Annotated in this window: 48 protein-coding genes (1 of these 48 running past the window's edge); 17 read left to right on the forward strand and 31 right to left on the reverse strand. The window is 55.3% G+C overall.

All coding sequences use genetic code 11. The annotated features are described in order from the left end of the window. Positions 1 to 357 precede the first annotated feature (357 nt). On the reverse strand, positions 358 to 1,764 hold the full coding sequence (locus ACT3XD_RS10800; protein WP_192538175.1) for a sugar porter family MFS transporter: 1,407 nt from the start codon (positions 1,762 to 1,764) through the stop codon (positions 358 to 360). A gap of 102 nt (positions 1,765 to 1,866) precedes the next feature. Then, positions 1,867 to 2,637, reverse strand: a complete 771-nt coding sequence (locus ACT3XD_RS10805) for an SDR family NAD(P)-dependent oxidoreductase (RefSeq protein WP_192538174.1) — start codon at positions 2,635 to 2,637, stop codon at positions 1,867 to 1,869. Positions 2,638 to 3,008: 371 nt separating this feature from the next. Here ACT3XD_RS10805 and ACT3XD_RS10810 point away from each other — a divergent pair, with 371 nt between their 5' ends. Next, a complete protein-coding gene (locus tag ACT3XD_RS10810; protein WP_192538173.1) occupies positions 3,009 to 4,211 on the forward strand; it encodes an ROK family protein in 1,203 nt (400 codons plus the stop codon). 108 nt (positions 4,212 to 4,319) lie between these two features. Here the strand turns inward: ACT3XD_RS10810 and ACT3XD_RS10815 are convergent, their stop codons facing one another. The 5 genes from ACT3XD_RS10815 to ACT3XD_RS10835 form a co-directional block, all read right to left on the reverse strand. Further along, the gene (locus ACT3XD_RS10815) at positions 4,320 to 6,065 is read right to left on the reverse strand and encodes an IlvD/Edd family dehydratase (RefSeq protein ID WP_192538172.1); all 1,746 of its coding nucleotides are present in this window, start codon (positions 6,063 to 6,065) and stop codon (positions 4,320 to 4,322) included. A 76-nt stretch (positions 6,066 to 6,141) separates the two neighbouring features. Then, a complete protein-coding gene (araH, locus tag ACT3XD_RS10820; RefSeq protein ID WP_192538171.1) occupies positions 6,142 to 7,152 on the reverse strand; it encodes an L-arabinose ABC transporter permease AraH in 1,011 nt (336 codons plus the stop codon). Positions 7,153 to 7,189: 37 nt separating this feature from the next. Further along, entirely contained in the window at positions 7,190 to 8,683 is a 1,494-nt protein-coding gene (gene araG / locus ACT3XD_RS10825; protein ID WP_192538170.1) for an L-arabinose ABC transporter ATP-binding protein AraG, read from the reverse strand. Positions 8,684 to 8,721: 38 nt separating this feature from the next. Continuing rightward, positions 8,722 to 9,714 carry an arabinose ABC transporter substrate-binding protein gene (locus ACT3XD_RS10830; RefSeq protein WP_225736160.1) on the reverse strand — a complete coding sequence of 331 codons (993 nt, stop codon included), beginning with the start codon at positions 9,712 to 9,714 and terminating at the stop codon, positions 8,722 to 8,724. A gap of 73 nt (positions 9,715 to 9,787) precedes the next feature. Continuing rightward, a complete protein-coding gene (locus tag ACT3XD_RS10835; RefSeq protein ID WP_444280560.1) occupies positions 9,788 to 11,017 on the reverse strand; it encodes an aldose epimerase family protein in 1,230 nt (409 codons plus the stop codon). A gap of 156 nt (positions 11,018 to 11,173) precedes the next feature. Between ACT3XD_RS10835 and ACT3XD_RS10840 the strand changes: the two genes are divergently transcribed. Beyond that, positions 11,174 to 12,136 (forward strand): LysR substrate-binding domain-containing protein, encoded by a 963-nt coding sequence (locus ACT3XD_RS10840; protein ID WP_444280561.1) that lies wholly within the window; start codon positions 11,174 to 11,176, stop codon positions 12,134 to 12,136. A 13-nt stretch (positions 12,137 to 12,149) separates the two neighbouring features. Here ACT3XD_RS10840 and ACT3XD_RS10845 read toward each other — a convergent pair whose 3' ends face one another. The 13 genes from ACT3XD_RS10845 to ACT3XD_RS10905 form a co-directional block, all read right to left on the reverse strand. Beyond that, positions 12,150 to 13,907, reverse strand: coding sequence for an IlvD/Edd family dehydratase (locus ACT3XD_RS10845; RefSeq protein ID WP_444280562.1), 1,758 nt, complete (start codon positions 13,905 to 13,907; stop codon positions 12,150 to 12,152). 82 nt (positions 13,908 to 13,989) lie between these two features. Beyond that, entirely contained in the window at positions 13,990 to 15,387 is a 1,398-nt protein-coding gene (locus ACT3XD_RS10850; RefSeq protein ID WP_444280563.1) for a GntP family permease, read from the reverse strand. A gap of 441 nt (positions 15,388 to 15,828) precedes the next feature. Beyond that, positions 15,829 to 17,334 (reverse strand): tripartite tricarboxylate transporter permease, encoded by a 1,506-nt coding sequence (locus ACT3XD_RS10855; protein ID WP_444280564.1) that lies wholly within the window; start codon positions 17,332 to 17,334, stop codon positions 15,829 to 15,831. Continuing rightward, complete coding sequence (locus ACT3XD_RS10860; protein ID WP_444280565.1) at positions 17,322 to 17,819, reverse strand: tripartite tricarboxylate transporter TctB family protein; 498 nt, start codon at positions 17,817 to 17,819, stop codon at positions 17,322 to 17,324. The genes ACT3XD_RS10855 and ACT3XD_RS10860 overlap by 13 nt, the downstream gene beginning before the upstream one ends. A 9-nt stretch (positions 17,820 to 17,828) precedes the next feature. Continuing rightward, a complete protein-coding gene (locus tag ACT3XD_RS10865; protein WP_444280566.1) occupies positions 17,829 to 18,809 on the reverse strand; it encodes a tripartite tricarboxylate transporter substrate binding protein in 981 nt (326 codons plus the stop codon). A 73-nt stretch (positions 18,810 to 18,882) separates the two neighbouring features. Then, entirely contained in the window at positions 18,883 to 19,680 is a 798-nt protein-coding gene (locus tag ACT3XD_RS10870; RefSeq protein ID WP_444280567.1) for an HpcH/HpaI aldolase family protein, read from the reverse strand. Between the two features lie 42 nt (positions 19,681 to 19,722). After that, entirely contained in the window at positions 19,723 to 20,709 is a 987-nt protein-coding gene (locus ACT3XD_RS10875; protein WP_444280568.1) for a tripartite tricarboxylate transporter substrate binding protein, read from the reverse strand. Positions 20,710 to 20,837: 128 nt separating this feature from the next. After that, complete coding sequence (locus tag ACT3XD_RS10880) at positions 20,838 to 21,971, reverse strand: iron-containing alcohol dehydrogenase (protein ID WP_444280569.1); 1,134 nt, start codon at positions 21,969 to 21,971, stop codon at positions 20,838 to 20,840. A gap of 144 nt (positions 21,972 to 22,115) precedes the next feature. Beyond that, on the reverse strand, positions 22,116 to 23,699 hold the full coding sequence (locus ACT3XD_RS10885; protein ID WP_444280570.1) for an aldehyde dehydrogenase (NADP(+)): 1,584 nt from the start codon (positions 23,697 to 23,699) through the stop codon (positions 22,116 to 22,118). Positions 23,700 to 23,765: 66 nt separating this feature from the next. Further along, positions 23,766 to 24,770, reverse strand: coding sequence for an AraD1 family protein (araD1, locus tag ACT3XD_RS10890; RefSeq protein WP_444280571.1), 1,005 nt, complete (start codon positions 24,768 to 24,770; stop codon positions 23,766 to 23,768). Between the two features lie 7 nt (positions 24,771 to 24,777). Next, a complete protein-coding gene (locus ACT3XD_RS10895; RefSeq protein WP_444280572.1) occupies positions 24,778 to 26,040 on the reverse strand; it encodes a TRAP transporter large permease in 1,263 nt (420 codons plus the stop codon). A gap of 9 nt (positions 26,041 to 26,049) precedes the next feature. After that, on the reverse strand, positions 26,050 to 26,553 hold the full coding sequence (locus ACT3XD_RS10900) for a TRAP transporter small permease (RefSeq protein WP_444280573.1): 504 nt from the start codon (positions 26,551 to 26,553) through the stop codon (positions 26,050 to 26,052). Positions 26,554 to 26,607: 54 nt separating this feature from the next. Next, a complete protein-coding gene (locus tag ACT3XD_RS10905; RefSeq protein ID WP_444280574.1) occupies positions 26,608 to 27,630 on the reverse strand; it encodes a TRAP transporter substrate-binding protein in 1,023 nt (340 codons plus the stop codon). Between the two features lie 248 nt (positions 27,631 to 27,878). Here ACT3XD_RS10905 and ACT3XD_RS10910 point away from each other — a divergent pair, with 248 nt between their 5' ends. The 5 genes from ACT3XD_RS10910 (at position 27,879) to ACT3XD_RS10930 (ending at position 33,457) form a co-directional block, all read left to right on the forward strand. Next, positions 27,879 to 29,408 (forward strand): UxaA family hydrolase, encoded by a 1,530-nt coding sequence (locus tag ACT3XD_RS10910; protein WP_444280575.1) that lies wholly within the window; start codon positions 27,879 to 27,881, stop codon positions 29,406 to 29,408. 16 nt (positions 29,409 to 29,424) lie between these two features. Continuing rightward, positions 29,425 to 30,417: a GntR family transcriptional regulator gene (locus ACT3XD_RS10915; protein WP_444280576.1), complete on the forward strand. Its 993-nt coding sequence runs from the start codon at positions 29,425 to 29,427 to the stop codon at positions 30,415 to 30,417. A gap of 70 nt (positions 30,418 to 30,487) precedes the next feature. Further along, the gene (locus tag ACT3XD_RS10920) at positions 30,488 to 31,366 is read left to right on the forward strand and encodes an NAD(P)-dependent oxidoreductase (RefSeq protein ID WP_444280577.1); all 879 of its coding nucleotides are present in this window, start codon (positions 30,488 to 30,490) and stop codon (positions 31,364 to 31,366) included. 37 nt (positions 31,367 to 31,403) lie between these two features. Further along, on the forward strand, positions 31,404 to 32,459 hold the full coding sequence (locus ACT3XD_RS10925) for an Ldh family oxidoreductase (protein ID WP_444280578.1): 1,056 nt from the start codon (positions 31,404 to 31,406) through the stop codon (positions 32,457 to 32,459). An 89-nt stretch (positions 32,460 to 32,548) separates the two neighbouring features. Next, positions 32,549 to 33,457, forward strand: a complete 909-nt coding sequence (locus tag ACT3XD_RS10930) for an NAD(P)-dependent oxidoreductase (protein ID WP_444280579.1) — start codon at positions 32,549 to 32,551, stop codon at positions 33,455 to 33,457. Between the two features lie 52 nt (positions 33,458 to 33,509). Here ACT3XD_RS10930 and ACT3XD_RS10935 read toward each other — a convergent pair whose 3' ends face one another. From ACT3XD_RS10935 to ACT3XD_RS10950, 4 genes are read right to left on the reverse strand one after another with little or no spacing between them, the layout of a single operon-like run. After that, a complete protein-coding gene (locus ACT3XD_RS10935) occupies positions 33,510 to 34,436 on the reverse strand; it encodes a Gfo/Idh/MocA family protein (protein WP_444280580.1) in 927 nt (308 codons plus the stop codon). A gap of 44 nt (positions 34,437 to 34,480) precedes the next feature. Beyond that, positions 34,481 to 35,251 carry a FadR/GntR family transcriptional regulator gene (locus ACT3XD_RS10940; protein ID WP_444280581.1) on the reverse strand — a complete coding sequence of 257 codons (771 nt, stop codon included), beginning with the start codon at positions 35,249 to 35,251 and terminating at the stop codon, positions 34,481 to 34,483. A gap of 31 nt (positions 35,252 to 35,282) precedes the next feature. After that, positions 35,283 to 36,245, reverse strand: coding sequence for a DMT family transporter (locus tag ACT3XD_RS10945; protein ID WP_444280582.1), 963 nt, complete (start codon positions 36,243 to 36,245; stop codon positions 35,283 to 35,285). Between the two features lies 1 nt (position 36,246). Beyond that, positions 36,247 to 38,049 carry an IlvD/Edd family dehydratase gene (locus tag ACT3XD_RS10950; protein WP_444280583.1) on the reverse strand — a complete coding sequence of 601 codons (1,803 nt, stop codon included), beginning with the start codon at positions 38,047 to 38,049 and terminating at the stop codon, positions 36,247 to 36,249. A 323-nt stretch (positions 38,050 to 38,372) separates the two neighbouring features. On the opposite strand from ACT3XD_RS10950, the gene ACT3XD_RS10955 reads away from it, so the two are divergent. The 5 genes from ACT3XD_RS10955 (at position 38,373) to ACT3XD_RS10975 (ending at position 44,050) form a co-directional block, all read left to right on the forward strand. After that, a complete protein-coding gene (locus tag ACT3XD_RS10955) occupies positions 38,373 to 39,449 on the forward strand; it encodes a TRAP transporter substrate-binding protein (RefSeq protein WP_444280584.1) in 1,077 nt (358 codons plus the stop codon). A 106-nt stretch (positions 39,450 to 39,555) separates the two neighbouring features. Beyond that, complete coding sequence (locus ACT3XD_RS10960) at positions 39,556 to 40,149, forward strand: TRAP transporter small permease (RefSeq protein WP_444280585.1); 594 nt, start codon at positions 39,556 to 39,558, stop codon at positions 40,147 to 40,149. A 3-nt stretch (positions 40,150 to 40,152) separates the two neighbouring features. Beyond that, a complete protein-coding gene (locus tag ACT3XD_RS10965) occupies positions 40,153 to 41,436 on the forward strand; it encodes a TRAP transporter large permease (protein ID WP_444280586.1) in 1,284 nt (427 codons plus the stop codon). A gap of 26 nt (positions 41,437 to 41,462) precedes the next feature. Then, positions 41,463 to 42,461 carry an AraD1 family protein gene (gene araD1, locus ACT3XD_RS10970; protein ID WP_444280587.1) on the forward strand — a complete coding sequence of 333 codons (999 nt, stop codon included), beginning with the start codon at positions 41,463 to 41,465 and terminating at the stop codon, positions 42,459 to 42,461. 11 nt (positions 42,462 to 42,472) lie between these two features. After that, on the forward strand, positions 42,473 to 44,050 hold the full coding sequence (locus ACT3XD_RS10975) for an aldehyde dehydrogenase (NADP(+)) (RefSeq protein ID WP_192538147.1): 1,578 nt from the start codon (positions 42,473 to 42,475) through the stop codon (positions 44,048 to 44,050). Between the two features lie 11 nt (positions 44,051 to 44,061). Here ACT3XD_RS10975 and nanR read toward each other — a convergent pair whose 3' ends face one another. The 5 genes from nanR to ACT3XD_RS11000 all read right to left on the reverse strand — a co-directional run bounded on the left by nanR (position 44,062) and on the right by ACT3XD_RS11000 (position 49,016). Next, positions 44,062 to 44,784, reverse strand: a complete 723-nt coding sequence (gene nanR / locus ACT3XD_RS10980; protein WP_192538146.1) for a transcriptional regulator NanR — start codon at positions 44,782 to 44,784, stop codon at positions 44,062 to 44,064. A gap of 76 nt (positions 44,785 to 44,860) precedes the next feature. Further along, a complete protein-coding gene (locus ACT3XD_RS10985; RefSeq protein WP_192538145.1) occupies positions 44,861 to 45,937 on the reverse strand; it encodes an Ldh family oxidoreductase in 1,077 nt (358 codons plus the stop codon). A 55-nt stretch (positions 45,938 to 45,992) separates the two neighbouring features. Further along, positions 45,993 to 47,372, reverse strand: a complete 1,380-nt coding sequence (locus ACT3XD_RS10990; protein WP_225736159.1) for a TRAP transporter large permease — start codon at positions 47,370 to 47,372, stop codon at positions 45,993 to 45,995. A 42-nt stretch (positions 47,373 to 47,414) separates the two neighbouring features. Beyond that, the gene (locus ACT3XD_RS10995) at positions 47,415 to 47,957 is read right to left on the reverse strand and encodes a TRAP transporter small permease (RefSeq protein ID WP_192538144.1); all 543 of its coding nucleotides are present in this window, start codon (positions 47,955 to 47,957) and stop codon (positions 47,415 to 47,417) included. Positions 47,958 to 48,014: 57 nt separating this feature from the next. Further along, entirely contained in the window at positions 48,015 to 49,016 is a 1,002-nt protein-coding gene (locus ACT3XD_RS11000; RefSeq protein ID WP_192538143.1) for a sialic acid TRAP transporter substrate-binding protein SiaP, read from the reverse strand. Between the two features lie 327 nt (positions 49,017 to 49,343). Between ACT3XD_RS11000 and ACT3XD_RS11005 the strand changes: the two genes are divergently transcribed. Beyond that, positions 49,344 to 50,507 (forward strand): fumarylacetoacetate hydrolase family protein, encoded by a 1,164-nt coding sequence (locus ACT3XD_RS11005; RefSeq protein ID WP_192538142.1) that lies wholly within the window; start codon positions 49,344 to 49,346, stop codon positions 50,505 to 50,507. 35 nt (positions 50,508 to 50,542) lie between these two features. Beyond that, complete coding sequence (locus ACT3XD_RS11010; protein WP_225736158.1) at positions 50,543 to 51,661, forward strand: enolase C-terminal domain-like protein; 1,119 nt, start codon at positions 50,543 to 50,545, stop codon at positions 51,659 to 51,661. Here the strand turns inward: ACT3XD_RS11010 and ACT3XD_RS11015 are convergent. Then, positions 51,641 to 52,885 (reverse strand): GGDEF domain-containing protein, encoded by a 1,245-nt coding sequence (locus tag ACT3XD_RS11015; protein WP_192538141.1) that lies wholly within the window; start codon positions 52,883 to 52,885, stop codon positions 51,641 to 51,643. The genes ACT3XD_RS11010 and ACT3XD_RS11015 overlap by 21 nt on opposite strands. 188 nt (positions 52,886 to 53,073) lie before the next feature. Further along, positions 53,074 to 53,829, reverse strand: coding sequence for a DeoR/GlpR family DNA-binding transcription regulator (locus tag ACT3XD_RS11020; RefSeq protein WP_192538140.1), 756 nt, complete (start codon positions 53,827 to 53,829; stop codon positions 53,074 to 53,076). Between the two features lie 145 nt (positions 53,830 to 53,974). On the opposite strand from ACT3XD_RS11020, the gene ACT3XD_RS11025 reads away from it, so the two are divergent. The 3 genes in view from ACT3XD_RS11025 to ACT3XD_RS11035 are tightly spaced (at most 2 nt apart) and all read left to right on the forward strand, a layout consistent with a single transcriptional unit that may run on beyond the window. Further along, the gene (locus tag ACT3XD_RS11025) at positions 53,975 to 54,967 is read left to right on the forward strand and encodes an ABC transporter substrate-binding protein (protein ID WP_192538139.1); all 993 of its coding nucleotides are present in this window, start codon (positions 53,975 to 53,977) and stop codon (positions 54,965 to 54,967) included. A gap of 2 nt (positions 54,968 to 54,969) precedes the next feature. Continuing rightward, positions 54,970 to 56,670 (forward strand): ABC transporter permease, encoded by a 1,701-nt coding sequence (locus ACT3XD_RS11030; protein WP_192538138.1) that lies wholly within the window; start codon positions 54,970 to 54,972, stop codon positions 56,668 to 56,670. Beyond that, a protein-coding gene (locus ACT3XD_RS11035; RefSeq protein WP_192538137.1) for an ABC transporter ATP-binding protein crosses the window boundary here: on the forward strand, positions 56,658 to 57,671 show its 5' portion. It continues 33 nt past the right edge of the window; 1,014 of the gene's 1,047 nt are visible here — the first part of the coding sequence; the start codon lies at positions 56,658 to 56,660; the stop codon falls past the right edge of the window. Before ACT3XD_RS11030 ends, ACT3XD_RS11035 begins: the two co-directional genes overlap by 13 nt.

Here is a 57,671-nt window from a genome sequence, read left to right on the forward strand (position 1 = left end):
TTAGGTATTGCACTCGCCATACCAAGTATATTGATGAAAGAATAAACGCATTTAAAGTCAAAAACTTAAAGATAAACAGAGCGTGCCAACTTCTTATATTTTTAATTATACTTAATAATTAACTGTTTATCTCTGGCACATGGGCCCCGTTTGGTCGAGCAAAGTGGGCAGCCTAGGGCTCCTAGCAGGCCCTCTCTACACTGCGCGATACCACCTGCTTTTTTCATACAACTAAAATAGGCTGGACGCCATCTTTTAAGATGGCGTCCAGACGTAGGTTATCCAGCGTTAATATTCACCTGCTAAAGCGTTTGTCGTTGCTCTGCGCTTCTATTTATTCCTTCAACGATCTACCGCCTACTCGTAGGCCATCTCTTCGAGCTCTTTACCGCGTGTCTCTTTGACCAGATAGATGACGAAGAATACGGAGGCAACTGCACTGATCGCGTAAAAGCCGTAAGCGCCGAACAGCCCAATGGAGGCAAGCATAATAGGGAATGTCATGGTAATGCCGAAGTTAGCCAGCCATTGGAACAGCCCTGCAATCGCCAGCCCTGAACCGCGCATTTGATTGGGGAACATCTCACCCAGCATGACCCACATAACGGGCCCCCAGGAAGCATTGAAAAACAGCACGTAGAGGTTGGCAGAAAGTAGCGCAAATACGCCCATGTCATCCGATAAACGCAGGCTGCCATCCACCATGGAGGCGGTAGAGAACGCATAGGATAGACATGCAAGTGTGCCCGCCATCCCTATAGAGCCACCCAAGAGCAGTGGCTTGCGGCCAATTTTATCGATTAAAGCAATGGCTAACAGACAAGCCCCAATACTCACAGCGCCTGAAATGACGTTGATCAGCAGTGCGTCACCCTCGGAGAAACCCACTGACTGCCATAGCACTGCGCCGTAATAGAACACCACGTTAATACCGACCAGTTGTTGGAAAACCGCTAAGCCAATCCCTACCCAGACGACACCATGGACTTTTCCAGTAGTGCGGTTGATGACATCACTCAAGCGTGGCTTATGATCTTGATTTAGGGTGGCGTTAATTTCATCGATTTTAGTACTTACATCGCGTTCAGGCATGACTAAGCCCAGCACACGGCGAGCTTCGCTCTGGCTACCAGTGCTGATTAAATAACGCGGACTCTCTGGAATGAATAACAGCGCCACCAGAAACACGGTAGCCGGAATCAGCTCAATCCAAAACATCCAGCGCCATGTCGCGAAGCCAAACCACAGCTCAGAGGTTGCCGAGCCTGCTACATAGGCCAGAACATAGTTACTCAGAAATGCCATGAAGAGGCCTGAAATGATCGCTACCTGTTGGATAGTCGCCAAGCGCCCCCGATAGGCCGATGGCGCCACTTCACTAATATAGGCTGGCGTCATTACGCTAGCGGCGCCTACGGCAAGCCCGCCAAGAATGCGATATAACACAAATTCCATGGAGCTATCTGCAACACCCGACCCCCAGGCACTGATCAGGAAAAACACAGCCGCTACAATCAGCAGCGTGCGGCGCCCAAAGCGATCCGCCAAGCGACCAGCGAAAAAAGCGCCAATCGCACAGCCGAGCAACATGGAAGCCACATTAAATCCCGTGCCTGCGCTATCAGAATTAAAAGAGGTACGTAGACCATCGACAGTGCCGTTGATAACGCCGCTATCGAAACCGAAAAGAAAACCGCCGATGGCGGCAATACAGCATATCAACAGAATATAGGATGAACGGCTTAGTGTTTTTTGTTGTGTCATGACGTCAGCTCCTTGGATTTTTTATTGAGCGTTTATTTTTCAGCAACTGCTGCTAGCAGTGTTTGTTGTGTAATGACGTAGTTTCCGTTTTATGTATTGCTATCAAGCCCACCCGGCATCCACCGCTAATTCTTGGCCGGTGATAGCCTGGCTTTCTGCGCTGGCTAAAAACAGTACGGCGGGCGCAATATGCTGGGGCTCAAGCCTTAACTTCAGACACTGACGCTCCTGAATAGCAGCTTCGTCCTCTGGGCCAATCCACTTTTCAAGCTGCCGTTCGGTCATTACCGAACCGGGCACTAGGGTATTAACACGAATATTGTGTTTGCCGAGGTCCCGCGCCAAACTTCGCGTCAGGCCGTGCGCCGCCGCTTTAGCAGTGACGTAAGCAGGTAACCCACCCAGCGCCATCTGCACGCTCACCGAACCAAAATTAATGATCGACCCTCCGCCAGCCGCAATCATTTGTTTAGCGGCGGCTTGGGCGGCAAAGAACATCGGGCGCAGGTTGAGCGACATGCGCTCATCCCAGTAGGCAACATCCACGTCGTCCCACGTGTGACGGTCGTCGTTGGCGGCATTGTTGACCAGCGTATGGATAGGTCCGACGTTTTTGCCGGTCTCCGCGATAACCTGTTGCAGGCTTGCTATGTCACGTATATCGCAGTGGTGGTAAAGCGGAGCCTGTCCGGTCTCGGCTTGCAATTTGTCAACCAATGCTCGGCTATCACCATCGTTAATATCGACGAAAACCACCCTGGCTCCTTGGTGATGAAAAGCACGGGTAAGTGCGGCACCAATGCCGCTTCCTCCCCCGGTAATAAAAACCACACGTTGTTCAAGGCTTGTATAGCGTGCTGAGGACTGGTTCATATCGACTCCCACTTAGTAAAACTTATTTACTAAGTGAAGAGTGGATGGCAAATACACATACTTCAACGAGACCTTGGTCTTGGTCCAGGTATCGGTGCGGTAAAAATAGAGGAAAAAAGGTAAGCTAATACTTCAAGAGGAACCGCTAAAGTGAAGCGATGGATACTGAGTACGGCTCGGATTCATGGATTCCATCAGCAACGATCTTGTAGCTACAAGTGGGCGCTAAGTTTTCGCGGGAATATCGCCTCTGGATTGGCGCCATTAACAACAAACGCCCACCTAGGGGTTCAGTCACTCGCAAAAGCTGTGTTAACACTGAGCCGCTATAACTGTGCTGCACAGTCCTAAGCAGCAAAGGCTTTTTTATTATGTTAACTAGTGTTCAGCAACATAGAGCGGGCGATCTTCCTTTTCTCAAACGGCTCAATCGCAGCGCCATTCTTGAGCTAGTACGCCGTTTCCCAGGCTTAACCCGGGCTGATATTGCCACCCAAGCGCAGCTAACCAAGGCGACTGTAGGGGCGGGCGTGCAATCACTCCTGGAGCTGAACTGGCTACGTGAAGGCGAGTTACAAAAAAGTAGCGGAGGCCGTCCAGGGCGGGCTCTACACCTCAATGACCAGCACTACGCCATGCTAGGCGTTGAGGTGGGAGTACATGGGCTTCGCCTGGTAGCCTGCTCTCTTTCAGGCGAGCTACTCGCCTCACATCATGAAGCGTTGGCTCCCACAACCCCCGAAATCACTGCCAAGTTACTTGCCAGTTTACTGCATACCTTGTTGGCATTACCTGAAGTCGCTGGGCGTCATTGTCTGGGTATCGGGATAGCATTACCGGGCCCTATCGCTCCTGACGAGCCTGTACTTCGACTCGCACCGAATCTGGGCTGGCAAGATGTACGCTTTCTTGACTTACTAAGGCCCCACCTGCACCAACTAGAGGGTACATGGTTAGTCGACAACGAAGCCAAGTCCGCGGCTTTCGGCGAACTCTACTTCCGCACTGGCCACATCCCTGACTCATTGGTTTACGTTAGTGCAGGGACCGGCATTGGTAGTGGCCTAGTCGAAGACCACCGTCAATTCAGCGTTACCCGCGGGGCTCAGGGCCTAGCGGGAGAAATCGGCCATACGGTGCTGCAGCCTGACGGGCTCGATTGCCACTGTGGCAACCGTGGATGCGCCGAGACGCTAGTTAGCGGCTGGGCAATACGGGCGGCACTGTCTATCGGTGACGACGAAAATCTCATTGAGGCGTTGCTGCCACGTCTCAATGAGGCGGAAGTTCAGCGTATCTTGCATCGTGCGGGTGAGGCACTTGGCATTCTGTTACTCAACATCCATCATGCCCACAACCCCTCTGAAATTGTTCTTGGAGGATCGCTGATTCAGTTGGGAACACCTTTTCTTAATCCTGCTCTGGCCTATTTCAAAAGCAACCAGAACCGCCTGCTGGGTACATCACATCAGATCCCTTTACGCGTGATTGATGACGCTACTTTCATCGCTGCCCGCGGGGCAGCCGCCCAGGTATTGGCGAATGTCATCCATGGGCCAGGTGGCCTGCTCTAATACTTTTGCCCACAAGTTCCTATTTGCAGACTCAGCGAAGACAAGACCACCTAACGTCGAAAGGTCACCGTCCGGGTGGCCTTTTGGAATTCGCGCAGCCGGCCTGCCTCAGTGCGAGTGCCGCGGTACTTCCGAACCTCGACAGCCCACCAGAAAATCAAAGTCGCAGCCCTCGTCCGCTTGCAGCACATGCTCGATATACAGCTGGCGATAGCCGCCCTGGCGGGCGATTAACGTCGAGGCCTCTGTCGGGTCGCTTTCGGCCAGGCGCGCAGTTAGCTCAGCATCGCTAATATCCAGATGCAGTCGCCCGCTGGCGCAGTCGAGCTCGATCCAGTCGCCGTTGCGTACCGCGGCCAGTGGGCCACCCGCCGCGGCTTCCGGGGCCACGTGTAATACCACGGTGCCGTAGGCGGTGCCGCTCATCCGCGCATCGGAAATACGCACCATATCGGTAATTCCCTGGGCGAGTATCTTGGGCGGCAGGCCCATATTGCCGACTTCGGCCATACCGTGATACCCGCGAGGGCCACAGTGCTTCATGACCAGAATATCATTGGCTTCAACCTCTAGATCGGGATCGTTAATGCGTGCTTTGTAATCGTCGAAGTCTTCAAACACCACCGCACGACCACGATGCTGCATCAGCTCGGCCGTCGCCGCCGAGGGCTTGAGCACCGCGCCGTTCGGCGCCAGATTGCCGCGCAGTACGCAGATGCCGCCATCCGCGGTGAGTGGGTTATCCAGCGGGCGGATTACCTCATCGTTATACAGCGGGGCATCTTTGACGTTTTCCCACAGGGTTTTGCCGTTGACGGTTAACGCATCCTTAAAGGGCAAGCGATCCGCCTCGCCCAAGCGTTTGAGCACGGCGGGCAGGCCACCCGCGTAGTAGAACTCTTCCATCAAGAAGCGCCCTGAAGGCTGCAGGTCGACCACCGTAGGGGTACCGCGTCCTACTCGACTCCAATCGTCCAGCTGAAGATCGACCCCGATCCGCCCGGCGATGGCCTTGAGGTGAATCACGGCGTTGGTCGAGCCGCCAATCGCGGCGTTGGTGCGGATGGCGTTATCAAAGGCTTCTTTGGTCAGAATTTTGGAAAGCCGTAGGTCTTCATTGACCATCTCGACAATCCGATTACCCGACAGGTGGGCAAGCACGTAGCGGCGCGAATCCACCGCTGGAATGGCGGCATTGTGGGGTAGCGAAGTGCCTAATGACTCGGCCATGCAGGCCATGGTGGAGGCAGTGCCCATGGTGTTACAGGTACCCGCGGAGCGCGACATGCCTGCTTCAGCGGCCATAAAGTCGTGCAGCGAAATTTCACCGGCTTTGACCTGCTCGGAGAGCTTCCAGACCACGGTGCCCGAGCCAATATCTTTACCCTTGTGCTTGCCGTTGAGCATCGGCCCGCCGGTGACCACAATCGTGGGGATATCACAGCTCGCCGCGCCCATTAATAGTGCCGGAGTCGTTTTGTCACAGCCGACCAGCAGTACCACTGCATCAATCGGGTTACCGCGAATCGCCTCTTCCACATCCATGCTCGCCAGGTTGCGAGTAAACATGGCGGTGGGGCGCAGGTTCGATTCGCCGTTGGAGAACACCGGAAATTCGACCGGGTAGCCGCCGGCCTCTAACACCCCTTGCTTCACATGCTCCGCCAGCTTGCGAAAGTGGGCGTTGCAGGGGGTGAGCTCCGACCAGGTATTACAGATGCCGATGATCGGCTTGCCCTGAAACTCGTGGTCGGGGATGCCTTGGTTTTTCATCCAACTGCGGTACATAAAACCGTTTTTATCGGCGGTGCCAAACCACTCGGCACTGCGTAATGGACGCTGGCGATCAGACATAGCAAAGTCTCCGTGCAAACCAGGAAGATAGGGGAGCAAAAAGTAGAATCTGGTTGGTAGAATCTGTTTTTTAGTATCAGGCTCGCTGACGGCGGGTCTGTTTCCAGCAGTCAAACATCACCGCCAGCAGCAGAATCGCCCCGCGTACCAGGTATTGATAGAAGGTCGGCACGTTAAGTAGGCCCATGGCGTTCTGCACACAGCCCATGATTAGCACGCCGACCACCACGCCGGTGATGGTGGCAACGCCACCCGACAGCGCCACCCCACCCAGCACACACGCCGAAATTACCGCAAGCTCAAGCCCCATGGAGGTGTTGGGGTCTCCCAACCCCATGCGCGAGGCCAGCAGCACCCCAACCACGCCAGCCACCACGCCTTGAAGACCGAAGACAATAATCTTGAGACGACGGACATTAACCCCGGCAAGCGACGCGGCTTCTGAATTACCGCCGGTGGCTAATACGTTACGCCCGAAGGCGGTCATATTGAGCACCACACCAAAGATCACAAAGCAGGCCAGCATGGTCCACACCGGCAGCGTCAAACCGAGAAATGAAGCGCTGCCCAGGTCAAAGAAACCCGGCACGGTGATCATCACCGCATCGCCACCTGAAGTGATATAGGCAAGCCCACGCACAAATTCCATTGCGGCCAATGTCGCAATCAGTGAGTTAATGCCGAACTTGGCAATCACAAAACCATTGAAGGCACCCACTGCGCCCCCGGCAACCACGCCGCCCATTACGCCGATAAAAACGCTACCGGTGCTGGAGGTCACTACCGCCGCGACTACCCCTGCAAAGGCCACGATCGAGGCCACCGATAGATCCACCTCGCCCAGCGCCAATACCAGCATCATGGTGGTCGCTAGGCTGCCTATCAGGGTGATCGAAAGCAGCAGCCCCACCATGTTGCGCCCGGTGAGGAAGTCGGGAATAAATACGGCTAGCGCGATAAACAGCAGAAAAAAAACGGCGATCAGGCCTGAGGTATCCAACAGTGTGCGCAGTGGCTTTATAAGCCCCTTGCGCCCGGCTGGGCGGGTCGGTTCAGCACCCTCTTGGGTTAATTTATTCGTTGTCATCACGGTTGTCCTGAACTTGTTCGATAAAGAATCGCGCTTAGGCTGGCAGCGCCAGCCCTAGCAGGCGTTCGGGAGTGGCTGACTCTTTGGGCACCACATCCACCAGCTCACCGTCGCGCATTACCGCGATCCGGTCACAGATGGAGCTCACTTCGGCCAGATCGCTGGAGATCACCACCACGCTTTTGCCCTGCTCGGCCAGATCGTAGAGCAGCGCGTAAATATCCCGCCGCGCGCCCACATCAATTCCCCGCGTTGGTTCGTCCATCACGAACAGATCGATCTCCTCAGCAAGCCAGCGGGCTAAAATAACCTTCTGCTGGTTGCCCCCCGAGAGTTTGCCTATCGGAGTACGGTGGCTGGGAGTTTTAACGCTAAGCTGCTGGATATACGACTCAGCATTGCGCCGCTCGCGGCCGGGATGGCGGAAAATTCCCCAGCGCTTAAAAAACCGCCGGCAGCTGATATTGAGGTTGTCGGCCACACTGGCTACCGGAAAGATGCCTTGTGATTTACGATCCTCCGGGCACATGGCAATGCCCGCACGGATGGCCTCCGCCGGACTTTTAAAACGTCGCGATTCACCCTGAAATGTCACGCTACCTGCCTTGGGAGCCTCCACGCCGCATACCAGCCGCAATAGCTCACTGCGGCCTGCGCCCACCAAACCAAACAACCCGAACACTTCACCGCGTTTGACGGAAAAACTCACCGGTGCGTTAAGGCCGCGCCCCTGAATATCCTCAACTGCCAACACCACATCGCCATGCTCACGGGGGCGATAGCCGTACACATCGTCAATATCACGACCGACCATCTCACTAACCAACAGGTCATGGGTAAGCTTCGACATATCCTCATGGGTACGAATATGCTGGCCGTCGCGGAAGATGGTGACCGCATCGCACATCTCGAACACCTCTTCCATGCGATGGGTCACATACAGCACCACCCGCCCCTCGTCGCGTAGCCGTTTGACGATACGTTTAAGCTGACGGATTTCCTGTATGGAAAGGCTGCTGGTGGGTTCATCAAAAGCAATCACGCGCGCATCGCGCAGCAGCGCACGGCCAATCTCGATCATCTGCTGTTGGCCAATGGAGAGCTCGCGCACTTTGGTCGAGGGATGAATGCCGCCCTCGCCAAGGTCGGCGAGAATCGCCAGCGCTCTTTCGCGCAGCTGACGCCGGTTCACGAACCCCTGCCGCGTAGGCAGCTGGCCCAGCAGCAGGTTTTCAGCCACCGACATATTGGGCGAGAGGGTGAGCTCCTGATAGATGATCGCGATCCCCTCACGCAACGCCTCACGGGCGTTACCGAACACATGGCGCTGACCATCAATCCAGAGCGCGCCTTCCGCAACGCGATTCACTCCGCTAAGCACTTTAAGCAGTGTCGACTTCCCCGCGCCGTTCTCCCCCATCAGCGCATGCACCTGGCCGGTCCGGGCAGAAAAGCTCACGCCATCCAACGCGCGTACGCCAGGAAACACTACACTGATGCCATCAAAGCGAAGATATGGATCAGACATACTCAAGCACTCCACCAGTAGCCCGTGACAGGAAGCCGTTACAGGCCAAGATCGGCGCGCACTTCTTCCCAGTTATCACGCGTCATTAACGTACCGGTCGTTTCGGTATTGGCCTGCGGCTCCTCGCCTTCGCTAATCCAGCGGTAGAGGTCTTCAGCGGTTTGGCGGCCGTGCATAGTGGAGCTGACCGCGACGGTACCGTGAAAGCCGGTAGGGTTATTACGGGAAAACTCGGCAAACGCCGCGCCTGAGCCGTTGATTCCTACCCCAATCACATCTTCCGCCGCCAGACCGTACTGTTCGGTCGCCCTGACACCACCGAGTACGCTCTCTTCATTAAGCGCGTAAATGACCCAGTGCTCGTATCCGCCGCGCTGGGAAAGCACCGGTGATGCTGCCGAAAAAGCGCCGCTGGTATCGGTGCTTTGTTGAGGTGCGTCGAATATATTTTCTTCCGGGAAGCCCGACGCAAGCAGTGCCTGGGTCGCACCGTCCGTCCGCTCTACGGCCGTCGGCAGCTCGTTATTGGTAATACGCAGCGCGCCAACGTCTTGCGGGTCCCAGCCACGCGCTTCCATTTCAGCGGCAATCGCCTCGCCTACCTGTTGGCCAATTTTGGTACCTGACATCCCCAGATGCGGCACGCCTTCCATCGGCTCACCGCTGGAGGTTACAAACTGATCATCCACGGTGACCACTTTCATGCCGTACTGCTCGGCACGGTTCATAATCGCAGGCCCCAAGCGCACATCGGGCGGACAAATGACAAACCCCTGCGCGCCCTGGGCGTAGAGGTTATCAATCGCGCTGAGTACTTCCTGGCCATCCTCACCGCCTAAGCGCACGACCTGAAAACCAAGTTCTTCACCAGCGTCGGTGGCTGCTTGCTGTTCGTTAATGAACCAGGCCTGCTCTGGTTTCTTGACGATAAAGCCAATTTTCACGTCGTCCTGTGCCTGCACAGAACCCAGCGAGGCCAACATGATCGCGCTACCCAGCGCCAAACGCGTAAACGTGGTTACCATGCCCATTGTTGTGCTCCTGACGTTCTAATGATTGTTAATGTAATTAAAATTAGTGTCGGCTGCTGACAAGGCGAATGGGTTAGGTGTCCATATCGTCCTGGGCAGAAAAGCGAAAGACCGTGCGTGACTGGTAAGTCTCGCCCGGTTCTAAAATCGTGCTGGGGAAAGCATCCTGATTGGGTGAATCGGGGAAATGCTGGGTTTCCAGCGCGAAGCCTGAGCGCTGCGGATAGGCTTGGCCGCTTTTACCGGTCAGGTCGCCGGTCAAAAAGTTACCTGAATAGAACTGAATACCGGGCTCGGTGGTTTCGATTTCCAGCATCCGCCCGCTTTGTGGCTCCCACACTTTGGCCGCCATTACCAGATCACCGCGCTCAGCGTCATCGCGGTTAAGCACAAAATTATGGTCGTAACCGCCGCCGAAGGAGAGCTGTTCGTTGTCCTGCTCAATGCGCTCGCCGATGGGTGTAGCCTGAGTAAAATCAAACGGTGTGCCTTCAACCGGTTGCAGCTCGCCCGTCGGAATCAGGGTCTCACTGACCGGGGTAAAGGCATCAGCGTTGAGCATAAGCTGATGATCAAGAATGGAGTCGTTGCCCTCACCCTTGAGGTTGAAATAGCTATGCTGGGTGAGGTTGATGGGCGTTGCCTTGTCAGTTTCTGCCTTGTAATCGACAATCAAGCTATCGTCATCGGTCAGCGTATAGGTCACTTGTGTTTCCAACCGGCCGGGGTAACCCTCTTCGCCATCTTCGCTGATATAGCGCAGCACAAGCCCTGTACCTTCGTCATTCTTAAATGGCTCGGCTTCCCAAAGCACCCTATCAAAACCCTGTTGACCGCCGTGCAGATGGTTATCGCCATCATTGGTGGCAAGCGTGTAGGTTTCACCCTCAAGCGTGAACTGCCCTTCGGCAATGCGGTTACCGTAGCGCCCGATAATGGCGCCGAAGTAAGGGTTAGCCTTGCGATACTCATCGGATAAATACTCGTCCAACGAATCGAATCCCAGCACGATATCGGCGACATTGCCTTCCAGGTCAGGGGTCTTTAGCGAAAGGATCGTACCGCCATAGCTGGCCACCCGCAGTTCAATGCCGTTGGCGTTAGTGAGTTGATAAACGTCTACTTGACGGCCATCAGGCAGTTGACCAAACACGGATTTGCCAACGCCGTGCTCTGCTTCACTATTTGCCATGGATTCCTTATCAGTTTGCGCCTGGGCCACGTTTATCAATAGTGCAGCGGTGCCTGCACTCAGCAGCAGCATTGAGCCAGCGCGACGTATTTGGGGATGCATGATAGGCATAACATTTCTCCTATTATGTTTATTGTTGTTATTAACGCGACATGATTGCCGCTATTACACGCCCTACAGTAGACAGCTTTACCATAACCAACCAATATGCAAATGCATCAAATTCGATATCTTTATGGCTATCAGAAACATTAGAAGGCTTATTTCATGGGTGTCCTTGACGAGAACTGGTTTCTTCACGCACGACTAAAGTTGCGTCATTTTCAGCTATTTTTAGCGCTTGATGAGCAGCGCAACCTGCACCGTGCTGCCGCCCAGCTAAAGATGAGCCAGCCTGCCGCCTCAAAACTGCTCAGTGACCTGGAGACGAACTTGGGGGTTCGTCTGTTCGAGCGCCATCCACGTGGCTTAACACCTAATTGGTATGGAGAGGTAATGATTCGCCACGCGCATAGCGTGCTTTCAGCGTTGCGCCATACCGGAGAGGAGTTAACCGCCTTACGCGACGGCAATATGGGCACCGTGGCAGTGGGAACGGTTATGGCGCCCGCCGTTACGTTACTTACCAGCGCTATCGAGCGAGTACACAGAGACCGGCCGGGGCTTAAAATCAGTGTGGATGTCGATGTCAGTAAGGCGCTGGTGCCGCGTTTGCTTGAAGGTGAGCTGGATTTTGCTATTACGCGCATTCCGTCAGGCGTGGATGTAGAGCGTTTTGTCTTTGAAGAAATTGGCGAGGAAGAGCTGTGCTTTGTGTGCCGTGAGGGGCACCCGCTAGCGGGGAAAACCCCGTTGAGCCTCGCCGATATGGCCATCTACCCGTGGTCCTTACAGCCACCCGGCGCGCTGATGCGTCAACGGGTAGATAGCCTGTTTTTACATCATCAGGTAGCACCGCCCAGCCAGGTCGTCGACACCGCGGATGTGCTTGTGTCTTTAGCCCTGGTCGACAAATCCGATACCATCACGGTGACCACCCGCGAAACGGCGGACCTGCTTTGCGCGCCTCAGCGCTTTCAGCTGCTACCCTTCGTCGAAGCGCTGCGTGTTCAGCCCTACGGCTTGGTCAGCTTGCGCCACCAGCGACTCTCGCCGGGTGCTGCGGTATTAATGAGCACCCTGCGCGAAATAATCGCCCAGAATGCTCAACAGGAAGATCCTCTTCAGTAGACGTAGCGAGGGCTTAGTGAGAATGACGTGGTACTTCAGAACCCCGACAGCCCACCAGAAAGTCAAAGTCGCAGCCCTCGTCCGCTTGTAGCACATGCTCGATATACAGCTGGCGGTAGCCGCCTTGACTAGCGATAAGTGTCGAGGCTGCCGTGGCATCGAACTCGGTCAAACGGGCGGCAATTTCCTCGTCACTCACCTCCAGGTTGAGTCGCCCGCTGGCGCAGTCGAGTTCGATCCAGTCGCCGTTGCGCACTGCGGCCAGTGGGCCACCCGCTGCCGCTTCCGGGGCCACGTGCAGTACCACGGTGCCATAAGCGGTGCCGCTCATCCGGGCATCAGAGATGCGCACCATATCGGTCACGCCCTGGGCGAGGATCTTGGGCGGCAGGCCCATATTGCCGACTTCGGCCATACCGTGATAACCCCGCGGGCCGCAGTGTTTCATGACCAGAATGTCGTTGGCTTCAACGTCCAGATCAGGGTCGTTGATGCGTGCCTTGTAATCGTCGAAGTCTTCAAACACTACCGCACGGCCACGGTGCTGCATGAGTTCGGCGGTCGCCGCGGAGGGCTTTAATACGGCGCCGTTGGGTGCCAAGTTGCCGCGCAGCACGCAGATACCGCCGTCTGCGGTGAGTGGGTTATCCAGCGGGCGGATTACCTCGTCGTTATACAGCGGAGCATCTTTAACGTTTTCCCACAAGGTTTTGCCGTTAACGGTTAATGCATCCTTGAAGGGCAAGCGATCCGCCTCACCTAGGCGTTTGAGCACGGCGGGCAGACCGCCCGCGTAGTAGAACTCCTCCATCAGAAAGCGTCCCGACGGCTGAAGGTCGACCACCGTGGGGGTACCCCGCCCTACCCGGCTCCAGTCGTCCAGTTGGAGATCGACCCCGATACGCCCGGCGATGGCCTTGAGGTGAATCACTGCGTTGGTCGAACCACCAATCGCGGCGTTAGTGCGGATGGCGTTATCAAAGGCTTCTTTAGTAAGAATTTTGGAGAGATTGAGATCTTCATTGACCATCTCGACGATCCGGTTGCCCGACAGATGGGCAAGCACGTAGCGGCGCGAATCCACCGCCGGGATTGCGGCGTTATGGGGTAGCGAAGTGCCTAACGACTCGGCCATGCAGGCCATGGTGGAGGCGGTGCCCATGGTGTTACAGGTTCCGGCAGAGCGTGACATGCCCGCCTCGGCAGCCATAAAGTCATGCAGCGAGATTTCGCCAGCCTTGACCTGCTCGGAGAGTTTCCAGACCACGGTGCCCGAGCCGATATCCTTGCCCTTATGCTTGCCGTTCAGCATCGGTCCGCCGGTGACCACAATGGTGGGGATATCGCAGCTCGCCGCGCCCATCAGTAGCGCCGGGGTGGTTTTATCGCAGCCGACCAGCAGCACCACCGCATCAATCGGGTTGCCGCGAATGGCTTCCTCGACATCCATGCTGGCGAGATTACGGGTAAACATCGCGGTCGGGCGCAGGTTGGACTCACCACTGGAGAACACCGGAAACTCCACTGGGTAGCCACCGGCTTCCAGCACGCCCTGCTTGACGTGCTCCGCAAGCTTACGAAAGTGAGCATTGCAGGGGGTTAATTCCGACCAGGTATTACAGATGCCGATAATCGGCTTGCCCTGAAATTCATGGTCGGGAATGCCCTGGTTCTTCATCCAGCTGCGGTACATAAAGCCATTTTTGTCGGCGGTGCCAAACCATTCGGCTGAACGTAGATAAGATTTATTTTCTTTAGATGAGTCGCTCATGATCTCTCCTTAAACAATCGTTATCAGTCACTAAGTACTTTTTAGTTGTATTGAAAACATACGCACCCAATCAGCTGATCAGTTAAATCAGAGTAAACACCAGCCAGGATAAGCCGAAGGCCATCAGTGATATGCCAATCGAAATCACCGTCCAGGTTTTAAGCATTGTTTTAGTATCGACACCTAGAAAACGCCCTACTAACCAGAAACCTGAGTCGTTGACATGGGAATAGCCGATTGCGCCCGCAACGATTGCCACCGCAATACAGGCTGTCGCTAATCCTGAAAGAGAGGGGTCTGCTAACACGACAGGGGCCATAATTCCCGCAGCCGTGGTTCCCGCGACGGTCGCAGAGCCTTGCGCAATACGGATGACCGAAGCGATGACGTAACCCGCCAGAATAATAGGCAAGCCATAGTTCTGAAGACTCGCAGCTAACGCATCACCGATACCGCTAGCGGTTAGTACACCACCAAACATTCCCCCAGCACCGGTAATGAGAATAATGCTGCACACCGGCGAAAGGGCTTTTTCAACGGTTTCATTAATAGAACCAATGGCCTTGCGCGCCGGCGAGCGAATCACTAATAGCCACATAGCGACACATGTACTGATCAACATGGCAATCGGTGTTTCACCAATCAGTATCAAGCCTTGCAAGACCGGGTTTTCAGCATCAACGACGCCACCTTCAGACAGCGTTGTAAGGCCGGTATTGAGAAAGATAAGTACGAGCGGCAATAACAATACTAAAAGCACGGTACGAAATGCCGGGCGTTTATCGACAGGCATTTCTTCATTACTCTCCCCCATCAGGCTGGGGACGGGTTGAAACGGCATGCGGTTAGCGAGCACAAGCGATAGACGGTAGCCCATCAAATACCAGGTAGGTAAACCGACAAGCAGCGCAATAAAAAGCACTTTCCCAATATCAACTTGAAGAAAAACCGCCGCGGCTACCGGCCCTGGGTGTGGCGGTACCAGCGCATGCATGACAAGAAAGGCACCTGCCGCCGGTAAGCCGTAAAGCAATAGCGATGCTTTAAGCTCTCGTGCCACGGAATAAATGACCGGCAGCATGACGACGAATGCCGCATCAAGAAAGACAGGGAAGCCAAATAGCAAACACGCAATTGATAAACCCAAGGGCGCTCGGCTATGCCCGAATAAGCGAATCAAGGTGTCGGATAATACTTGGGCGCCCCCTGAAACGGCAACGATTCGTCCCAGTACTGCACCAAAGCCAATCAATAGCGCAACATTGCCTAAGGTGTTACCAAAACCACCTAAGAGCGTCGGAACCAAATCTTCTCCGGTGATACCGGTCGCCAGCGCAGTGCCAATACTCACGATCACCAGTGCAAAAAAGGGATGAAGACGTATCCTGATAATCAATACCAGCAAAACAAGGATGGCGGAAGCTGCAATCAGCATCAGGGCAAGAGTGGAAGCTCCCATTGCTTGAGTGGTTTCTTGCATGGCGTTTTCCTAAGGTTTGTCGTTATTAGTGCTGCGAGTTATCGCACTTATCAAAGCAAACGCACTATAAGCAGCCAATCAATAACCAACAAATACACAAAACCCCAATTGTCGATATAATTTTAGTTATCAACACCGCCATAAAGCCTATTTTATGGGCGTAATCGAAGGGGGCGAAAATTTTCAGGTGAGACTAAAGTTGTCTGCATATGAAGGATAAATTAATGCCCTTACATCACGGAGTTACGTCTATCGAACATATAGCGGGCAGCAGGTGATTAGGCGAGCGACGGAGTACATCTGAGTATCGTGGCCCGCCATACATAAGACTCAGCCTATTGAAGCACGCCACCAACGACTTTCTACAAGCACGCTGGCGGCGTTAACGGGCGCTCTATGAGGCGCTTTTCAGCAAGCTAACAGGTAGTTTATTAATGCAGATCATGCTGATGCCCTTTCGGATTTACGCTTCTGATAGCGATAGGCTTTAATCAACAAGGGGGAGCACCACAGCAAGATGACCGCAATGCCTAGCCCTGCGCTGATGGGCCTTGCAAAGAAGCTGGTTAGGTCGCCGCCGGTTCGCAACATGGCGCTCATAAAGTTGTTTTCAACAACCGAACCCAGCACTAAACCGAGTATGGCTGGCGCCATAGGGAAGTCATTGACGGCTAGCAGATAGGCCACCAGGCCAACAATCAGCATTAACCAGATATCCACAACGCTATTATTGATAGCGAAAGCACCCACAATACAAAAGCACAAGATAATGGGCATCAATACGCGGCTGGGCGTGAGGATGAATAACTTTGATAACCTGATGGCCATATAGCCAATCGGTAGCATCATCAAGTTAGCTAATATGAACACGATGAAAAGTGCGTAGATTAACCCGCTCCCATCCATAAAAATGGTAGGCCCAGGATTCATCCCCTTCATATATAAAACGCCAATCACAATAGCGGTAATGGAATCACCCGGAATCCCGAAGACCAGAGCGGGCACCCAGGCACCACTGATACCGGAATTATTGGCCGAGCTGGCATCGACAATGCCCTCTATATTACCGGTACCATATTTGGAACTGTCTTTTGACCTGCCTTTTCCCACACCATATGAGATCCAGGCTGCGATATCTGCACCCGCTCCGGGTAATGCGCCAATCAACGTGCCAATTGAGCTACCACGCACCATATTTCGCCAATAACGCTTAATGTGCCCAGGTACATTATGGAAGACACTATCGTTATCAACGATGCCGATGGTTTTTTTCTCGGATTTTGAACCGTAATAACCCATCAGTTCATTGAGAGCAAACATACCAATCATAACGGGTATGAAATTAATGCCTGCCATAAGGTCTGGCACTCCAAACGTGAAGCGAGGAGCGCCACTCATCATATCCAGCCCTACCGTTGACAGCAGGATGCCAAAAAGCAGTGAAAGAAATGCTTTTGTTCTGGAGCCTACAGAAATAAAAATTGAGCAGCTTAACCCCAACACCGCAAGCCAAAAGTACTCGAACGCACTGAACTTGAGCGCCACCTCAGCGAGAGACTGAGCAACGACAATTAAAATAATGGTGCCGAAAATACCGCCAAAAACGGAACATACCAGATTAATACCCAGCGCTTCCCGCGCCCTGCCTTTTTTGGCCAAGGCATGCGATTCGCCCACATACGCGGCTGACGCAGGTGTGCCCGGAATATTCAGATATGTCCCTGGAATATCCCCTGCAAATATTGCCATGGCCGATGTAGTTACAATGGCTGCAATAGCAGGAATAGTATCCATATAGAAGGTTAAAGGGACTAATAGTGCGACAGCCATTGTTGCCGTAAGGCCAGGTACTGCACCCACAAATATGCCAAATAATGAAGCTGCCAAAATCACCAGTATGGTTTCAAAATTTAAAACCAGCCCTACCCCGTTCATTAAGATGTCCATGGCAGGCTACCCCCTAATAAAACCCCTTGCGGTAATGGAATAAGCAAATAGTGAGAGAAAATAAAATAAATCGCCGATGACATAACCAACGAGGTTGCCAGTGCCACATAAAGCTTTGTTTTTCTCAATAACATGAGCAAAAACATAATGATCGTAATGGTGGGCATTGCCCCTAGGTAATCGCTTGCCAGGATATAAAAGACAATCGCTACGGGTGGCAACACCATTGCCCAGCTTATTTTTTCAGGCGGCGAGGTAGCTGCCAGCGTCGACTCTTCATGTAGTTCTTGAGCGACCACTTTTCTTCTCTGCCATAGCGCATTTAAGGTAAGTACAGCGCCGCCGATGCAAAATCCCCCTCCCACAAGAGAGGGGAAAAGAGAAGGCCCATACTGAAGGCTAGGTAGCGTAGGAAATTGCTGGGCTGTGATGATTGTCACAACCCCCGCAATCATAAATCCTATGCCGGCGAAAACATCTCTCATTGTCATTCCTTAGTTAGCTAAGCCAACTTGTTCAACAATTTCACCGAGAATGCCGTCCATCTCTTCCATGAGTTGTTCGAACTCTTGTGCATTACGCCACTCAGTACCAAACCCTTGTTTGTCCATGAATCCTTGATAGGTATCGCTGTTATAAGCGGCTTCCAGGGCTTCCTCTAGGGTTGCGACGACCTCAGGATCCATATCTTTGGGACCGACAATGCCTCGCCACGCTCCTGTGTAATAGTCACTGTCAATTACCTCGCCAGCAGTGGGAATATCTGGAAAATTCGGTAAACGCTCTGGCGCCATGACCGCTAAACTTTTAACGCGGCCCGCTTCAATCATTGAGCGTGCTTCGGGTACTGAGGTTGATACGACATCAATACCGCCAGATGCCAGCTCTACCATTGCGGGAGCGGACCCTTCACTAGGTATCCAGGTAACGTGGTCGGCGGGCATATCCTGGTCCATCAAAAGACCGGCAAAGGCCAAGTGCCAGATACCGCCTTGCCCGGTACCCGAAGCATTAAAAGTACCTTTAGGCTCACTACGCATTGCTTCAACCAGCGCTTCGAGACTTCCATAAGGAGAGTCAGTAGCTACTTGTATACCGGGGGAGTCATAATTAATTTGCGCAATGGGCGTAAAATCTTCGTAAGTAAGGTCGGTTAGCCCCTGCCAATGCATGATATTCACTTCAACAGTTGCCAGCCCAAGCGTGTAGCCATCCGGCTTGGCATTAAGCATGGCCGTATGTCCAACAACGCCACTGCCCCCTGTTCGGTTAACCACGTTGACGTTCTGACCCAACTCCTCTTCCAAGGCGCGGGCAATAGTGCGCGCGGTTGCATCAGTACCGCCGCCTGCGGCCCAAGGCACAATCAGCGTAATGGGACGCTCTGGATAATCCGCCAGGGCTGAACCAGAAGCCACCATAACGGCTGCCGCTAGACTGGACGTAATAAGTGTTTTTAGAGAATGGTTTGTCATTATCATTTTAAATATCCTCTGGTAGTTGCTGGCTTACATTTTATGATTATGAAGACGGCTTAAGGCGTCTGAATCAGTACGTTCTGGTTGTCGGCTGAGAAGGCAGCTCTTTATAGCGGGCAAGCGTTGCCAGCGCCCCCTGACGAAGCAGGCTGATATCAATACCTACCGCAATAAACTGGCAGCCTAACGCCTGATAGCGGCGCGCATCCTCCTCTAACGGCGCCAAAATCCCTACCGGCTTGCCCGCCGCATGAACCGTTTTAATCACTTTCTGTATCGCACTCTGAACATCGGGGTGGCCAGGATTGCCGGGGTACCCCATGCCCACAGAAAGGTCTGCCGGACCAATAAATACCGCATCCACTCCGTCGGTGGCGGCAATGGCTTCTGCCTGCTCAACACCGTTAGGTGACTCAACCTGAACAATCAGACAAAGCGACTCATGCGCCTTATTCAGGTAGTCGTCCACGCCATCCCACCGGGTTGCGCGCACAAGCCCACCGCCCACACCGCGTATGCCATGCGGCGGGTATCGCGTCGCCCGCACCAGCGCGGCCGCCTGCTCAGCACTTTCCACCATCGGCACCATTAATGTTTGTGTGCCGATATCCAGTAACTGCTTGATCAATGCGGGGTCATGGTTAACGCTACGCACAACGGGTGCGGATGAGTAAGGCGCCACGGCCTGCAGTTGGGCCAGAATAGTGGGAACCGTATTCGGGGCATGCTCGCCATCAATTAGCAGCCAGTCGAACCCCGTGTTGGCAATTATTTCAGCGGCATATCCAGTCGCAAAGCCCGCCCAGCAACCCCACATGGGTTCGCGCTTGATCAGCATGTTTTTAAAGGGATTAGTGGGCAATTGCATACGTTGACTCCTTTGAAGAGCAGATAAAAACCACGTCGTGCCTCAGTTAGCTAAGCCAACCTGTTCAACGATTTCACCGAAGACGCTATCCATCTCTTGCATCAGCTGCCCGAACTCTTCCGCGTTACGCCACTCGGTACCAAAGCCTTGCTGATCCATAAACCCTTGATAGGTTTCACTGTTGTAAGCGGCTTCTAATGCTGACTCAAGCGTTGCCACTATTTCAGGATCCATACCTTTAGGACCGGCGATACCTCGCCACTCACCCACTTGATAGTCACTGTCAATTAGCTCATTGGTGGTAGGAATATCAGGAAAACTGGGAATACGTTCAGGCGACATGACCGCAAAGCTTTTAACGCGACCAGATTCCATCATGGAACGGCCTTCCGGCACAGAGCTGGGTACGATATCAATCCCCCCGGATACCAGTTCGACCATCGCTGGCGCCGCACCTTCACTAGGAATCCAGGTAACCTGGTCGGCGGGAATATCCTGGTCCATCAAAAAACCCGCAAAGGCTAAATGCCACACACCACCTTGACCAGTACCGGAGGCAGTAAAGGTGCCCTTAGGCTCGGTCCGTATAGCGTCGAGCAGCTCTTCAAGGCTTTCATAAGGGGAGTCTGCGGCAACCTGTATACCGGGGAAGTCATAGTTGACTTGTGCAATCGGCGTAAAATCTTCATAAGTAAGATTGGTTAGGCCCAGCCAATGCATCATATTCACTTCGCCGGTCGCCAGGCCAAGCGTGTAACCATCTGGTTTGGCATTGATCATGGCAGTATGGCCAACAACGCCACTGCCACCGGTGCGGTTAATAACGTTGACGTTCTGACCCAACTGCTCTTCCAATGCGCGGGCGATGGTTCGCGCTGTCGCATCAGTGCCCCCACCCGCAGCCCAAGGCACAATCAATGTAATAGGGCGTTCTGGATAATCCGCAAGGGCTGCGCCAGAGGCCACCATAACGGCTGCTGCTATGCTGGAAGTAAGGAGTGTCTTGAGAGAATGGTTTGTAATTGTCATATCCACTTTCCTTTAGTCGTTAACTGCCTGGATTTGATTATCGTTTTTTGAAACTGCGGGGTTCCATCCTTTATTGCTTTCCTGCCAAAAACTTTCTTTATTTCTATTAAGCTGATAAGCCCAAATTTTTAGAAAACCTCCTTAAGCATTTTGAAAAAGTCTTCCTTAGAGGGGGCTCGCGGATTGGTAGCGGTGGAGTGATCCTCTAACGCCCACTGAGCCAATTCATCTAAATGCTCTTCCATCACACCCATTTCACTCAGGCTGGAAGGCATTCCCAACTTAATATTGAGCTTTGCAAATGCTTCGGCTAAATCGTCATCCTGTGAAAGCCCCATCGCGTCTTTGAGGCGAGCAAATTTTTCCTCACAATCACGCTGGTTAAACCTTAGAACCGTCGGCATTAACACGGCATTAAGCGTGCCGTGGTGAAGTTTCAGTTCATGCAGGCCACCTAACGCATGGGATAGCGAGTGCACCGCTCCCAAGCCTTTCTGAAACGCCATGGCACCTTCCAGAGCCGCCATCATCATTTCATTTCTAGCGGTTAAATTAGTGCCATTTTCAACCGCCTCTAATAGATAGGCACTCGCACGCTTCAGGCCGTCCAATGCAATCGCTTCAGCAGGGGGATTCACTTTAGGACTTAAAAAGGTTTCCACGCAGTGAGCGATCGCATCCATACCCGTTGCGGCTGTCAAAAAAGGTGGTAAACCGAGTGTCAAACGTGGGTCGCAGATAGCCACAGAAGGGATCAGATACGGCGAAAGAAAACCCAACTTCCGGTTATCTTTCATGGTAATGAGTGAGGCGCGCCCCACCTCACTACCCGTCCCCGCGGTGGTGGGTACCGCAATAAGTGCCAGCACATCGGCATTGATCTTAGCGACCCCACCCTCAATCGCCGCGTACTGGCGTAATGGCGCGGGATGGTTAAAAAGTAAAGCGACCGCTTTAGCCAAATCAATGCTGGAACCACCGCCAACGGCCACGATGCCATCGCATTGACTTTCACGCAGGAACGTTAGCGCTTGCTCTACCGCTGCTTCCGTCGGGTTAGAGGGTGTTTCATCAAAAATGCATGCGTCATCGTCAAGCTTTGCCGATGCAATGACGCGGGAAATAAGGCCAGTGGCGCTCAAGCCCTTGTCGGTCACGAAAAGCGGCTTTTTTACCTTGAGCAGATCAAGCTCGTCGGCTAATTCGTCAACGGCGTTCTCACCGAACTGTATCTTTGTCAGGTAACTGATTATGTAAGGCATTCTGGTTTCTCATTATTATTTACATTGTGAACCAAATAGCTACTTCATAAGGTGTCATACAGCATGATGGCATGACAACATTTTATTGACTTATTTTACGGCTGCCAAGACGATTTCCGAAAACGCCTGGCAGCGCGGAAGGCCTTACGCGTGTTCGTACTCTCGCTTGCCGTCGACCAGCCGGGTTACCTTCAACGGATTGCCATCTTTTAGAACCTCTGGTAACAGCGCCATGGGCAGATCCTGATAGCACACCGGTCGCAAGAAGCGATGAATAGCCGCGCTACCCACCGAGGTGGTACGCGTATCCGACGTTGCCGGGAACGGGCCGCCATGAACCATCGCATGGCATACCTCGACCCCGGTAGGCCAGCCGTTTACCAGAATGCGCCCGACTTTTCGCTCGAGTGTGGGCAACAGGGCACGAGCAGCCTCAATGTCACCTTCATCCATCTGCAGGGTAGCCGTCAGTTGCCCTTCGAGCTGCCTGGCGACACGTTGCATCTCGCTCTCATTGCTGCATTCGATGATCAAGGAAGTAGCGCCGAATACCTCTTCCCGTAGCGCTTCACTGCGCAGAAAATCGGCCGCTGGAGTGGTATAGAGCGCCGTCTGACATTGATAGCCATCCTTGCCCGGCGTACCACGCGCGATTTCCCGGGCATTGGCACTAAGTTGCGACACCCCTTCTTCGTAGGCCTGATGGATACCCGGCGTCAGCATCGTTTGAGCGGCGCTTCCGTTCACGGCGGCACTTGCCGCTTCGATAAACGCATCCAGGCCGTCGCCTTTCACCGCAACGATCAGCCCCGGATTGGTACAAAACTGACCGGCCCCCATATTGAGCGAGCCAATAAACCCTTTACCCAGCGTCTTGGCGCGCGCATTGAGCGCTGCGGGGAATAGGAACACTGGATTGATCGAGCTCATTTCGGCGTAAACGGGAATAGGCTGAGGTCGTGTCTGAGCGGTCGCCAAAAGCGCCATGCCTCCTGCCCGTGATCCTGTAAATCCCACAGCCTGAATGTTCGGATTTGCGACCAAGGCCTGGCCAACTTCCCGCCCCGATCCAAACAGCAAGGAGAAGACGCCTTCCGGAAGCTGGCACAGGGAAACTGCTTTCTGCACGGCCTGCCCCACAAGCTCCGAGGTGCCGGGATGCGAGGAGTGCGCCTTGACGATCACAGGACAGCCGGCAGCTAGGGCCGAAGCGGTATCGCCGCCCGCCACGCTGAAAGCCAACGGAAAGTTGCTTGCTCCGAATACCGCAACGGGCCCTACCGCGATATGCCGCTGACGAAGATCAGCGCGGGGCAGTGGCTGGCGATCCGGCAGTGAAGGATCGATACGCACATCAATCCACTCACCCGAGCGAACGACGCCGGCGAAAAGACGCAGTTGGCCGCAAGTGCGCCCGCGCTCGCCGTCCAGGCGGGCGCGTGGAAGGCCGCTTTCAGCCATGGCGCGCTCGATCAACGCATCCCCTAGCGCTTCGATTTCGCTGGCAATAGTCTCCAGAAATGTCGCCCGCTCTTCAAGCGAGGTTTCTCGGTAGCTATCGAAGGCCGAACCGGCCAGCTCGCTGGCCTTTTCCACGTCCGCCTCACAGCAGCCCTTGTAGAGAGGATCCAGCATTTCACCCGTCGCAGGGTTGATGGCACGAATCTCCTTAAGCGTGCCTTCGATCCAATGCTGGCCGATCAGCGACTGTCCTTTAAGTGAACTCATAGCGTCATTCCTACCATTGTTAATCAAGATGATCGTACTTCGTTATTCAGCCGTGCCGTTTACCTCTTACAAGGCCGTTACACCAACGCTCTCGTCCGGCATCACTTTGATGCGGTTGATCAATGGCTTTGTCATCAGATCGCACTCAATGCGCATTTCGTCACCGTCCTGAAGCTTCACCGCGTCGGCGAAGCTTAGTATCGCAGCGCCGAAGAAATGCACGTGGAGTTGCCCGGGAACGCGAAACGTTGCGTATTTAAAGTGGTGATGCTCGAGGTTTTCGATCGAGTGGCACATATGCTGTTCGCCACTTGCGAACTCGTGCTGCCATACGACGGAGCCGTTACGATGAATCGAAACATTACCGCGTACTTCCTCGGGCAGCTCACCGATGACGATCTCGGGGCCGATGCTGGCATCGCGCAGCTTCGAGTGGGCCAGATAAAGGTAATTCTGTTTTTCCGTGACATGATCGGAAAACTCGTTGCTCAACGCATAGCCGATCCGAAATACCTGGCCTTGTGCATTGACGATATACACGCCCGCCAGCTCGGCTTCTTCACCACCATCAAGCGCAAAAGCGGGCATCTGAATATCCTGGTACGGCGCGCGAAGCGTATGGCCTGTTCCTTTATAGAACCATTCGGGCTGTACGCCAGGGCCTCCTCCCGCCGGTTTGCCACCCTCCACCCCCCAATCGAAGATGCGTTGAGTGTCAGTGATGGTTTCCTCGCTACTACTCTTCTCGCTCTCTTTACCGTGCATCTTGTGGCGTGGCGCTGCGCTGCCCAGGTGCGTCAGCCCAGTACCGGTAAGCAGCAAGTGGGCGGGGTCCGGGTGCATAATAGGGGACAGCAACCGGCCAGCTTCGATCATTTCGTTGTAATCAAGCGTCTCGCCCATGACGGATGCCTCCACCACATCACTCAACGAGCGACCTTCGTTGGCCGCCAGAAGTGCCAGGTCATAAAGCGATGCCGAAAGCGGGTGCAGCGTTTCTCCTTTTACCTGGGCGGCAATGACAGCGCCATTTTCGGAGCGAATCTGAACAACATAGATATTATTTTGCATATGAACCTCAACGAATTAGCGCAAGCGATAGCCAGGGCACGTAAGTCACCAGCAGCAAGGCGATTAACAAGGTAAGAAAGAAAGGTGCCGACGATCGCAGAAACTGCATGGTTCCCAACTTGGCGATATTGCAGCTGACAAACATCAGCACGCCCAGCGGCGGGGTAATCTGGCCGATAAGAAGATTGAAGAGCATGATGATGCCGAAATGGACCAGATTGATATCCAGGGAATTCAGCAAAGGAATCAGAATGGGTACTAAAACGATAATGATCGCGATGGTCTCCATGAACATTCCAATCGCCAAAAGCGCGACATTCAATAGAAGAAGCACAGCCCAAGGGTTGTCTGTAAGCCCTGTGATCCAGCCAACAACCTCCTGAGGAGCCTGCAAAATACTCAATGACCATGCCAAAGGCGCCGAAGCGGCGATAATGATCAGAATGGATGCCGCCTCTCGCGCTGTTGAAACTAACAGCTCACCCATGTCACGCCAGCCTAGAGACTTGTATACGTACTTGCCCACTAAGAATGAGTACGCAACGGCGATAGCGGCCACCTCGGTGACGGTAAACACGCCAAGTCTGAATCCCACGATAATAATGATAGGCATCAACAAGGCCCAGGCGGCGGTCTTGGCGCTGGAATAGAGCCTTTGCTTGTTGAAGCGTTCATCCTTGGGGTACTGCTTGATAATACTGATCAGCGTAATCAGAAGCGTCAGGCAAAAAGCTATCAACAGCCCAGGAAGGATACCCGCAAGAAACAGATCGCCGATCGAGATATTAGCCTGCCACCCGTAGACCACCATCAAGATCGACGGCGGAATGATCGGTGAAAGCGTAGCGGAAGACGTGGTGAGCGCGACTGAAAACCCACGGTCGTAACCATGTTTTTCCATTTGCGGTACCATTACACGAGTCGTGGCCGCACAATCGGCAAGCGAGGAGCCGGATATACCCGCCATCAGCACGCTCGACAAGACGTTCACGTGGGCGAGACCTCCTCGCAAATGACCGACCAATGATCGACAAAAACCGAAAAGCCGCTCGCTGATGCCGCTTTTATTCATGATGCCCCCCGCCAGCATGAATAGCGGAATGGCCAGTAAGGGAAACGACTCGACACCCGAGGAAACGCGCTGAGCCAGAACATTCATGGGAATGTCTAGTGCAAGGATCGCAACAATCGACGCCCCCATCATGGCGACAGCAATCGGCATTCCCAATAAAATCAGCACAAATAGAAGTAGAACGATCGCGGCTAGCATAGTGAGAACCTATATTTCATCCAACGCTGACTCGAAGACCAGAAAGTCACGCTTGAGAAAGACGTTGACGAATATGTGTAAAAGCCCAATAAAAAAGGTGATCGGCATAGCGATCGAAAAATAGGCGAGTGAAATACCCAGCATGGGAGACGTATTACGAGAGACACTCAGGCAATAGAGGTAGCCTAGATAGGTCATGTAGCCAAGCGTTACCGCCACCAGAGCAAAGATGCACACTCTAATCAATGGCCTAGCTATCTCCGGAAGGAAGTAGATAATGGAGTCAACGGTAATATGCTTCTTCTCGGCAAACGCGATGCTGCTCCCGATGAACGTAAGCCACACGATCAAGAGCCTCGAGACGCTTTCACTCCAGACAAAAGGCGTTCCCAGCACATAACGAAAGAACACCCCTGCCACGAGTAATAAGGCCATCGCACCCAGTAGCGATCCAGCAACCCACTTTTCCACTGTTAGAAGCTGGGAATCAAGACGCAGTAACACTGATTTCATAGGAATGCCTTTAGAGTTTTCAGCCCTGTCTTCTTACGACAGGGCTGTAAGGAATCAGTCCTGCTGGCGGTAGCTGTCAATCGCATCCAATACGCGCTGCAAATGCTCTTCGCCCCAACGGCTTGTTAAATTGTCGTAGGCACTTTGTGCGGCTTGCTCGAAAGGCGCACGGTCGATATCTTCCACCACGTCGATTAGGCCGGAATCCTTCATGCTCTGAAGCATTTCCTCTTCACGCTCGCTCTGGATGGCGTAGTTTTCATCGGCCAGCTCGGCCATGACGTTTTTAAGCGCCTCTTGCTGATCACTATCAAGCGAGTTGAAGCGATTGCTGTTGATCAGAACCACTTGGCTTTGAAGCATGTGACGGCTCATGACAAGCTGGTCTTGAACCTCGAAGAACTTGCGTGCGTAGATAGTAGGAATAGGGTTTTCCTGGCCATCGACAGTGCCCTGCTGAAGCGCTAGATAAACCTCACTAAACGGAATGGGGGTTGCCGATGCGCCGAAGGCGTTGATCATTTCGACCCAAGCAGGAGATTCAGGCACGCGGATTTTCAAGCCTGTCATATCGTCAAGGGACTGTACGTCGGCTCCCTTGAAGGTAAAGTTGCGCCATCCCCAGTACCAGGATTTAGCCAGCGGCTGCAGACCGTATTGCTCATCCAGCTCTTCAAAAATCGGCTGGTAGGCGTCCCCTTCCAGAACATGGCGCGCCTCGTCCCAGCTTTGAAACATGAACGGCGCGTTCGATATTTCGAGGGCGGGCACCAGCGTGCTGGCGCCTGAATAACCGGGCACGACAATGTCCACCGACCCGTTGCTCGCCTGCTGAAGCAGCTGTACTTCAGACCCTAACTGCTCGCTTGGAAAGACCTGAATACTTATCTCACCGCCAGTACGCTCTTCGACCAGCTCAGGCAGTTTTGCGAACAACTCGTAGCTCGCCTCCCCCGGGTTGAAGGTATGGGCTAGCCGCAAGGTGGTGGCCGCGTTAACTGTAGACACTCCCCCCAGCACCCCGACAACGCACAGGGCCATTCCTGGAAAACACATATTTTTGGATAATGAAGGCATAGATCACTCCGTTTTTATTAAAAAATTAGCAAGCTTTGATATGGATAAATCGACTTGCTTGGTTGTTACGTGCTCAGTGCATGGAAGCAATCTAAAACAAATGAACATTGCATTCAATGACCATTATATAGGACGATAGTCTAATCGACGTGCACTGCCTGCTTGTTAAAGTGCATCCGTAATGATTGCTTTTAGCTTGCGCCTACCCCGTGCATTGAAAGCCTTAAAAAAACAGCTCGAGGTAAACGATGAATCTCATCAACTCTCCATCCGTTATTATTCATCTCAATTCGCGGGACAACGTAGGCGTTGCCTCAAAAGCCGTACCTAAAGGCATTCCGATCGATAAGAACGGCACACTCGCCCAGGAAAATATCGATGCGGGCCATAAAGTTGCGCTCACCCGTATCCATAAGGGCGAGGCCGTCTTCAAATATGGCCAGTTGATAGGGCTCGCCGCACGGAATATAGAGCCCGGCGAGCATGTGCATACCCACAACCTCACCATGATCGAGCTCGATTCGTCGCTGGACGATTTCAAGGCGCACCCGAGAACAGATACGGCCAGTCACGCCCGAACGTTTCAGGGCTTTCGGCGCTCAGACGGTGGCGTAGGCACACGTAACTACATCGGCATTCTTTCCACCGTCAACTGCTCCGCCACCGTTGCCAAAGCCGCAGCGGATGAACTAAACCAGTCCGGCGAGCTGGATAAAATGGGATTCGATGGCGTTGTAGCCATTACTCATGGCTCCGGTTGTGCCATGAATACCGACTCGGAAGGTTTCGACTTTCTCGAACGAGTCATTGCAGGCTATGCCCAGCACCCCAACTTCGCGTTTGTCCTGATCATTGGACTTGGCTGTGAAACCAACCAGGTCAAGACACTGGTCAAGAGAAAAGGGCTGGAGGATGCCTCTCGTCTGGCCTACTTCAACATTCAGGATGCCGGAGGGACCCGTAGCAGCATCAAGACAGCTTGCGGTCACATTCTGGAGATGGCCGCGCAGCACGGTCAACAAGAGCGCACACCCGCGTCTATCGAGCACCTGACTGTTGCTCTTCAGTGCGGGGGGTCAGATGGTTATTCGGGCATTACCGCGAACCCGGCGCTTGGCCATGCGGCGGACTTGATCGTGCAACACGGGGGTAGCGTCATACTCGCCGAAACTCCGGAAATTTATGGGGCTGAAAACCTGCTGATTGACCGAGCAATCAACGAGAACGTTGCGCAAAAACTGCTCGACCGTATCAGTTGGTGGAAACATTATACTGAGATAAACGGTGCCGAGTTGAACAACAATCCCTCCCCGGGCAACAAGGCCGGCGGGCTATCCACAATTCTTGAAAAATCGTTGGGGGCGGTTGCCAAGGGCGGCACATCGAGCCTCAACGATGTCCTGCTATACGCAGAAAAGATTTCAACTCGCGGGTTCAACTTCATGGACAGCCCCGGGTACGATCCCATTTCCGTGACAGGCCAAATAGCCTCGGGATCCAACGTGGTCTGCTTTACCACAGGACGGGGCTCGGTATCGGGTTTCAAGCCCGCACCTTGTCTCAAGATGGCAACCAATACCGCCATGTATGAGAAAATGCACGAAGACATGGATATAAACTGTGGCGTGATCGTTGATGGCACCGACAGCGTGGAAAGCGTTGGCGAGCAAATTTTCGAGCGTATCATCACCATTGCCTCGGGCGACATGAGTGCCAGCGAGTCGCTTGGTTACGGTAACAACGAGTTCGTCCCCTGGCTGGTAGGCGCCGTCACCTGATCATTAACGAGAGCAATTGACTGACTATGATAAATGGTTATCCATGACAAGAACGCTGCGCGACCAACTGTATACAGCGCTCAAGCAAAGTATCGTTGAAAAGCGACTCGAACCTGGGCTAGTGCTTCTTGAGGGCAACATTGCAACTCTTTTTGACATTAGCCGATCACCTGTGCGGCAAACGCTGAGCCAACTGCATAAGGAGCGGTATATTTGCCGCTTCGAGGGACGCGGCTATCTCGTCGGCGCATCGACGAGCGAGATAGTGCGGCGCTCACTTAGCGAGCGTGATTTTAAGCAGTTAGGCTACGCGCCCAAGGTTGATCGCACCGTGTCCTGGCGGGCGCATATCGACAGCGTGGAACACGATGTCGTTCTATGCTCGATCAAGGGAGCTTTTGAACTCAATGAACTCCAGCTCTCCAAGTCACTGAATGTCAGCCGAACGGTCACCCACCAGATTCTTCTCTACCTGCAGTCAATCGGCTTGGTCGAGAAGACGAAATATAATAGCTGGGGCGTGGTACCGCTGGATGATCAGCGACTGCACAACCTTTATGAAGCGCGCCGCCAGCTTGAGCCCTACATGATCGAACGTGCCGCTGCGCATATACCTGAAAGCACGATTGATGGCTATATCGCCAAGCTCGAGCATGCAGCCCAAAGCTACCCCGACATAGAGAGCGAGCTGCTGGATGAGTTGGAGAATGACCTTCACCATAGTGCGGTGAGCCTAGGTGATAACCAAGAGGTCATGAACATGCTACGGCGTACGCATCCTATTTTGCTGGTCAGCAAGCACCTGCTCGGCCGGGTACTCAAGCTCCCCGACCAGGACCCCTTCTTCGACGAGCACTTGTGGATATTCGAAAAAGTGCGTCAGCAGCAACCTTTGCAAGCGAGTAAGGCACTGGCGAGCCACCTAGAACACTCGGAGTCCAAGGTGCTTGGCCGGCTGATCAATTTTCGAGAGTCGGGGGATATCGACATACCGCTTTATTTACGCTAATAACTCAGCTGGCATCGGCAGCTGAGTATACGGAAAGCCTTGACGGCCCAAAACGATAGAGGAACTAATAATGACAACTTCACGGTCTATCGGCTTTATTGGCACAGGCATTATGGGTGCCCCTATGGCCGGGCGCTTGGCCAAAGCAGGCCACCAGGTGCGTGCCTGGAACCGAACAAAAAGCAAGGCCGACAGCCTGGAAAGGTTGGGTGTCGAGACAGTGGAAAAGCCTGAACAGGCAGTCACCGAAAGCGACGTTGTGATCGTTATGCTCAGCTCAGGGCCGGTATGCGATGAACTGCTGTTAGGTGCAGGCGGCCTGCTCAACGCCATGCAGCCCGGCGCCACCCTGATCGTCATGAGCTCCATCCCGGTCGAGACGGCACGCCACCAAGCTGAAGAGGCCGCAACGTATCAGATCCACTATTTGGACGCGCCGGTATCCGGCGGTGAGCAGGGCGCAATTGATGGCACCCTGGCCATCATGGCGGGCGGGGACTCCGCAAGCTTTAAAGCTGTTGAGCCTATCCTCTTGTCGCTCGGCAGGCCGGTACATGTTGGTCCAGCGGGTAGCGGTGAGCTGGTCAAGCTTGCCAATCAGATGATCGTGGCCAACAGCATTGCTACCGTGGCCGAAGCCATATTACTGGCAGAGCAAGGGGGAGCTGACCCTGCGCAGATGCTGAATGCGCTGGAAGGCGGCTTTGCCGACTCGACCATTCTGCGTATCCACGGCCAGCGCATGATCAAGGAGGATTTCACCCCCGGCGGACCAGCGAAATGGCAATTGAAAGACACCCAGACCGCCATGGCCTTAGCCCAAGAATTGCAGCTTAAGCTACCCGTATCCTCGTTGGTCAACGGGCTTTATGAAGCGCTTATCACCCAGGGAGAGGGTGACCTTGACCATAGCGCCCTGATACGCCAGCTAAGACGCCACAATCAATAATCGTTCGCCCACCCATAACGCCGGGAAAATAAACACAATGAGCCAACATTACGATGTCCAGGAAATAACGCGATTCAGCACTGCCTTACTTGTAGCCGCAGGGCTTGATGATGATAAAGCCAATGCCGTTGCTGAGATACTTGTTGAAGGCGACCTGATGGGGCATACCACTCACGGGCTGCAACTCCTTGCGCCTTATCTTGAGGAAATTCAGTCAGGTCGCATGCCGGTCACCGGCGAGTATGACCTTATTTCCGAACGTGCCGCCGTACAGACCTGGGATGGTCGTTACCTGCCCGGGCCGTGGCTGATCCTCAAAGCCATGGAAGCCGCTGAGGCCATGGCGCGTTCCTGCGGTACCGGCACGGTGGTGATTCGCCGCTCGAATCATATTGCCTGCTTGGCTGCCTACCTAAAGCGTGCCACCGATCAAGACCTTGTGGTGGTGATCGAATCATCCGACCCTGCAACTAAATCCGTTGCCCCCTATGGCGGATTAGAGGCGACCCATACGCCCAATCCTATCGCCGTGGGCTATCCGACTGATTCAGGGCCTGTGCTTTTGGATGTCAGCACATCCATTACCACCAATGGCATGGTGGGGCGGCTTAATAAGCAAAATAGCCGCTTGCCTTACCCGTGGCTTAAAGACAACCAGGGCCAGGCGACCGATCGTCCTGAGGTACTTTTCGAGGAACCCAAAGGCAGCATTATGCCCATCGGCGGGCTAGACCACGGCCACAAGGGCTACGCACTCGGGCTTATGGTGGAAGCCTTGACGTCTGGCCTGGCTGGGTTTGGGCGCGTCCAGGCGCCTTCGCAGTGGGGTGCATCAGTCATGGTTCAGGTGCTGGACCCGGAAGCTTTTGGTGGACTTGAAGCGTTCAAGCGTGAAACCGGCGCGCTGGCCGATGCGTGCCGTAACAACCCCGTTGCCGAAGGCAGCCCTCAGGTACGCATTCCTGGAGAGCGTGGACTTGACCTTCACAAGCGCTACTCACAACAAGGCGTTCCGCTTCCTGAGGGCGTTCCCGAGGCGCTTCACGGTTGGTCAGAGCGTTTAGGCATTGCTTTCCCTCAGGCACGCAAATAACTGCTTTCTGCTTAAGTTCAGGTTCAGGTTCAGGTTCAGACAAGTGAACGTTATCTAGGATGTCATCAAATAACTGACCGGAGGTCATCATGAAACAGGAACGTATCGGATTCATCGGGCTCGGCTTAATGGGCAAGGAAATGGCCCGCAATATAGTGCGTAACGGCTATCCACTAAGCGTTATGGCTAATCGCAATCGTGCGCCGTTAGAAGTGCTCTCTGCTGAGGGTGCAGTTGAAGTCGCTAGCGCCGCCGAGATGGCCAAAACCAGCGATATTGTGTTTATCTGTGTCAAAACCTCCGAACAGGTTAGCGAGATTGTCACCGGGGCCGATGGCTTAATGGCCGGCGCTCATGAAGGGCTGATTATAGTCGACTGCTCTACCGCCCATCCTGAATCGACCGAGCGCCTTGCTGAAAACGTCGCGGAGCAGGGAGTCACACTGGTTGATGCACCGTTAGCTCGCACGCCGCGCGAAGCCCGCGAGGGGCGGCTCAACGTCATGCTGGGGGGCGATGCCTCAACGGTTACGCGCATTACGCCGGTCATCGAAAGCTTCGCCGAGAATATCTTTCATGTGGGTGCCGTCGGGTCAGCGCATAAGCTGAAGCTGATTAATAACTTTCTGTCGCTGGGTGCGGCGGCACTGGTTAGCGAAGCCGCGACCATGGCTGCCGGAATGGATGTTCCGCAGGATAAGCTGCTGGAAATCTGTTCTCAGGGCGGCGCTAACAGCGCCATGCTGGCTCCGGTTATGGAGTGGGTGCTGCAAAAAGAGTGTACAAAACTGCAATTCAGTCTTGTGAATGCAGAAAAGGACATGCGCTACCTGTCTGAAACATTAAGCGATTACCGGCTAACATCCAATATGCTTCCCCCTCTGTGCGAGCTTCTAACGCGGGCTCGAAATGACGTGGGGGAAGAGAGCTTTGTTCCCCAAGCTTACGACAGCTGTATGCAGCGTAATGGTATGGCCTCAGACGGCAACAAGCACTGAGATAGGCTACCTCACTATCGCGGCTTAACTTTCCACCGCGATTTGGCAGCGTTCACTCCACAAACGCGTCGGTAGCCTCGCGGTGGCCATATAAAAACGCGTCAGCCACTTGGCGTAGTGGCGCCACATCCACGTCACTACGCCCGCTGGCGACAAGCTCAACAAAGTGGTTATAAAGGCCTGCATACTCGCGTTCCTCCTCATCCACTATCAGCTCGTCGTTAATCAGCAGGCGCCGTCCGCCCTGGGTCAGGCTCAAACGACCGTTATCCGCATTGATGTGAATATCCCAAGTTTGTGGGCCGGTTTGGCGAAAATCAAAGGTCGCCTCAATCACGGCGCCACCTGGATCGGTAAAAGCCAGTTCAGCGGCAATCGGCGTCTGGCAATTAGTCGGTATCCATAACTGTGCCTGGCGCAGGAAAAACGCCTGGGGAAGAATGCTGGTGACGATTGAAAGTGCGTTGATACCTGGATCAAACACCCCCATCCCGCCCGGCTGCCATATCCATGCCTGGCCTGGGTGCCATACCCGTACGTCTTCTTTCCATTCGATCTCAACGCGATGAATCTGGCGCGCTGACAGCCACTGCTTGGCTTTTGCAACACCGGGGGCAAAGCGTGAGTGCCAGGCGGCAAACAGGCTAACGCCCTGCTCGGTAGCCAGTGAAATCAAGCTTTCCACTTCACTGAGCGTGGCCCCGGGCGGCTTTTCTAGCAGCACGTGCTTGCCACGCAGCAACGCCAGACGCGCCTGAGAGTAACGCAGGTGCGTCGGCGTACAAATCGCGACGGCGGTGACTTCAGGGTGGGCGTCAAGCATCGCGCCCAGGTCTTGATAGGCGGGGACATCCGGTAACGCAGCGTAAGGGTCTGCCGTGGCAACAAGTTGGCAATGCGGGATGGTGGCTATCGCCGGGAGGTGCTGGTCGTGAACGATTTTGCCCACACCCACTAAACCGAGGTTGAAGTCAGACATATACTTGCCTTTGTTTTAATGTAAGAGCTTAACGAAAAATGAATTCAGAAAGCAGTGTGGGGTAGCTCAACGCTGCGCCCTAATGAGCTGACGCTATGCTCAAGCCCTAGCGCTTCTGCCGTGCCCGCCAATACCGCCTGAGCTGCCAGAAACGCCTCGCGGGGACGGCGCAGCCGAATGCTCTCCATCAGCTGGCGATGACGTTCCAGGCTCTCTTCCGGATCAGAGGCACTTTCATTCGACATCGAGACCAGCAGGTAGATCGAGGGCCGCAGGATATGCGACAGCTGCGCCCAGACGATATTGTGGGTCGCCTTGAAGATCGCCTCGTGGAAGGCAATATCACACTCGCTGTGTAAACGCCGCTCTTCTTGGCAAGTCGCGTTGCGCAGGTTCTGGCCCAGCCCTTCAAAGGCCTCTTCGATGGCCACTAAATCTCGTGCCTTGGCGCGCTTGGCGGCAGTCATCGCCACATAGGGCTCAACATCCAGGCGAAATGCGAGGATTTCGCGCTGAATATCGGGATTGGGCGCTGCATAGCGGGTCAGCCAGTCGGTCACCTGCACATCGAGAATATGCCACTCTGAGTACTCACGCACCTTGGAGCCGTGGCCTGAGATACGCTCGATAATGCCCGCCTCCACCAGTTGGCGCAGATCGCTACGCACCGCCGAACGGTTAAGCGCAAAGCGTTCGCATAGATCCAGCTCACGTGGCACAAAATCGCCAGGGCGATACCGCCCGCCGAAGATTTCCTCGGCAAGGTATTCAGCGATACTGGGACGAGCCAACGGCTTACTGAGAGATGATGTCACTGCGATAAGACCCTATTTCAATTCCAGCCAATCATAACGTACTTGATCGGTCTACGGTGACGGGTGGCGTTGTTTCAGCGACGGCTATAGCTTCAAGCCCGGCGCGATGCCTAAGCTCCAACCGCCTTTCATAAAGACCTTTAGCGCTTAGCGTGCCAAGCACCAGGGCGCCGCCCACCATGGCGACAGGTGCAGGCTGTTCAGCCAGAATCCACCAGGCCAACAGCGTGCCCACTACGACTTCCAGCAACAGCAGCAAGCCGACTTCAGCGGAAGGCAGATACAACGGACCGCGCTGTAACAGCGTGACACCGCAAGGCACAATGAACAGGCAAAGCAACACCACCACGGCAAGCTGGTTCGTGGCGGGTAAGGACGGCTCGCTCCCCGCCAACCAGAAAAGCCCTGCCGCGCTTCCCACGATAAGGCCGTTGAATACCAGCATGGGGCTCATATCCACACCCGGCCGCGTACGGCAGAGGGTAAAGTTAATCGCCAGGGTCGTCGCCGTTACCAAGGCGAAAGCGTTGCCAACCCAAGAGCCTGCGCCTGAGTCATCTAGCGCAATCATGGCAACACCCGCCATGCACAAACAGATCGCAAGCCAAGTACGTCGGGGCAAGCGCTCCTTGAGAATGAACCAGGAGAGCACCGCGGCGATCAGCGGCGCGCTGGCCAATATCATCAACACGTTGCCTGCTTTGGTGTACTGATTGCCAAGCACAAAACCGCAGGTTGTCAGGCTGAACAGTAGCGCCACGGCGATACCGGTCCAACCACAGCGACGATAGGCCGCCAACGTACCGCGGCCATAACGCGCCAGGGCGATTAGCAAAAAACCCAGCGCGGAGAGAAAGCCACGCCACATGAGTATCTCGGCATCGGGCAGGTCGGCTACCTTGATCAGCAAGGCATCCGGCGCCATGATCATCGCGCCGCCACCGGTCAACAGCAGCCCCTGCTGGCGATGCGACAGGGCGCTAAAGCGGCTCATGCTAGTGATTGTCTCTGGGCGGATGCTGGCGGGCCACATCACGATACTTGGGCGCAGATGCCAAGGTCATGCCGCGATCCAGCGGCTCGACCATGCTGCGCTGAATCTCCTGCCAAGGGGTCTGGTGACCCGGGTAACGGTAGCCGCCCTGCTGAGTCAAACGCTCGCGGCGGGCCTCCAGCTCACCCGCGTCAATCAGCAGCTGAACCTCGCCACGTTTGAGATCAACCCGTAGCCGATCACCGCTTTCAAGCAGCGCCAGCCCGCCCCCCGTTGCCGCTTCCGGAGACGCGTTCAAAATCGACGGTGAGCCCGATGTGCCCGACTGACGTCCATCGCCCAGGCACGGCAGCGACTCAATGCCCTGTTTGATCAGCGCCTCGGGAGGCTGCATATTGACCACTTCCGCGCCGCCGGGATGGCCCACCGGGCCAGCGCCACGCATCACTAAAATGGTGCGGGCGTCGATATCCAGCGTCGGGTCATCGATACGCGAGTGGTAATCTTCCGAGCCATCAAACACCACCACTTTGCCTTCAAACGCCTCAGGATCGCTTGGGTCATTCAAAAAGCGCTCACGGAAATCCCTTGAAATAACGCTGGTTTTCATCAGTGCGGAGTCGAACAGATTGCCCTTGAGATTGAGAAACCCCGCATGCGCCACCAACGGGTCGTCGTAGTGACAGATCACGTTAGTATCCTGGGTTTCCCGGCCCTGCAGATTATCGCCCAGAGAGCGGCCATTCACCGTCAGCGCATCGCCGTGCAGCTTGCCGGCCCCCTGAAGTTCATGGAGGATCGCGGGTACGCCGCCCGCGCGGTGAAACTCTTCACACAGAAAAGCGCCAGCGGGCATCACGTTGGCCAGCAGCGGAATTTCATGACCCAGGCGCTGCCAGTCGTCGTTATTCAGCTCAACACCCGCGTGGCGGGCAATGGCGTTGATATGTACCGGCGCATTGGAGGATCCACCCATCGCCGAGCAGGCCACGATGGCGTTCTCAAATGCTTCGCGGGTCAGAATATCCAGCGGGCGCAGGTCTTCCCAGACCATATCGACAATGCGCACGCCAGTGCCATAGGCCACCATCGCGCGCTCTTTATAGGGCGCGGGGATGACCGCCGAGCCCGGCAGGCTCATGCCCAACACCTCAGCCATGGAATTCATGGTGGACGCCGTGCCCATGGTATTGCAGTGGCCAATGGAGGGCGCTGAGTCGCTGGCGCGGGAAAGGAATTCTGCATAATCGATATCCCCTGCCGCCAGGCGCTTGCGTAGCTCCCAGATAATTGTCCCCGAGCCGACCCGCTCGGCGCCCCGCCAACCGTTGAGCATCGGCCCACCGGACAGCACAATGGCGGGGATATTCACCGTTGCCGCGGCCATCAATGCAGCAGGGGTAGTTTTATCACAGCCCGTGGTTAGCACCACGCCGTCCAACGGATAGCCATGGAGCACTTCCACCAGACCCAGGTAAGCGAGGTTGCGATCCAGCGCCGCGGTAGGCCGACGTACATTTTCATGAATAGGATGCATGGGAAATTCAAACGGCACGCCACCCGCCGCGCGGATGCCATCCTTAACCCGCTTAACCAGGTCAATATGGTGACGGTTGCACGGGGTTAAATCAGACCCCGACTGGCAGATGCCAATAATCGGTTTACCGCTGGTCAACTCATCCAAGGTAATGCCGTAATTGAGATAACGCTCAACGCACAGCGCCGTGGTGCCGGGATGGTCAGGGTTATCGAACCAGTAGCGTGAACGCAGCTGCTCAGGGGTTATTCGATGAGGGTTGGCCATAGCTACACTCCACGCCTAAAGTAAAGATAAACGTCAGTAGGCGTGCCTAAGCCACCCAACAGCCCTACTAACATTCTCAATTAAATAATCTCCTTTAAACATAAGGAGAGGGTTGCCATGACGGTACGCGTTCTCTGCCGAATCGTCGATACATACAAAAGTATATGTTGAACATATGCTCAAAACGTTAGACATTCAGTGCAGGGCTGCGGCGCTTACCTCATTAGAGAAGTGCCGCACAAACATAACAACAACCACGTTGCAGCTCGCTTGCAAGATGCTCTTAGCGAAGCGGTCTGCAGTACGCCAGGAGAGTGATAACGATGCATTATCTTTGGAAGCGCACCCTGTTAATGACCGGTGCTACGCTGCTTAGCTCAGGTATGGCTTACGCACAAACACCCGATCTTTCTGACCCGCCCGAGATCGAAGGCGGCGTCGTAGGCGATCACGGCAGCGTGACCCTACGCATGGGGCTTGGCCTGGCTGAAAGCTCGCCTCAGTACATCTCCAGCCAATATTTTGCGGATATTCTCGACCAGCGCAGCGAAGGAAGAATCAGCGTCAACATCTTCCCCAACAGCCAGCTTGGTGATGACGTGCAGATGATGGAAATGCTCCAGACCGGCACGCTGGACATGACCTACCCATCGTCCTCCCCCGCTACCGGCTACGTTGAAGAGCTATCAGTTTTCGATCTACCGTTCCTGCTCCCTACTCGTGAAGCCGCTATCGAGGCCATGCGTAGCGACGCCGCTCAAGAGATGCTCGACGCGTTTGATGGCACTGGCATCAAGGCGCTGGCCTTTGCTGAAAACGGCTTCCGTCAGCTTTCCAATAGCGCACGCGAAGTTTCATCGCCGGAGGATGTAGCTGGTATGGACGTTCGCGGTCTTTCCGTACGCACCATGGAAAACCCCGTTCACCTGGCTATCTGGCAGGCACTCGGCGCCAACCCGACACCGATGGCCTTCGGTGAGCTGTTTTCAGCCATGGAGCAGGGCGTTGTCGATGGCCAGGAAAATCCCTGGAGCACCATCCTGACGTCCAATTTCTATGAAGTGCAGGATTACGGCTCCGAAACACGCCACGTTTATACCCCCTTTATCAAGATGATCTCCCAGCGCACCTGGGACCGCCTCGATCCTGAATATCAGGAGCTGGTCCAGGAGGCCGCTCTGCAGGCCGCCGATTATGAAATCCAACTCTCGTCTGAATACGATGATTGGGCACGCGACCAGCTTGAAGAGCGTGGTATGCAAATTACCCGTCTTAATGACGAGCAGATAGCCGCTTTCCAGGAAGCCGTACAGCCCGTTTATGACGAGTGGGCACCGCGTATTGGTGAAGACTTAGTGGCAGAGTTCCAGCGGCTCGCCGGATCGACAGCAGCCCAATAGGTATCCGCTGATACTTCGGATTGCTCTCGTGCGCATTTTCCACGATTAGACCATGCAAGAGGCAAACGCCTCTTGCATGGTTGTTACCTGTCTTTTCGGAGAGCTCATGGACACACCTGATACTCCCATTCCGGATACCGCTGCCTTCTTCGACGACCCCCAGCGCGAGCCGCTGGAGATCGATACCGGGCAGCGCCGCGGTCCTGCGCTGTTTCGTTGGTTGACACTGGCGATGGAGCACGCGATTGCGGCTCTGCTGGTAGCGCTCATTGTCTCGGTGTCTGCCAACGTGTTGGGCCGCGCCGTATTGAATCACTCGCTGCCCTGGGCCGATGAGCTGGCACGTATGCTGTTTATCTGGCTGATTTTCCTGGGCGCCGCGGCGGCCTTTGCCCGCTACGAGCATATTGCGGTGGATATTTTAGTGCGCAGGTTAAAACCGCGCGCCGCCCATGCGCTGTATCTGTTTCAGCATCTGGTGATCACCGCGTTGATGGGGGTCATCGTCTGGGGCGGGTTTCTGGTGATGTCGCGTGCCTCCGGGCGTACCGCGATTCTTGGCGTGCCATGGAATATCGTCAATGTTTCGCTGGTCCTTTGCGCTGCCTTTATTGCCGCCGTAGCTATCTGGCGCGCCTGGCAAAGCATTTTGCAGATACGCTCGCCGAACGTCATGCCCACTGCTGATGGAGAACGTTAGACCATGCTATGGATTTTTCTAGGCATTCTGTTCGCCTCGCTGGCCCTGGGCTTACCCATTGCCTTTGGCTTAGGCGTTGCGGCCGTGGTGATGGCGCTACTTTCGGATATACCTCTGTCCATCATGATTGAGCAGTCAATCCGTGGGGTAAACAGCTTTCCCCTGTTGGCCATACCGTTCTTTATTTTGGTAGGCGAAGTAATGAGCAACGGCGGCATCGCCCGCCGCTTAATGGAGCTTGCCGGGGCTTTGGTCGGTTTTGTACGCGGGGGGTTGGGCCAGGTCGCGATTACTGGATCAATGTTCTTTGGCGGTATTAGTGGTTCTGCCGTGGCCGATACGGCCGCGACCGGCGCGATGATGATCCCTTCCATGACCAAGCAGGGCTACACCGCTCCGCAAGCCACAGCGATCAATACTGTCTCCTCGGTCATCGGCATTATTATTCCGCCCTCTATACCTCTTATTTTATTCGGCATTGTGACTGAAACCTCGATTAGCCGCCTGTTTATCGCCGGTATCGTGCCGGGGATATTAATTGGCTTTGGGCTAATGGCCACGACCTTCATCATGGCCACCATCGGCCATGCCGGGCAGACCCGCAAGTTCCGTTTCGACGTGCTGTGGCAAGCGTTCAAGGCAGCGTGGCTTGCCCTGGTGCTGCCGGTGATCGTCATCGGCGGGATTATCGGAGGCGTATTTACCGCCACTGAGGCCGCCGTTGCTGCGCTGCTCTACTCGCTGTTTATCTCGCTGGTGATCTACCGCGAATTCCACATTCGCGAGCTGTGGGGCATGTTGATTCGCACCGCCCGCTTGACCGGGATGGTGTTACTTCTGCTGGCCTTTGCCACCGTCATCGCTTGGTTTCTGACTATCAATATGGTGCCGCAAACGCTGGTTACCCAGGTTCAGGCAATCACCCAGGATCCTTTCCTGCTGCTATTGATCGTTGCGGGCTTGCTGCTGCTCGTGGGGTTCGTGATGGATTTAACCCCCGCCATGGTAATCATGGCGCCGATGCTGACCCCTATCGTCACCTCGGTAGGCGTTGATCCGGTCTACTTCGGCGTACTCATGGCATTCATTCTGGGTATTGGTCTTTTAACCCCGCCGGTGGGCACGTGCCTTTACGTTGGCTGTGGGGTTGGCAAGGTTTCCATGGAGCAATTGGTGAAAGCCATGCTGCCCTACTACGTTGCCCTACTGGTGGTACTGGTTATCTTGATTGCCTTCCCCGGCATTGTGACGTGGCTACCGGATCTCACCGCAGTGCGCGGCAACTAATCACCGACATTATATAAGGAAATCACATGCGCTTGATTCAGTACCTCGACCGGAACCAAGTTCAGGTCGCTCTGGTAGAGGATGCCCAGACCGTACGCCCAATTACGATCGAAGGCGGCGCCTACGCATTGGCCAAGGCCGCTATCGCCGCTGGGGAGTCGCTTGAGCAAGCCATTAAATCACGGCTTAGCGACGCTCAGGTTGATTATCAAGCGTTGATCGACGAACAACGTCTGCTACCGCCGCTCACTCATCCCGATCCCGCCCACTGCCTGGTGACCGGCACCGGGCTTACCCACTTGGGCAGCGCCGATACGCGCTCCGCCATGCATGCCAAAACCCAAGTAGCGGAGGAGGAACTGACGGATTCAATGCGCATGTTCAAACTCGGTGTCGAAGGCGGAAAGCCTGCTGATAACGCCGAAGGGTCGCAGCCGGAATGGTTCTACAAAGGCGATGGCGACTGCATCGTTGCGCCGGAAGCAGAAATGCCCTCCCCTGGTTTCGCCCAGGATGCAGGTGAAGAACCTGAGCTTGCCGGGCTCTATATTGTCGCTGATGATGGCACGCCGTGGCGGATCGGCTACGCTGTAGGTAATGAGTTTTCCGACCACGTTACCGAGCGCTTTAACTATCTGTGGCTGGCGCATTCCAAGCTGCGTGCTTGCAGCATCGGGCCTGAACTGCTGATCGGCGAGCTTCCCGCCCACCTCGAAGGCACCAGCCGCATCGTGCGCGATGGCCAAACGCTGTGGGAAAAGCCGTTTTTAACCGGTGAAGCCAATATGGCCCACAGCCTCGCCAACCTTGAGTACCACCATTTCAAATATCCCGGCTTCCGCCGCCCAGGCGATATCCACGTTCACTTCTTCGGCACCGCTACGCTTAGCTTTGCCGACCAGATCCAAACCCGCAATGGCGACCGCTTCGAGATTACGCTTAACGACTTTGGCCGCCCGCTACGTAACACGCTACGTATGCCAACCAATCACAAGCACGAGAAAACCACCATCAACGCGCTTTAACAGGAGGCTACATGACACTGCAAGGCACACTGCTTATCGGCCAACAGGCCGTCACCGGTTCTCAAGCCGATATTGTTGCCGTCAACCCCGCCACCGGCGAAACGCTGCCGCCGCGCTATCCCGGTGGCAGCCGCGCTGAGGTTGAGAAAGCCTGCCAGCTTGCCGAGACGGCATTCAACCAGTACCGCGAAACGTCCCTTGAAGCGCGCGCTCACTTCCTGGAAACCATTGCCGATGAGATTGAGGCCATTGGTGCTGATTTGACTCAGCGAGGTGTGGCGGAAACCGGCCTGCCTGAAGCACGCCTTGAAGGCGAGCGTGGCCGGACCTGCGGCCAGCTACGACTGTTCGCCTCGGTGGTACGCGCAGGCGAATGGCTGGATTTACGCTTTGATCCGGCGCAGCCTGAGCGCCAGCCCATGCCGCGTGCCGATTTACGCCAGCGCCATATTCCTCTCGGCCCCGTGGCCGTATTTGGCGCCAGCAACTTCCCGCTGGCCTTCAGCGTTGCCGGGGGCGATACCGCCTCGGCACTCGCGGCGGGCTGTCCGGTAGTGGTCAAGGGGCATTCTGCCCACCCCGGTACTTCTGAGCTGGTAGGACGCGCGATTCAACGCGCCGCGGCCAAGTGCAAAATGCCAGAAGGGGTCTTTTCGCTGCTGTTCGGTTCAGGCCGTGATATTGGCCAGGCGCTTGTCTCGGACCCGCGTATTAAAGCGGTCGGCTTTACCGGCTCGCGTAGCGGCGGCATGGCCTTGATGGCGACGGCTCAAGCCCGCCCCGAGCCGATTCCCGTTTATGCAGAGATGAGCAGCATTAATCCGGTATTCCTGTTCCCCGAGGCACTGAAAGCCCGTGGTGCGAAAATTGCCGAAGGCTTTGTGGCCTCGCTGAATATGGGCGCAGGCCAGTTCTGCACCAACCCAGGCTTGGTGATTGGTCTTAAAGGTGCCGATCTGGATGCGTTTGTTACTGCGGCTGGAGAAGCGGTTAAAGCCAGCGGCGCCCAAACGATGCTGACGCCCGGCATTCATGAAGCGTACCAAAGTGGCGTATCCGCCCTTTCGGGCCAGCCAAGCGTGAAGGAAGTGGCGCGCGGCCAGGCAGGCAGCGGCCCGCATAGCTGTCAACCAGGCCTGTTTGTGGCTAGCGCCCAGGATTTTCTGACCGACGACGCCCTACAAGGCGAAATTTTTGGCGCGGCCTCGCTGGTCATTGAGTGCGCCGACGCGCAGGAGATGCAGCGTGTCGCAGAGCAGATCGAAGGCCAGTTGACCATTACCCTGCAAATGGACGATAGCGACCTGGAGGCCGCCAAGGCGTTGCTGCCGACACTCGAACAGCGCGCCGGCCGCCTACTGGCCAATGGCTGGCCTACCGGGGTTGAAGTGGGTCACGCCATGGTGCATGGCGGGCCTTTCCCGGCAACGTCTGATAGCCGCACTACGTCCGTCGGCAGCGCTGCGATTTATCGCTTCCTGCGCCCAGTGTGCTATCAGGACCTGCCTGCTGGCTTACTGCCTGAAGCATTGCGCGACGATAACCCGTTTAACGTTTCGCGACTGGTCGATGGCAAGCGAGAGGGCTAGCCCCGACAACGCTAAGAAGCATCCGATAGGCGTTTTTTAAGCTGCCTATAGGTGCCGTAGTGACGGTCGAGGTGGCGCCGCATGGCCGCCTCGGCCGCATCGGGGTCGCGGGACTCGATAGCTTCGATGATTTCAGTATGAGCAGCAGTGGCCGCCTTATCCTCATCCTTTTGCTGTAATACCAACGCGCGTCGATCATCTAGCCATTCAGAAAGCGCCACGTGAATAGCATCAAAGATCGGGTTACGGCCAATACTCGCCAATACGCCATGAAAGTCGTTATCGGAGCGCTTGAAACGAGCCTCATCACCAATAGCATCACAGTTGGCTGACAGCGCATCGCGCAATCGCGCTAAATCCTCATCGCTTGCGTGGCGCGCAGCATGTCGCGCCAGCGATATCTCGAACATCGCCCGCGCTTCCTGAAAATACTGCTGCCCATCAGGCTTGGAAAGCAATTGTCGGGTAACGCCAGAAAGCCTCGCCATGACGGCTTCGGCGGTAGGTCGGATCACCCTGGCACGCGTACCGCTGTTGATCGCGATTAGCCCAAGCTGCTGCAAATGGAACAGCGCTTCACGCACGGCGGGCCTGCCCACACCAAACTGCTCCATCAATTCCCGTTCTGAAGGCAATTGATCATTTTCGCTTAGCCGCCCCTCAAGAATCTCCGCCTCGAGCTGTTCGGCGACCTGCTCAGACAGCGTTTTACGCTCGATCCGGTATCTGCTCATAGGCAGTTACTCCTGGTTAACCTGGAATTCACCGCCACTTTACTGCATTTCCCGTTGCGATCCTTCAACTGTACCTTCAATCGAGTCGAGATAGCGGCGCTAGCTGGTACTGCTTGGCGATCTCTGCATAGGCCGACTGATTGGCAGAATCCAGTGGAATGCCGTCTGCATCGCGCTGCGCCTGACAGCGCCATTCACGATCACCTGGCGCCATTACCCGCGCGTCTGGTGTAGCAGGCTGGGCCCGGAGATCCGCTAAATATTCAGCCAGCCCGCGTGCAAAAGTGCCTTCTTCCACAAACGCATCGGGTTTCATCGCTAAAAAGAAATGCCCTACGCCCCGTGGCGTCGACATATCCGGCCCGACCATGGGTAAAAGTTTGAAGCCGTGCTGCATTCCCGAGAGCATCGAACTAAGTATCTCGACCATGCCACCCAGCCCTGCGCCTTTAAACCCAAAGCTACTGCCTCCTAACGGTAGCAATGCGGCAACCTCGCCAGGTACGCGGCTCACTTTACCTTCAGCATTAGCAGCAACCTGGTCCGGCAGCTCGCGACCAATCGCCCCGAACTGCCGCACGCGATTCCAGGGAATCGAGCTGGTCGCCATATCCAACAGGTACGGTGCGCTTCCTGCCACCGGTGCCGCAAAGGCGATGGGGTTAGTACCGTGAAAGGGTTTGGCTCCGTCATGGAGCAGCACGAACGGATCCGAGTTACAGAACGCCATGCCCAGGAAGCCCTTTTCGGCCGCCGCCAACGCATAGCACCCCGCTGCGCCAAAGTGCGATGAGTTTCCAACCGCCACAGCCCCCATTCCCACTTCCCCGGCCATCGCCATAGCATGCTCGATGGCGGTGTAACCTGCCAGGTGGCCTAGCCCATCATCGGCATCTAAAAAGCCCGTTGCCGCCAAGCGCTGGTGAAACACCATGTCAGGCGCGCCGTTGATACGTCCACCTTCAAGTGCCTGTAAATAATGCGGCAATAGACGCAGCCCATGGCTATCGGTGCCCATCCGTGAAGCGGTTACCAACGCGCGGCTCACGGCATCGGCAGATGCTTGATTGGCACCGGCTGCGGCAAGGGCCGCTTGCATAAAGCGCGTTAAATCCTCACGGGTAACGCGAAAATCCAATGACGTATCGGTCATCAAACAATACTCCAAAGCTTAATATTGTTGTTAACGGCTAATCAGCCGGTCGTGCTCAACGGTATATCAGCGTGGGAAGCCACATGGAAATAGCCGGAATAAAGGTCACTAATAACAAGCAGATCACCAGGGGAATCAGAAACGGAATGGTTCCTCGCATGCAGCGCTCAAAGCTGACATTGGATACTCGGGAAAGTACGTAGAGCACCATGCCCACCGGTGGCGTCAACAGACCAATCATCAGGTTGAGCACCATGATTACCCCAAAGTGAACGGGATCGACACCCACGGCCACCGCCATGGGCAACAGGACCGGCACCAAGATGGTGATCGCGGCGATGGTTTCCATAAAGCAGCCGACAATGATGAGTACAATGTTGGCCATCATCAGTACGGCGAGTTTGCTATCGGCAAACGGCCCCATTAGAGCAATCACGTTCTGGGTGACTTGGTTACTGGTGAGTATCCAGGCAAATATTGATGCGGAAGAGACAATCAACAAAATGACCGCGGTTGTCTCGATGGTTTCCATACTTACTTTTAATAGCTTACGCCAGGTCAGGGTGCGGTAAACCACGACACCCAGTATCAGCGCATAGAACACCGCAGCGACCGCCGCCTCGGTAGGGGTAAATGCGCCGGTAATAATACCGCCCACGATAATAACGGGCGTCATCAGTGATAGGAAAGCCCGCTTAAAGGTATGCCCAAGTACGCGCATCGAAAATACCGCGTCACGCTGATAGCCCCGGCGGCGCGAGATGATAAAGATCATCAGCATTAACATCACCCCCATTAACAGCCCAGGAATTAATCCGGCTGCAAACAGTTGGCCCACAGAGGCTGATGCCATAACGCCGTAAATGACCATGGGTAAACTAGGCGGGATAATCGGCCCGATGGTGGATGAGGCCGCGGTAATACCCACCGCAAATTCCTCATCGTAGCCCGCATCTTTCATCGCTTTGACTTCAATCATGCCAAGGCCACCGGCATCCGCCACGGCCGCCCCTGACATTCCAGAAAACACGATACTGGCGCCCACGTTCACATGCCCCAGCCCACCGCGCATCCAGCCCATCAGGGCCTTGGCAAAATTGAAGATCCGCTCCGTGATGCCGCCGTTATTCATCAGGCTGCCAGCAAAGATAAAAAACGGAATGGCTAAGAGTGGAAAGCTGTCGATGCCGTTGATCATGCGGTGCGCTATGACGATGTTGGGCACTTGGCCTGTGATTAGTACAAACATCAGGCAGGCGCCCGCCAAGCTAACCGCAATGGGAACCCCGAGCACCAACATTGTGAATAACGCAAAAAACAAGAAGCCGAGGTGATAACCCATCAGCGGTAATATTACGCAACCCAGCACGGCCAGTGCCGAAAGCAGTGGCGACACTAACGGTTTTTGCCAGCGCATCATGGAAATTCGGGACATAGCAGGCCTCTCGATAAAAATGGCGTGACGGGAAACCACTTTTCAAACGACATCGGTACGATCCCGGTACTTCAGATAAAGCCGCTGGATGGTACGTAGCGCCATCAATACAAACGCCGCACAAACCGTGAAATAGATGATGCTCTTGGGCAGGTCGACCGACACCATCAGGCTATTGGTGCGTGATGCCAGCTGATAGGCGATCCACGCCATCACTATATAAAAGCCAAGGCTTACCAGACCCACCAAGCGCTCCAGTAAGCGTGCCTGCCACTCCGGCATGTAATGGTAGAAGAACTCCACCATGATGTGGCTGCCGTTGCGGGCGGCCATTACGCTGCCCAAAAAGCCAACCCCGATCAGCAGATAACGGGCAATTTCCTCGGTCCAGCCGATAGAGCTGCCCAGCACATAGCGGCTAAAAAACTGAGTGAATACCACTAGAATAAGTGCCCAGAACAGCGTCAGGGTCACGAAGTCTTCAATTCGATAATCACTCAGTTTAAAGGGGGAATCGTCGAAGGCGGATTCAAAATCCACCATCGGATCAATGCTGGGCGGTGCATCTTCGCGTGCGTCACTCATGGCACAATACTCCAGACACTTCGCTAAAAAGTTAGCGAAGTGCTCGCTGAGGTTGGATTATTGGCCGATAGCCTGTAGGCGATCGTAGATTTCCTGATCCCAGGTGGCGGCATTGCCGTTATGAGCGGGTACAACGGCCTCCCGGAAGATGTCGCGATCCACTTCGTTGATGGTATTACCCTGCTCCTCAAACCAGGCGACCAACTCTTCCTCAGCCTGCAGGATATCTTGGGTGTTGTTCTCAGCGGCTTCCTGGAATACCTCGCGGAATATTTCCTGATCCTCTTCACTCAGCTGGTTCCAGCGCGGCCCGCCTACGATCGTGATCAGCGAGTCGGTAATATGGCCGGTCAGGTTGATGTAATCCTGTACCTCATGAAACGCCTTGGCGCGGATGGTTGGCAGCGGATTTTCCTGTGCGTCGACCACGCCTTGCTGCAGGGCCAGGTAGACTTCATCGAAAGCAATCGGGGTGGGGTTAGCGCCTACAGCGTTAGGCATCATCATGTACATCGGGGCGTTGGGCACACGTATCTTGAGACCTGCCATATCCTCGGGTGTATTGACCGGTGTATTCGACGTTACATGGCGTTCGCCATAATAATTGAGCGCCAGTGGCACGTTACCGGTGGCATCCTGGTAGCCCTGGGCAATTTCCTGGAACAGGTCACTGTCAGCAAAGGCCTGCCAGTGATCAAAATCACGGAACATATACGCAGCCCCCGCAATGCCGATTGGCCCATAACCGCGGCCAGCAAACTGCGTGCCGGTATAAATGACATCCACCGTGCCTAGCCCAAGCCCTTCGTTAATGTCTTCTTCTTTACCCAAAGAAGAGGCTGCGTATACCTGCATGGTGTAACGACCCTCGGTACGCTCTTCAATTTCATCTGCCGCCCACAGCGCCCATTTATGGAAGGGTTCTGACGTTTCATAAACGTGGGCAAAGCGCAGGTTCTCGGCGGCCTGTACAGCACCGGCCACACTGATACCTGCAGTAATTAGCGTAGCGGTTAACAGGCGAGACATGGCTAGGTGGTATTGGCTTTTGTAGCGCATCTTATTTTCCTCACAACCATTGGATTTATTGTTGGTTATTTGCGAGTAGCACTTGCGAATAGCAATAGCGGATGTAACCGACCATCTTGCTGTATACGTATCATACCAGCAGTTTAAAACCTAGCTGGTGGCCTTCAATTGCGCAACTACCTTCATCTAAACAGATTTGCCTATCGACCCGAAATGTAGCGGTGCGCTAGAGTAAGTTATGCTCTGGTATACCTGTCATACAGAACAACATCTATAACAACCGTCTATAACAACCATCTGTAACAACATAGGCGACACGGTATCAACGGCCGGTCGCCTGAACATCAGGAGGCGCTCATGCAACCACTATCTCTGACCGATACCCTTCCCACCGACCTGGATAACGCCCTGCTTGTGGGCCGCGTATGGCTGGATGGCACACACCCGGGCCCCGCATTGGTTACGGTGCACGAAGGCAACGTCATCGATATTACAGAGTTTGGCCCCACCATGGCTGACCTACTGGAGCGTGACGATGTGCTGGAGGTAGTGCGACGCGCAGAGGGTGCATCGCTGGGCAGCATCGAGACGCTGCTGGCGAATTCCCAACAGGCTCAACCACAAGCACCCTACCTGCTCGCCCCCTGTGATGTTCAGGCTGTAAAAGCCTGTGGCGTCACCTTCGCCGTCAGCTTACTTGAGCGGGTAATCGAAGAGCAGGCAGGCGGCGACCCGGTGAAAGCCGTTGCCCTGCGCGATGACTTGCAAGCGCTGATTGGCACCGACCTTTCCAAGATTGCCCCCGGGTCTGAAGAAGCTATGGCGCTAAAAACAGCGCTTCAGGCGCGCGGTGGCTGGTCGCAGTATATGGAAGTGGGTATCGGTCCTGATGCGGAAGTGTTTACCAAAGCCCAGCCGCTTTCTTCGGTAGGCTTTGGAGCATCAGTAGGGTTGCATGCGTCTTCACAGTGGAATAACCCCGAGCCCGAAATCGTGCTGGCCGTGGACAGCCGCGGTCAGGTACGCGGCGCCACTCTAGGCAATGATGTCAACTTGCGCGACGTTGAAGGGCGCAGCGCCCTACTGCTTGGCAAGGCAAAAGATAACAACGCCTCCTGCTCGATCGGCCCGTTTATTCGTCTGTTTGATGATCACTTTACTATCGACAGCGTGCGCAACTGCCAAGTCTCACTACGTATTGAAGGCGAGGATGACAACTTCCTGCTTCAAGGCGAGAGCGATATGCGCGAGATCAGCCGCGACCCGCTGGATCTGGTAAGTCAAACCATCGGTGACCATCACCAGTACCCGGATGGTTTCATGCTGTTTCTGGGCACGATGTTCTCCCCCATCAAAGACCGTGATGGCAAAGGCCAAGGCTTTACCCATCATCTCGGTGATCGCGTGACCATTTCCACTCCAGCCTTGGGTTCCCTGGTTAACCCGGTGGGCAGAAGCGATCAGCTGCCGCCCTGGACCTACGGCATTCGCGAACTGATGCGTCACTTGGCCCGCCGCTGATCTTCACTGCCTGAATCACACCCTAGGAGAATGCAATGACAACAATTACACACATTGAGATCCAGGATATCCGTTTCCCCACCTCGCGCTCGCTCGATGGCTCGGATGCCATGAATGCTGCACCCGATTACTCAGCCACCTATGTCATTCTGCATACCGATGACGAAAGCCCGGAAGGTCATGGTTTAACCTTTACCATTGGCCGGGGTAACGAGATTGTGGTCACTGCCGTGCACTCCCTGGCGCCGCTGATCGAGGGGCGCACGCTTTCCTCGATTATCGACAATATTGGCACGTTCTGGCGTGAGCTTACCGGCGACAGTCAGCTGCGCTGGATTGGCCCCGATAAAGGTGCGATTCACTTGGCCACCGCCGCTATCGTCAACGCCGTGTGGGATATGTGGGCAAAGCGTGAAGGCAAGCCAGTATGGAAGCTGCTGGTGGATATGACTCCGGAGCAGCTGGTGCGCTGCCTTGATTTCCGCTTTGTCACCGATGCGCTAACGCCTGAAGAAGCAATTTGCCTGCTGCGCCGCCAGGCTCCCGGTAAAGCGGCGCGTGAAGCCGAAATGCGCCGCGATGGCTACCCCGGCTACACCACTTCCGCAGGCTGGCTTGGCTACAGCGATGAAAAAGTGCGCAGCCTGGCCCGGGAAGCGTTAGCAGAGGGCTGGACTCACTTTAAGCAGAAGATTGGCGGCGATATTGAAGAAGATGCCCGCCGTGCAGCGCTACTGCGAGAAGTGATCGGCTGGGACAACGTGCTGATGATGGACGCCAACCAGGTGTGGGAGGTCGACGAAACCGTCGCCAAGATGCGTCGCCTGGCCGAGTTTGACCCACTGTGGATCGAAGAACCCACCAGCCCCGACGATATTCTGGGTCACTCGGAGATCCGCCACCGCGTCGCGCCTATCGGGGTCGCCACCGGCGAACACTGCCACAACAAAGTGATGTTCAAGCAGTTCTTCCAGGCGGACGCCATTGACTACTGCCAGCTGGACGCTGCCCGCCTGGGTGGCCTCAATGAAGTGATTCTAGTCGTGCTGCACGGCGTGCTCCTCAGAGTTTTTGCGTATTTGTCCTTACTAACCGGGCCGTTGTCAAATCAGCGCGGCGCAAAAGCGAGCCCGCTATTTAGAAATACGGCCTAATCTATCGGCGGCTTCGTGCTTAAGACGCCACTCTTTACCAGCTACCCAGGTACAGTTACGGCCTTGCTGCTTGGCTTTATAGAGCGCGGCATCGGCCATACCCAAAAGTTCAGCCGACTGTAGGCTATCGCTGGGATACACCGTTGCCACACCGATGCTGACGGTAATGACACTCTGCAACGAGTAACCGTGATTGGAAATTTGCAGCGCCTCGATAGTATGACGAATGCGTTCCGCCATTTGCTGAGCGGCAGTGGGCGCTGCACTTGTCATCAGCAGTACGAACTCTTCACCTCCAAAGCGGGCTACCAACTCAGCGTCCCGACTCTCGTGTTGCATGGCTGCCGCCACCTGACGCAAGCACTCGTCTCCCTGCAAATGGCCGTAGTAATCGTTGTAGGCTTTGAAGTAATCAATGTCGATCACCATCAAACCCAGGCAAGTGCGCTGCTCAGCAGCATCCTGCCAACATGCGGTCAGCCTCGCGTCGAACTGGCGCCGATTGGCAATATTGGTCAGCGGGTCAGTCAGCGATAGCTTAGACAGCTTCTGATTATCTTCCTGATAGTAGCCCGCGCGAATCCTTTCTCTTAGCACTAGCAGGTACGACTTGCGTTCGCTACGCTCAAGGCGATAGTTGGTGACCAGGGTAAACAGCGTTGTGGTAAACATGCCCAGCATTGCTAGGTGCTTTGCCTCTCGCGGCATAGGCTCGTAATCCGCTACAAATATCAACATAACCAAAATGCTGACGGCCGATGAGAGACAGGCGTACGAAAAGCGCAGCGGGAAGAAGATATTGCCTGCCACCAGGATAAGGCCGAAGGAAAAAACGTCGAAATAAGAATAGGGCGCGGTGGAGGCCGTAAGAATCACGCAGGAAACCAACATCGTCAATACTACGACGCTGGCCATTAGCATCTCTCGCACAGCGGGCCGAACGCCTCGGCAAATCAGCCAAAAAATAGGCAGAGTGAAAACAATAATGGACCCCAGGCGAAGCAGCAGAATTTGCGTGAATATCTCTGGGCGAAAGCTGTAATCATTGATTAGAAAAAGGAAGTAGATGGGAATGGCGATGAGCCCGGCCACGACAATGGTATGGCTTCGACGCCGCTGGGTGTCTGCTTCGAAACGTGCTTCAAGCATCTTGGCAAAGCGCAGCCGAAAACGCCTCCTTTTCAACTCAGCTTCTATGGCTTCAAGTAGCGCGTCGTTGATCATTACCAGCCCTCTTGCCACAAAAAGTCTATCTGCGTATTGCGTTACTGCTCACTATACCTGGGGGTAGTTTGGCACATTAAACGTCTCCGGTGATGAACAATCTTGTCAACGTAACAGGGAGGGAATGCATAGACTTTTTGCTCTGGGCAAGAAGCCAAAGCAGCGCCTGCAGAGCACTTAATGTCTGTTTATATCAAAAATCTCACCCCCTGCGCGGCCAGCGGACTACGCAATCGGTCGGGTAATGCTGCATCGGTTATCACCGCGTCATAGTCGGCCAGCTGCCCGGCGGCGCAGCGCAGCGGTAAATCAAACTTGGTGCTATCCAGCACCAGAACGCGAAAGGCTGCATTGGCCAACAGCGCTTCACGGGCCATGACCTCATCGTCGTTGTAGTCGAAAAGATTGCCGTGAGCATCCATCCCGCCTACCGAGACAATGCCTACATCCGCTCGGTAGCGTTGAAAAAAGCGCCACGCATCCCCGCCAATCACGTCCTGATCGCGGCGGCGCACCCGGCCGCCTGCCACCACCAGCTCACACTCAAGGGCTGAAAGCTTGATAAGCGCGTGGAGATTATTGGTCATGATATGCAGGCCCTGTTTATCGTGCAGCGCGTCGGCCAGCTGTTCAACGGTGGTGCCGGTGCCTAGAAACAGCGACTGATGATGCTGAATCAACGAGGCGGCCTGGCGGGCAATATGGCGTTTTCCGGCTTCGTTGACGATCTGGCGCTGGTCGTAGCCGATATTTTCGCGGTCGGGAAACGGCAGTACCTCACCGTGGCGCCGCAGCACCATGCCTTTTTCGGCAAGAAAGCGAATATCGCCGCGCAGGGTTTGTACGGACACCCCAAACTGATCAGCCAGCGCCTCCAGCGAATGGCGCCCCTCTTGGCGTACGCGCTCAAGCAGCGCTCGGCGGCGCTCGTTTAGCCCCTTCATTTTGCTCTCATCTCCCCTCTTTTTTGTTAACGAAAGACTTTCCGATATGTACGAAAGCTCGCCCCCTTCAAACGAAAGCGTACTGTCATGATGCTGTAAGGTGATGACAGTAGTGTGAGCAGGGTCACTCACAGGAGACCTTCTGATGCTTAAGCGCTCACTCTGCACCGCCATCGCTCTTACCACCACGATGGCAGGCCTGGCTCTTTCAGCCAACGCCGTTGCCGACGACAAGCTCGTGCTCTATACCAGCCAGCCCAACAGCGACGCCCAGCAAACGGTCGATGCGTTCCAGGCCGCCTATCCGGATATCGAGGTAGAGTGGGTACGCGACGGCACCACGCGGTTGATGACCCGCCTGCGCTCCGAGCTTGCCGCTGGGGTCAGTAACCCCGATGTGCTGCTGATCGCCGACAGCATGACCATGGAGTCGTTAAAGCAGGAAGGCCAACTTCAGGCTTATTTGAGCCCTAATCGTGAAGCCTTTGATGCCGAGCTTTTTGACCCCGAAGGCTTCTACTACGGCACCAAACTGATCACCACCGGCATCGTGTACAACACCGGCGCTGACGAGCAGCCGCAAAGCTGGCAGGACCTGCTCAAGCCTGAATATGAAGGTCTGGTCACGATGCCAAGCCCGCTTTATTCGGGGGCTGCCCTGATTCATATGGCGGCGATTAGTGAGAACCCTGACCTGGGTGAGAGCTATTACGATGCCCTGCATGACAACCGCACCGAAGCCCAGGGCGGTAACGGCGGTGTGTTCAACGCAGTGGCAGCCGGCACCAAGCCTTACGGCATCGTGGTGGATTTCCTGCCCATCCGCGAAGCGGCCAAAGGTTCACCGGTCGAGTTTGTCTTCCCTGAAGAGGGTGTGAGTGCAGTCACCGAACCTGTCGCCATTATGGCAGGTGCCAAGAACGTGGATGCGGCGCAGAAGTTTGTCGATTTCGTGCTCTCGGAAGAAGGTCAGCAGCTGGTCAGCGAGCAGGGGTATCTGCCTGCCCACCCGGGTGTTGCGCCGCCGGAAGGCTTCCCCGCCCGCGACACCATCGAGCTGATGTCCGTCGATATCGCCCAGGCGCTTGAGCAGGAAGAAGCCCTGAAACAGCGCTTCAGCGACCTGTTCGGCGGCTGATCATGTCACCGAGTCTTACCCAAGGCAGCCAGCACCGCTGGCTGCTTACCCTTTTGACGCTTACCGTGGTCCTGCTGAGCCTGGCGCCTAGCCTACGCCTTTTGGTCGAAGCGTTAAGCGATTTGACCCAAGGGGGCAACGCGCCGCTATGGCGCGTGCTCCAGTCTGCGAGCACCTGGCGAGCGCTGTCACACAGCCTGTATACCTCGGGGCTGGGCATGCTGATTGCCCTTGCGCTGGGCAGCCTGTTTGCATTCGTGATTACCCTGACCGACATTCGCGGCAAGGCATGGCTGGTGTTCTGCTTTATGCTGCCGATGATGATTCCGCCCCAGGTCACGGCGCTTAGCTGGCTACAGCTATTTGGCCCGGCAAGCCCGTTACTCAAAAGCATCGGCATGGCACCGCCGCTGGGCAGCCCACAGCCGCTCTACTCGGCGGAAGGCATCGCCCTGCTGTTAGGTATTCAAAGTGCCCCGCTGGTGTTTTTAGCGCTGCGCACGTCACTACTTTCCTTACCACGCGAGCTTGTCGAAGCTGCTCGCATCAGCGGTGCCCGGCAGAATCAGGTGTGGCGGCATATCGTACTTCCCGTGACGAGAAGCGGTCTGGTAGCCGGTAGCGCCATGGCGTTTATCTCAAGCCTGGGTAACTTCGGCATCCCGGCCATGCTGGGCATTCCGGCAGGCTATTACGTGCTGCCTACGCTGATCTATCAGCGCATGGCCAGTTTTGGCACCGGTGTACTGGCTGAGATGGCCGCCCTTTCACTATTGATTGGTGTGCTGGCGCTGGCGGGTGTGGCGCTTCAGCAACACTGGATGGGCCGCAGCCGTTTCGGGCTGGTGGGCCATAGCGGACGCGCCCATGATTTCTCACTCGGCCGCTTTCGTGCGCTGGTCACGGTGCTGCTGGTCAGCGTGTTGCTGGTCATTCTTGTCGCGCCGCTGGTGGCGCTGGTGGTCAGCTCGCTGGTGCCGGCCATGGGCGTACCGCTCAATGCCGATACCGCCACGCTGAACGCCTACCATGAAGTGATTGGCCGCCAGGGCGCCACGTGGCGCGCCATGCGCAATAGCTTTTGGCTTGCCGGTGGCGCAGCCGTGGTGCTCATGCTGTGCAGCCTGCCGCTGGCCTACCGCCTCCAGCGGCTTCCAGCGCGCCTGCAAAACCTGACGTTGAGCATTATCGAGCTGCCTTACGCCCTGCCCGGCGTGGTACTGGCGATTGCCTGCATACTGCTGTTCGTGCGGCCACTGCCCATTATCAACGTGGCGCTTTACGGCACGCTGGGGCTGATCTTCGTGGCTTATCTGGCGCGTTTTCTGGTGGTGTGCTTAAAGCCGGTCAGCGCAAGCCTTGCACAGCTTGACCCTTCCCTTGAAGAAGCCGCCCAGCTCGCCGGTGCCGGCCCTTGGCGTCGCCTTTCCACTATCGTGATGCCGCTGATTGCACCTGCGCTGTTTGCCGGGGGCTTGCTGGTATTTCTGCTGGCCGTCAACGAGCTGACCGTCTCGGCACTGCTATGGAGCGCCGGTAACGAAACCCTGGGCGTGCTGATTTTTAACCTCGATGAAGGTGGCGAAAGCGTTCTAGCCTCGGCGGTGTCCGTGCTGGTCGTGCTGATGGTCGCTTCACTCATGCTCTCGCTTAGCCTTCTGGCCCCGCGTTTACCCAAAGGAGTCGTGCCATGGCAGGGCTAACCCTTAAGCAAGTCACCAAGCAGTTTGGCGAACACAAAGCCGTGGATGGGCTTTCATTAACGGTTGAGCCGGGTGAGTTTGTCGCCCTGCTCGGCCCCAGCGGCTGCGGCAAAACCACCATGCTGCGCATGCTGGCCGGGTTCGAGCAGGTAAGTGGCGGTGAAATCCATCTGGGCGATCAGCTTCTGGCAAGCGAGCAGCACCACGTGCTCCCCGAGCAGCGCAACATGGCCATGGTGTTTCAATCCTACGCGCTGTGGCCGCATATGAGTGTTGCCGATAACGTCGGCTACCCGCTTAAACTACGCGGCGTGCGCGGGGCGGATTATCAGCACCGCGTTGAGCAGGCGCTTTCTCTAGTGGCGCTTGAGCCCTACGCCCAGCGCACGCCGCAGGATTTAAGCGGCGGTCAGCGCCAGCGCGTGGCACTCGCCCGCTGCCTGGTCACCGACCCGTCAGTGGTGCTTCTAGATGAGCCATTGGCGAACCTGGACCGCCACCTGCGCGCATCCATGGAGCACAGCTTTGCGGATTTCCACCGCCGCACCGAAGCCACCATGGTCTACGTCACCCATGATCAAAGCGAAGCCATGGCGCTTGCTGACCGTATCGCAGTGATGCAGGCGGGCAAGCTGGTGCAGTGGGCCACGCCTGAAACGCTCTACCGCGAGCCGCGTACGTCCTGGGTGGCAAGCTTTATCGGCCAGGGCAGCCAGTTGATGATAAGTACCGGCGCACCGGGCAGGCGCCTTGGCGGCCATGAGCTGATGCAGGGGCTGACGTCTCCCGCTGCCCAGCGTCATCAGGCGGTGCTGGTGCGCCCGGAACATATTCAGGTGCACCCCGAAGCGCCCAGCCAGCAGGATTTAACCGCTCGTATTGAGCGCCAGACCTTTCGTGGCGAGCGCTATGAGCTTCACCTGCGCATGGCCGGTGGCGAAACGCTGCTCGCCTATCATCCCCACGCCCTGAAATTGGGCCAGCAGGTAGCGCTGACGCTC

It is taken from the genome of Halomonas sp. AOP7-B1-5 (genome assembly GCF_052353045.1).
Lineage (GTDB): Bacteria > Pseudomonadota > Gammaproteobacteria > Pseudomonadales > Halomonadaceae > Vreelandella > Vreelandella colorata.

What these genes read in the sequence shown, in the direction of transcription:
- ACT3XD_RS10800 (WP_192538175.1), bottom strand. Translation starts at nt 1,764, where the DNA reads ATGACACAACAAAAAACACTAAGCCGTTCATCCTATATTCTGTTGATA.
- ACT3XD_RS10805 (WP_192538174.1), bottom strand. Translation starts at nt 2,637, where the DNA reads ATGAACCAGTCCTCAGCACGCTATACAAGCCTTGAACAACGTGTGGTT.
- ACT3XD_RS10810 (WP_192538173.1), top strand. Translation starts at nt 3,009, where the DNA reads ATGTTAACTAGTGTTCAGCAACATAGAGCGGGCGATCTTCCTTTTCTC.
- ACT3XD_RS10815 (WP_192538172.1), bottom strand. Translation starts at nt 6,065, where the DNA reads ATGTCTGATCGCCAGCGTCCATTACGCAGTGCCGAGTGGTTTGGCACC.
- araH (WP_192538171.1), bottom strand. Translation starts at nt 7,152, where the DNA reads ATGACAACGAATAAATTAACCCAAGAGGGTGCTGAACCGACCCGCCCA.
- araG (WP_192538170.1), bottom strand. Translation starts at nt 8,683, where the DNA reads ATGTCTGATCCATATCTTCGCTTTGATGGCATCAGTGTAGTGTTTCCT.
- ACT3XD_RS10830 (WP_225736160.1), bottom strand. Translation starts at nt 9,714, where the DNA reads ATGGGCATGGTAACCACGTTTACGCGTTTGGCGCTGGGTAGCGCGATC.
- ACT3XD_RS10835 (WP_444280560.1), bottom strand. Translation starts at nt 11,017, where the DNA reads ATGCCTATCATGCATCCCCAAATACGTCGCGCTGGCTCAATGCTGCTG.
- ACT3XD_RS10840 (WP_444280561.1), top strand. Translation starts at nt 11,174, where the DNA reads ATGGGTGTCCTTGACGAGAACTGGTTTCTTCACGCACGACTAAAGTTG.
- ACT3XD_RS10845 (WP_444280562.1), bottom strand. Translation starts at nt 13,907, where the DNA reads ATGAGCGACTCATCTAAAGAAAATAAATCTTATCTACGTTCAGCCGAA.
- ACT3XD_RS10850 (WP_444280563.1), bottom strand. Translation starts at nt 15,387, where the DNA reads ATGCAAGAAACCACTCAAGCAATGGGAGCTTCCACTCTTGCCCTGATG.
- ACT3XD_RS10855 (WP_444280564.1), bottom strand. Translation starts at nt 17,334, where the DNA reads ATGGACATCTTAATGAACGGGGTAGGGCTGGTTTTAAATTTTGAAACC.
- ACT3XD_RS10860 (WP_444280565.1), bottom strand. Translation starts at nt 17,819, where the DNA reads ATGAGAGATGTTTTCGCCGGCATAGGATTTATGATTGCGGGGGTTGTG.
- ACT3XD_RS10865 (WP_444280566.1), bottom strand. Translation starts at nt 18,809, where the DNA reads ATGACAAACCATTCTCTAAAAACACTTATTACGTCCAGTCTAGCGGCA.
- ACT3XD_RS10870 (WP_444280567.1), bottom strand. Translation starts at nt 19,680, where the DNA reads ATGCAATTGCCCACTAATCCCTTTAAAAACATGCTGATCAAGCGCGAA.
- ACT3XD_RS10875 (WP_444280568.1), bottom strand. Translation starts at nt 20,709, where the DNA reads ATGACAATTACAAACCATTCTCTCAAGACACTCCTTACTTCCAGCATA.
- ACT3XD_RS10880 (WP_444280569.1), bottom strand. Translation starts at nt 21,971, where the DNA reads ATGCCTTACATAATCAGTTACCTGACAAAGATACAGTTCGGTGAGAAC.
- ACT3XD_RS10885 (WP_444280570.1), bottom strand. Translation starts at nt 23,699, where the DNA reads ATGAGTTCACTTAAAGGACAGTCGCTGATCGGCCAGCATTGGATCGAA.
- araD1 (WP_444280571.1), bottom strand. Translation starts at nt 24,770, where the DNA reads ATGCAAAATAATATCTATGTTGTTCAGATTCGCTCCGAAAATGGCGCT.
- ACT3XD_RS10895 (WP_444280572.1), bottom strand. Translation starts at nt 26,040, where the DNA reads ATGCTAGCCGCGATCGTTCTACTTCTATTTGTGCTGATTTTATTGGGA.
- ACT3XD_RS10900 (WP_444280573.1), bottom strand. Translation starts at nt 26,553, where the DNA reads ATGAAATCAGTGTTACTGCGTCTTGATTCCCAGCTTCTAACAGTGGAA.
- ACT3XD_RS10905 (WP_444280574.1), bottom strand. Translation starts at nt 27,630, where the DNA reads ATGCCTTCATTATCCAAAAATATGTGTTTTCCAGGAATGGCCCTGTGC.
- ACT3XD_RS10910 (WP_444280575.1), top strand. Translation starts at nt 27,879, where the DNA reads ATGAATCTCATCAACTCTCCATCCGTTATTATTCATCTCAATTCGCGG.
- ACT3XD_RS10920 (WP_444280577.1), top strand. Translation starts at nt 30,488, where the DNA reads ATGACAACTTCACGGTCTATCGGCTTTATTGGCACAGGCATTATGGGT.
- ACT3XD_RS10925 (WP_444280578.1), top strand. Translation starts at nt 31,404, where the DNA reads ATGAGCCAACATTACGATGTCCAGGAAATAACGCGATTCAGCACTGCC.
- ACT3XD_RS10930 (WP_444280579.1), top strand. Translation starts at nt 32,549, where the DNA reads ATGAAACAGGAACGTATCGGATTCATCGGGCTCGGCTTAATGGGCAAG.
- ACT3XD_RS10935 (WP_444280580.1), bottom strand. Translation starts at nt 34,436, where the DNA reads ATGTCTGACTTCAACCTCGGTTTAGTGGGTGTGGGCAAAATCGTTCAC.
- ACT3XD_RS10945 (WP_444280582.1), bottom strand. Translation starts at nt 36,245, where the DNA reads ATGAGCCGCTTTAGCGCCCTGTCGCATCGCCAGCAGGGGCTGCTGTTG.
- ACT3XD_RS10950 (WP_444280583.1), bottom strand. Translation starts at nt 38,049, where the DNA reads ATGGCCAACCCTCATCGAATAACCCCTGAGCAGCTGCGTTCACGCTAC.
- ACT3XD_RS10955 (WP_444280584.1), top strand. Translation starts at nt 38,373, where the DNA reads ATGCATTATCTTTGGAAGCGCACCCTGTTAATGACCGGTGCTACGCTG.
- ACT3XD_RS10960 (WP_444280585.1), top strand. Translation starts at nt 39,556, where the DNA reads ATGGACACACCTGATACTCCCATTCCGGATACCGCTGCCTTCTTCGAC.
- ACT3XD_RS10965 (WP_444280586.1), top strand. Translation starts at nt 40,153, where the DNA reads ATGCTATGGATTTTTCTAGGCATTCTGTTCGCCTCGCTGGCCCTGGGC.
- araD1 (WP_444280587.1), top strand. Translation starts at nt 41,463, where the DNA reads ATGCGCTTGATTCAGTACCTCGACCGGAACCAAGTTCAGGTCGCTCTG.
- ACT3XD_RS10975 (WP_192538147.1), top strand. Translation starts at nt 42,473, where the DNA reads ATGACACTGCAAGGCACACTGCTTATCGGCCAACAGGCCGTCACCGGT.
- nanR (WP_192538146.1), bottom strand. Translation starts at nt 44,784, where the DNA reads ATGAGCAGATACCGGATCGAGCGTAAAACGCTGTCTGAGCAGGTCGCC.
- ACT3XD_RS10985 (WP_192538145.1), bottom strand. Translation starts at nt 45,937, where the DNA reads ATGACCGATACGTCATTGGATTTTCGCGTTACCCGTGAGGATTTAACG.
- ACT3XD_RS10990 (WP_225736159.1), bottom strand. Translation starts at nt 47,372, where the DNA reads ATGTCCCGAATTTCCATGATGCGCTGGCAAAAACCGTTAGTGTCGCCA.
- ACT3XD_RS10995 (WP_192538144.1), bottom strand. Translation starts at nt 47,957, where the DNA reads ATGAGTGACGCACGCGAAGATGCACCGCCCAGCATTGATCCGATGGTG.
- ACT3XD_RS11000 (WP_192538143.1), bottom strand. Translation starts at nt 49,016, where the DNA reads ATGCGCTACAAAAGCCAATACCACCTAGCCATGTCTCGCCTGTTAACC.
- ACT3XD_RS11005 (WP_192538142.1), top strand. Translation starts at nt 49,344, where the DNA reads ATGCAACCACTATCTCTGACCGATACCCTTCCCACCGACCTGGATAAC.
- ACT3XD_RS11010 (WP_225736158.1), top strand. Translation starts at nt 50,543, where the DNA reads ATGACAACAATTACACACATTGAGATCCAGGATATCCGTTTCCCCACC.
- ACT3XD_RS11015 (WP_192538141.1), bottom strand. Translation starts at nt 52,885, where the DNA reads ATGATCAACGACGCGCTACTTGAAGCCATAGAAGCTGAGTTGAAAAGG.
- ACT3XD_RS11020 (WP_192538140.1), bottom strand. Translation starts at nt 53,829, where the DNA reads ATGAAGGGGCTAAACGAGCGCCGCCGAGCGCTGCTTGAGCGCGTACGC.
- ACT3XD_RS11025 (WP_192538139.1), top strand. Translation starts at nt 53,975, where the DNA reads ATGCTTAAGCGCTCACTCTGCACCGCCATCGCTCTTACCACCACGATG.
- ACT3XD_RS11030 (WP_192538138.1), top strand. Translation starts at nt 54,970, where the DNA reads ATGTCACCGAGTCTTACCCAAGGCAGCCAGCACCGCTGGCTGCTTACC.